The following is a 57,671-nucleotide window of genomic DNA, read 5'->3' on the forward strand; positions in this document are numbered from 1 at the left end:
ACTGCCAACAGTTCGGCGGATTCGCGAGGCAAATCAACAGTTCGCCCGGACATATTGACCACGACCAACAACTTCTCGTCACCGAGGGTACGAGTGAAGGCATACACATGCGCATCGTCCGCGTCGAGCAGATGCCAGTCGCCGGCCTCCACGACAGGCATGTCGTGGCGCAGCGCGATGAGCCGCTTGTAGAAGGAGTACACCGAATCCGGATCATCGAATTCGCCGGCGGCGTTGATCTCGGCATGATTCGGATTCACGGAGATCCATGGCTCGGCGGCTGCGTCAGGTGCGGTGAAACCGGCGTAGACGGAGCCATCCCACTGCATCGGTGTGCGTGAGTTGTCACGACCGCGGGCGGCGATACCGGCCATCATGGATTCGGGCGACTGCACCTTGGCCTCTTCGACCCTTTGACGGTAGGCGTTCAGGGATTCAAGGTCGCGGTACTGGTCGAGACGAGTGAAGTGGGCGTCGGTCATGCCCAATTCTTCACCCTGATAGATGTACGGGGTACCACGGTGCAGGTGCAGCATCAGGCCAAGGGCCTTGGCCGAGCGGACCCGAGCCTCTTCCGAGGAATCGTCACCCCAGCGGGAAACCACGCGCGGCTGATCGTGGTTGCCGGTGAATAGGCTGGCCCATCCTGCGTTCTGCACAGCGGCCTGATAGCCGGCCATGATGCTCTTAAGCTTCGGCAGATCGAGCGGCAACGGCTTCCACTTGGTACCTTCGCAATCAAAATCAACATGCTCAAATAGGAAGAGCATATCCAGCTCGCCATTGGCCGGATCGGTGATGTATTCGTTGCGCTGGGCTGTGACGCCTGGCGCCTCGCCTACAGTCAGGAAGCCGTCACGCCCTTCGAATACCTCACGGCGCATTTCAGCCAGGAATTCATCCTGACGGGGGCCGTCCGCACAGAACGGATTCGGGTCGGAGTAGCCCTCCTCCCCCACCGGCAGGTCCTGCAGCTCGGAACCGGCCTCGCCGGGGAGCCTGCCGTTGGGGTCGGTGCGCTTGGAGATAAGGGTGATGACGTCCATACGGAAGCCGTCGATGCCGCGATCGAGCCACCAGTTCATCATGTCGTACACTGCACGGCGCACGGCCGGGTTCTCCCAGTTGAGATCAGGCTGCTTCTTCGAGAACTGGTGCAGGTAGTACTCGCCGCGCTCCGGGCTGTACTCCCATGCGGAACCGCCGAAGTAGGAGCCCCACTGATTCGGCTCGGCGCCGGGCGTGCCCGGCTCGTGGCCGGGGCGGGCGGGACGCCACCAGTACCAGTCGGCGTGCGGGTCGTCCTTGTCCTTCGACGCCTCGAACCACGCGTGCTCGTCAGAGGTGTGATTGACCACCAGGTCCATCACGATCTTGAGGCCGCGCTTGTGCGCTTCGGCGAGCAGCTCGTCCATGTCGTCAAGCGTGCCGAACAGCGGGTCGATGTCCCGGTAGTCGGAGATGTCGTAGCCGTTGTCGTCTTGCGGGGACCTGTAGACCGGAGAGAGCCACAGCACATCCACGCCGAGGTCGGCGAGATAGTCGAGGCGGGAGGTGATGCCCTTCAGGTCGCCGAGACCATCGCCGTTCGTGTCCTGGAAGGAACGTGGGTAAATCTGGTAGACGACGGCGTTCGACCACCACGGGTTGGGCGTGGCTCCGTTGGTGCGAATGGCGTCGGGAATTATTGTGCGGTTGAAAGTAGTCATCGTTGGCTCCTTATTCATGTCTATATTGCCCGTTGCTCACAGTCTAAAAAAATGGTGAATTACATTCCCATTAGTGATCTGCATTGGTGTGCCGGAAAATAAATAGTGCCAGTTGGCAATGCACGGCCCGGTGCACGATTCGTGCGTTCCGGATTGCATAGCAGCGATTCGATAAACGGCCGATCCGGTTGATGTCCGGGCGAAAATAGCATGCCACACCGGGTCTCCGGTGACCGCTAGACGATTGTGCGTCATGCTTCCATACCGTACAACGCAGAAACGGGCGATTCCACACCTATGAGCACAAACACGTGCCACACAGCATGAGAACAGGCGTTTCTGCACCCATGTGGCACACGCACATACCGCACAACACGAAAAATGGCCGAATCGTGTTCATGCGGCAAATCCAGTCTTCCCAAAAACGTTGGAAATCCGCCATTTCTTGATTCCACTCCTCGGAAGGGGCAAATGGCGGTCTGCCGCATAACACCAAAAGCTCCAGTCTCCGGCTTGTACGGCAAAAAAACCGAGCGCTACATTACCTCGTGAGTATGCGGCCTATCGGCCGCCCGATTAAGGAAACAGCCCCACTGGGGCTGTTTCCTTAATCGGCTCATCTCGCTCGACGCTGTGAAGTAATGCAACGTCGAGCACTGCATTACTTCACAGCGTCCTGCAATTACGGACTGGCCTGCGGCCAGACTCAATATTGCCTCGCGGGCTGCCGCCCGCTCGGAGCGGTCAACGGAAAGCCCACTGGGCTTTCCTTTACTTGACCGCTCCTCTCATCACTCCGCCCACAACCCACTTTTGGGCGAAAATGTAGACGATGAGGATCGGGGCCATGGCCATCAGGTAGCTGGAGAATGCCATCGGGTAGTTGGTGGCGAACTGCGAGCTGAAGACGTACTGGGCGAGCGGGATGGTCTGGTTCGACTGGTCGGTCAGAATGATCAACGGCAGGAGGAAGTCGTTCCAGGCCCACAGCGCGGTCAGAATGGCGATGGTGGCGTTAATCGGGCTCATCAGCGGGAAGATGATGGTCCAGAAAATGCGCCACGTGGATGCGCCATCGATGCGGGCCGCCTCTTCCAGCGAGACCGGAATCGAACGGATGAAGCCCGTGGCGATGAACAGGTTCGTGCCCAAGCCGAGCACCGTGTACAGGATGATCAGGCCGACCTGGTTGTCCAGATGCAGGGAGCCCATCTGCTTCGCAATCGGCAGCATGACGACCGGGAACGGCACGAACATGGCGGCGATGAAGAAGTAGTACAGGAAGCGGAAGAAGCGCTTATCCATGTTGCGGGCCACGGCGTAGGCCACGAAGGTGTTGGTCAGCAGGGTGAGTACAACGGCGGCCACCGTGATAATCGCGGAGTTGAGCGCGGCCTTCGGGTAGTTGACCTTGGCGGAGGCGTCGGCGAAGTTATGCCACTGCCACGAGGTGGGCAGAGCGAAGGTGCCGGCTTCGGCCGGGGTCTTCAGCGCGGTGACGATGGTGAAGTAGAGCGGGATCAGAATGGTCAGGCTCAGCACTGCCACAGCGGCGGTCAGCCACCAGTTGATGCGGTGATCCCTGCGGAACTTGGCGGGCTTACCGGCTTTGGACGGAGCAACTGTTGCAGTAGTCATTTCTTATCCTCCCCTAAATCAGATTTGTTCCTGGCTGCGGGAAATGCGCAGCTGCACGAAGGCGATAATCGCCAGCACGATGAAGAAGAGCACGGCGTTCGCGGTCTGGTAGGCGTACTCGCCACCGGTCAGGCCACCCTTCCAAATGAGGTAGGTGACGGTTTCGGTGGCGGAGTTCGGGCCGCCATCGGTCAAGGCGACGACCTGATCGAAGGTACCGAGCGCGTTCTTCATGGACAGCACGAGGTTGATGGTGAAGAACGGTCCGATCAGCGGGAAGGTGATCTTCCAGAACTTCTGCCAGGGATTGACGCCGTCGATGGCGGCGGCCTCGTAGATTTCGTCGTCGATGGTCTGCAGACCAGCGAGGTAGATGAGCACCGAGTAGGCGATGCCCTGCCAGACGGCGAGGAAAACGATCGGGATCCAGCTGAGCTGCTCATTGGTCAGCAGCGAGGTGGACAGCCACTTGATGCCGAGTGCCTTGCCAAGTTCGGGCAACGGGTTCATGAAGATGTACTTGAACACGTAGCCGATGACCAGCACGGAGAGGGTGTAGGGAATGAAGAAGATGGCGCGGAAGCCGTTCTTGAAGGCGATCTTCGAGTTCAGCAGCACCGAGATGAACAAGGCGATCACGTTGATCAGCACCGTGATGAGGATGGCGATGAAGAATGTGAACAGGTAGGCGTGGCCCACACGGTTGTCTTGAAAGAGAGCGATGTAGTTCTTCAGGCCGATGAACTTGTAGTCGCCGTATCCCTGCGAATTGGTGAAGGAATACTTTACGCCGTCAAGAAATGGCAGGTAGAGGAAGAAAGCGAAGATGATGGCCGCCGGAACCGCCATCCAATAATAGGCGGGGTCCACTTTGCGGGTGGAGAAGGCGGAAACCTTCTTCTTGGCGGGTTTCTTGGCAGCGGACTTAGCGGCCGGAGCAGCGGTCTTAGTTGCAGTTGCGTGTGACATGATGTTCTCCTCTCCTACCGATCACTCGAAGGTCCTGGCTTGGACCTTGTCCCATTCGGTCTGCATCTGGTTCAGGAAGCGGTCGGTGTTGCCGGAGGTCACCATGGTCTGCAGGTAGCCGCCGATATTGATGGACGAAGGAATGTAGTGATCGCAGAAGTCGGCCACTCGGTTTTCCTCGAAGAACGGGCGCACGGTTTCCAGCGCCTCATTGCCGAAGTAGGTGTCCTTGAGCGGGGTGATGGCGGACTGCGCATCGGCGTAGGCGTCGAGCTGATCCTTCTGCATGAGGAATTCGACGAGTTTCATCGATTCTTCGGGGTACTTGGTGTTTGCGCCGATGGTCAGCATCACATCGTCGCCTGCGGTGAGGATCTGTTCACTGGCGTCATCGGTGGCCGGCATCTGGGCGAAACCAAGTTCAATGTCCGGGTTGATGAGCAGGATCTGTGGAATGGCGTAGGTACCGAGCGGAATGATTGCGGCCTTGCCTTGGGCGAAGTTCTGCGTGCCCTGCTGGTAGGTGACGCCAGTATCGGCAGTGGAGTAGGTGAAGAGTTCGGATTCCTTCTCGACTGCGGTTTTCCACAGTTCCTGGAATGTGGTCTTGCCTTGCTTGAGCTCAGTGTACTTCGACTCGGGAACCAGCGTACCGGTCAGCGAGGCGAGCGGGGCCTGGGTGGTCCAGGCGTCGGCCACTGTGCCCTGCAACGGATTGATGCCGGCGTCCTTGAAGGTGTTGAGCATGTCGGTGAACTCGGTCCACGTGGTCGGCGGGTTCTCCGGGTCGAGACCTACCTTGCGGAACAGCGCCTTGTTGTAGATGTAACCGGAGGCGTTGCCGGCAAAGGGCAGACCATACAGGCGCTTCTTGGAGGAATCGGTGGTCTGCACCAGGTTTTTGGCGATCTGCACCATGCCGGGGTTGAGGGTGTCCACGATGGGCTCGTCGGTGAAGTCGTAGAAAACACCGGATGCGGCGAAGTTGCCGAAGCTGATGTCGCCGTTGAAGGTGATTACGTCCGGCACGCGGTTCTTGACGAAGCGGGTGCGTAGATCGGTCTGGGCGTTGGCGGAGTTGTTGATGTTGACCTTGATGGTCGGGTTCTGCTTTTCGAAGTCGGCGACCATGGATTTGAACTGGTCTGCAGCCTCGGACTTGAACTGGAAGAAATCCAGCGTAACGGTACCTGCGGTGCTCGATCCGCAGCCTGCCAGGCCGAAGCCGACGGCGATAGCGCACGCCACAGCAGCAGTGCGCACGGCCAGACGCTTCAGTCTAGGCGTTGAATGTGGGGAATCGGACAGCATATTGTTGACTCCTTTATCTTTTTCCTTCCGGCTTCAGCGCCGGCGGCTCTTCCACTTTCAAAAGTAACGATCGCGCCATTTCATTCCCAGCGCCAGCGAGCCCACTTGCGCAAGAAACAAAAAGCGCGGTATTTTGTGATTAACGCAATAAATAATGCAAAGGGGCTTAAGCATGTCTGACGCCAATGCGATTCCGCAATGGTTTTCCGGATCCGAGCATACGCATCGCGTGGCGGCAGCCATCGCCCAATATGGGCCGATTGCGCGCACCACATTGGCACAGATGCTGGGATTGAGCCAGGGTGCGCTCTCCCGCATTACCAGCGATTTGATTTATGCTGGAGTCATCGAAGAACTGCCGGCTGTGGCCGGAACTACAGGCAAGCTGCCTGAACGGTTTACTCCCAAGGAGAGCTCGGATCGTCGCGGCCGGCCGCAGACCGCATTGGTATTATGCTCGAACGCACGCACCTTCGTAGGCGTCAAAGTGCACGGCACATCCATTGTGTCGGCCGCCGTGAACGCGCATGGCGAGGTGGTTTCCGGCCGGCATGAGATACCAATTGGTGCTGATCAGTCGGCAGAATATGTGACATCATCGATAGCCACGCTGGTTCGTGAATGCTCTGATGATGTCGCCGCCACCGGCCTGCCCGCTCCCACTGCCGTGGGCGTAGCGGTCGGAGGTCACGTGATCGATGATTCCATCGTCACGTTCGCCCCATTCCTGCACTGGGAGGGCACCACAGATTTAGGCGCAATGGTGTACGAGGCCACCGGATTGCCATGCGGCGTATTCAACGATATCGATTCGCTGCTGGTGGATGCCTCCTGGTTCGGGCCGGGAGTGGGCGTGGATACGTTCGCCGTAGTGACCATCGGCGTGGGCGTGGGCTATTCGCTGGCTGTGCATGGCGAACCGGTCAGTTACCCGGACAAGAGTTTTGGCCTAGTGGGGCATGTGCTCATCGACCCGGAGGGCCCGCGCTGCACCAGTGGGCATATCGGGTGTTCGCAATGCCTGACTGACGATTCGATTGCGGAACAGTATTCGGCGATCATCGGCCGCGCAGCGACCTTCGATGATTTTGCGCACGATGCCAGAGCCCATGTGCCGCAAGCCTCCCAGCTAGTGCACCGCACTTGCTTCCGATTGGGATCGCTGGTGGCCACCGTGGCGAACATCGCTATGCCGGGGCATGTAATGATCGCCGGCGAATCGGCATTTTTGGCGAAGCTTGGTACCGATTCGCTGCGTGACGGCATCCGCTTCTATCGGCATAGCCAAACTCAACCGGTGAAGTTCACGATTATGGATCACGACTGGCAGCTCTGGGCCAAAGCCGCTGCCAGCCGTGTAATCGTGAAGCATATTGGGTAGGTCACTCCGCCACGACCAGCAATTACGGACTTGCCTATCGGCAAGGCTCAATCCCACCTTCACTCAGCTATCGCTTCGCTCAGGCCATGGCTACTGACAGCCCACTGGGCTGTCAGCTTAACGCCACGGCCTTGAACAGTACTGCCTGCTGAGGGTGGAGGGACGGGGGACGGATGCCGTAGCGCTGCAGGGCTTCGCCGGTCAGGACTACGCCTTCTTCGTTCCACCAACCGAGGGTGCTTTGACCATTGGTCAGACCTTCGAGGTCCAGGCTTGGGTCGAGCGGGCTAATGCGATACTTGCGCTTGGGGTCAAGGCCAGGCAGATGCACGGGAGCGGCAGGATAGGTCTGGCTCGTGGTCAGCTGGGTGAAGCGGTAGATGGCAGCATTGCGGTTCGGCATCACCATGCCATCGAGGCGCACGGCCGGATCGCTGGAGTCGGCGTGCACGCAGGTATCGATGGCGAACCAATCACGATGCTTCTTGAACTCGGCCACCCACACTGCCAGCTTGGCAAGTGCATCGTCCGGCTCCTTGAGCAGGTTCCATTCGATGCCCATGTGCCCGAAGAATGCCATCGCCATGCGCAATTCCTGACTGGTCTCACGACGAGTGGAGTGCGCGGGGCTGGCACCCACATGCTCGCCCATCATGGCAGGCGGCACAAGCAGTGATGTGTAACGCTGGATGTCCGCGCGTTCGACCGGATCCACGCAATCGGACACCCAGATACGGTCGGCGTATTCGAGGATACCGAGATCCACACGGCCGCCACCGGAAGAGCAGCTTTCGATTTCGAGACCCGGGTGAGCGGTCTTGAGGCCCTTGAAAATCTCATAGACGGCAATAGTTTGCGCATGCACGGCCGGACGGCCGGAGCGGCGAGAACCGGGCTCAGTGACCAGCTTGTTGTGATCCCATTTGATGTAGTCGATGCCGAGCTCGCCGACGAGCTGATCCATGCAGCCGTAAATGTAATCGAAAGCTTCCGGATTGGTCAGGTCAAGCACTTGTTGAGTGCGGCCCTGCAGCGGCAGACGGCCGGCAGTGGGCGAAAGAATCCAATCAGGGTGGTTGCGGGCCACGTCGGAATCGGGGTTGACCATTTCCGGCTCGAACCACAGGCCGAACTCCATGCCCTTGGCATGCACATAATCGGCGAGCGCCTTGAGGGACTTCGGGCCATCGGGCCATACGTCCTGAGAAATCTGCCAGTCGCCAAGGCCGGAGGTGTCGTCGCGGCGAGAACCGAACCAACCGTCATCCACCACGAATCGTTCCACGCCAGAAGCGGCTGCCTTGTCGGCGAGCGCCTTGAGCGTATCGAAGTTGTGGCCGAAGTACACGGCTTCCCACGTGTTGAGGATTACCGGACGGCCGTGCGAGAACAAGCGCGGGTGTAAAGAACGCACATAGGAGTGGAAGCGTGCGGCAATCTCGTTCAGACCATCGCCGAAGGAGCCGAACAGCCATGGGGTTTCGTAAGAGCTCTGGCCTTCGCCGGCTGCATCATCAAGCGTTACTTCGCCGCCAAACAGCAGCTCGCCACCGCCAATCACACCCTGCGTGTACGGCAGTCGCTCGGCGGACAGCACGGAGTTGCCGCTCCAGCCCACGTGCACCGAGTAGGCCTCGCCATGCTCGAAGCCGAAGCCGGGAACGCCGGCGGTAAGCAGCAGAGAAGCATCGAAATCAGGGCGACCTGCGAGCTGCGGCTTCTCAAAACGTCCGATGGTGAGCGGCTGACGCTGCGGGCTGCGTTCGCGAAGATGGTGGCCGGTGGTGGTCAGGATTTCGGATGCGGATTCGGGCAGGGGGAAGCCGAGCTCGATCTTGCCGATTTCCAGCGGGGCCTCGGCACCGGCTTCTGCTCCGAACAGGTTGGTCACGATGGCCTTCTGACGGGCCAAACCACCGGGCAGAAGTTCGAGATGCCATTCGAGTTCCACGCCTTGCTCTTCGTCGCGCGCAGTGATTGCCACGCCGGGCACATTGGCCGGGCCAGTGGTACGGGCACGTCCAGTCACATCGGTGTAGCTGTCGCCGGACACAGCATCGAGGCTAGCAGCTACCACGCCGTCGAATTTCATACCGGTCACGGTGAACTTGGGGAAGAGTTCGATGCCGTCGCGGCGCAGCACCACACGCTGCTCACCAATCCAGCTTTCGGCCTGAGTCGGCAGGATGGACGGCCAGGCGGTGTCATCGAGTGCACCGGAAACGCGCTGCGGCTTGAGCGCATCGTACGCAGCGAGCAAGGTCTCAGGATTGCTCAGCGGGCGACCCCAATGAATGATACGCGGCAGGTCATCGCCGGCAGCGACCAGACCGATTGCCACGTTGGCATCGGGCTGTACAAGATAGATGGCGGTGAGCGCGGTTCCGTCAGCGGCGGTACCGGTGAAGGTGGCGGGGTTCTGGGACATAGTGTCTCCTTCGACGTATACGGAATGCATTGAACTACTGATTGTGATGGTAGAAGAAGTAGAATATGTTGCCTTGGTGCCGCGTGTTGGATGGATGAAGTAAGTATTTGAGCGATTTACCGCCGATGAGCGAAGAACGTGCTGAGGAGAGTCTGGCAATCGGCTTCTGCCACGCCGCCATGTACTTCAGGGGCGTGACCAATATGGGGATCGCGCGGGATATCCCAGATTGACCCGCAAGCACCGAGCTTGGAGTCCCACGCGCCAAACACGATGGTGCCGATATGGGTTTGGACGCATGCGCCGGCGCACATCGGGCAAGGCTCAAGCGTAACAGCCAGTGTGCAATCGGAGAGATTCCACGAGCCTAATGCGCGGGCGGCCTCACGCATGGCAATGATTTCGGCATGCGCCAGTGGATCGCCATCGGCCTCGCGTGTGTTGTATCCTCGCCCGATGATTTGGCCGTCGGCGTCCACCACCACTGCGCCAACCGGCACATCGCCGGCTGCCGCGGCCCTTTTGGCGAGCTCCAGCGCGCCGTGCATCATCTCGTCATATCCCATATGCCCCATATGAACGAGTGTATGCCGCGTGGCTTGCGGTCATCAACGACTTTCAGCAGATATGTCCCATCTGGACGAGTGCATGGCCTGCCCCGTGGGACAAGATGTGAATTTGGCCAGTTTCCGCATTATGTCCCACGCTCCTCTCAATCGGCGAAAAGCATCATCCTCAAGAAATGGCGACATTCCAACGTTTCATGTTTTGGGCTTGTGGGACATAAAGAATGTCAATCGATTGATGTTGTTAATGGGACACGGTCAAGTGGGACAACACGAAAAAATCGCCAGTTTCCGCATCGTGTCCCACGCAAAACGACATGATCCAACCGCATGCCACACGCGAGATGATACGAACTCAGCCACACTCGGCCTGAAGCTTAATGTGTTCCTAACGATGCTCATATACTTTGAGTGATAAAAGAAAGGGAGACACTCATGGCTGTATTCGAGCTCATCCTGTGCATTATCGCAGCAGTGGTGGTGAGTTCGTTCGCCAGTCGTTTCGTACCGCGAGTGTCCACACCACTGGTGCAGATCGTGCTGGGCGTGCTGGTCACCTACTTGCCGTTCTTCCCGGATGCCAAGCTCGATCCGGAATTGTTCATGGTGCTGTTCATCGCGCCCTTGCTGTATCTCGAAGCGCACGAAATCGACAAATCTGCCCTGCTGAAAACGTTGGATTTGAGCCTATCCCTGGCGATTGGTCTGGCTATCGTGACGATGACCGCAGTGGGATTCACGCTGCATGCCGTATGGCCTTCGATTACCTTGGCTTCTGCTCTGGCCCTAGGCGCGGCGCTCGGCCCGACCGATGCAGTGGCCGTGAGTTCCTTGGGCAAAGAGGCTTCACTGTCCCAACGTCAGCGCAGCGTACTCAAAGGCGAATCCCTATTCAATGACGCTTCCGGCATCGTCGGCTTCCAGTTTGCACTTGCTGCAGCATTCACCGGAGACTTTGCCGTGGGCCAAGCCGCCGGTGAATTCGTGATCTCGTTCTTTGGCGGCACGCTGTTCGGTCTGCTGGTGGCCGGATGCGCCAACTGGGTGTTCGAGACCGTACGCTCCCTCGGTTGGGAGACCACCACCACCCGTATTTTGATGGAACTCTTCCTGCCATTCCTGCTGTATCTAGGTGCGGAGGAATGCAATGTATCCGGCATTCTGGCAGTGGTGGCAGCCGGTCTGTTCATCCGTTTCGACCGTACCGGAGTGGGACCGAACGTGGCCCGCACGAATATCGTGTCTTCCTCCGTGTGGGGAGTGTTGAGCTTTTCCCTCAACGGCGCCGTGTTCATCCTGCTAGGCATGCAGCTGCCGCGAGCCATGCAGGCCAGCTGGTCCGACCCATACATCAGCAACACTGTGCTCATCGGCATTATTCTGCTCGTCACTTTGGTGGTGATTGTGCTGCGCTTCCTCTGGATCACCGCCATGCTGCGCATCGCCCGCGACATGAACACCGGCATGCGACGCAAAATGACCCCTGAGCGCTGGAGGTCGGCCGCCGTGATGACGTTCGGCGGACCCAAGGGCACCATCACGCTGTCGTTGATGTTTACTATCCCGTATTACATTGCGGGCGGCGCGGCATTCCCCATGCGCGACGAACTCATTTTCATCGCCTCCGGCGTGATTATCGTGACATTGCTGCTAGCCAACTTCCTGCTACCGTTGCTAGCTCCGAACCGCAACCGCGATCCTGGCGCGGAGATGATACCGGTCACCATTGAGGTGCTCCGCTCCACCGTGGAAGAACTGACTGGCCGTATCACGCCTGAGAACCGACGTGCAGTGCTTATGGTCATCGACCAGTACACTAAGCGCATTGGCCGCTTGCAGCAGCACATCGGGGAAACCGACCCGCAGGGGTTGGAGAAGCTGCAAATCGAAGCGCTGCACTGGGAGAAGGAATTCGTGCGCGACCGCCTTACCGAAACCAAGGCGCATCCGGCGGCGGATTCAGCCACGCAGGAGCTGAATGTGGAAGCTTGCGAGCGCATGCTTGACCAGATCATGAATACGTTGCGCCACACCTCCACCGATCCGACTTCCGGTCATGCGGTATCGCAGATTCGTGGACGTGCACGCATGTTGCAGCGCCAAGTGAGCAACTACGCCAAGCGCACCGTCTCGAAGATTCGCCATACCACGCCGCTGGTGAGCGAGGATCAGATTTTTGCCCGCACGCGTGAATTGCAGGTTGAAGCGATTCATCATGTGATTGACCGGCTGGTGGACGAGATGGGCAACGACACCTACAACACCGAGCATTGTTCAGCGCTGCTTTTGGATTACCGTCGCGCTGAGGGCTCGCTGCAGGCACGGCCAAATATGAGCGGCACCACTGAGGCAATCACGCAGGTCGAAGAGGTGAAGCGCGAGAGCTACGGTATTGAGCTCAGTGTGATTCAGGACATGCTTGAGGCCGGCGACATCAACCGTGCACAAGCACGTTCGCTCAGGCGCAATATATACGTCATGCAGGTTGACGCCGATTCCGGCATCTAAATTTCTTGGCTCCCCTCTCTGAGGGGAGAGCCAAGGATGCTACTTTCTCGTGATTTTGAGGGCTACCCAGACACTGCGGATGAGGAGCACTGTTAGGTATGTGGCGAACAGGATTTCGCCAGTGCGTGGGGTCATCGCCTCGGCAATCCACGTGCCCAGTGGCGCAGTCAATGCGGCTACGATGCCGATAATCAATCCGACCTTGGCATGCACCATGCGCCGGCGAACATTGGCCACCGTAGTGGTGACGGCGTTCGGGAACATGGCCAACAATGAAGTGCCGCGAGCAATCAGATCCGAAGCATCAAACAGAATCGATAACGATGGCACAAGAATGGCACCACCGCCCACACCAAGCAGGCCGGCCAGAATGCCGGCGATTACGCCGAATACCACCATCAACAGGCCGGTAACGAGGTTCAACTCAATCGAGGAATCACGCGAAGGCACGAATATGAGCTGGCTGAGAATGACGAATGCCATGAACACCACGAATGCCCAACGCAGCACGACTTCCGACAATCGGGACAGTAGTAGTGAGCCAATCTGGCCGCCGACAAACATACCGATGAACACCAGCAACGCGGCAATCCAATCGACATTGCCGTTGACCGCGTAAGACAGCACGCCAGATACTGACGTAGGGATAATCGCCAGCATTGAAGTGGCGGCCGCATGACGCTGGGTCAGGCCAAGCCATACCAGTGCAGGTACGATGATGGTACCGCCGCCGATGCCGAACAGTCCAGACAACAAACCAACAAGCACGCCCACTACTACCATCACCGCAATGCCGCGCGGGGATTCGTCCACATGGTTTTCTTCAGCACTCACTTCGCTCATGGGACTTTAGTCTATGACCGGAGTGTGTGCGGGTCTCCGTTGCGTCCGATTACTGTACATGGTGCGGCCGCATCGCTTCATCACCACCCAGTGCCATGAATCAGGCAAGTATTACAGCACGCCAGACGTGATGTCGTTATCCAGCAACCACTGGCGCAGATCGGCGAATTCCTCAAGACTCACGTTGTGATCAAGGCCGCGATAGCTCTTGGTTTTGAGCCACGTATGCTCCTCAAGCCAGGCAGCAGTGGCGAATAATTCGTACTTGGGAATCACGCCATCGTTTTTGCCGTAGGTGTAGAACACGGGGATATCGTAATTGGCCAAGCGATCGTCGGCGGGAGCGGTGCCGGGTACTTGACCGGGCGCGTTGAAACCAGACAACGATACGACAGCACGATAGCGTTCGGGATTGATGCGCAGTAGATGCACGGCGACGAGACCACCTTGCGAGAAGCCGAGCGGTACTACATCACGGTCAGCGGGAATGTTGGCAGCCACCCACCGATCGACGGCAGTGGCGGCTGCATACGCGTCATAATCAAGATCATCGCCGACCGGCAGAGCGTCATGGAGCCACGCGTAGTTGCCGGGCATTTCACTGCGTTCGGGAGCCTTGGCAAGTGCCAGTGGGCCGCGCAACGCTACAAAATCGTTGTAGGGGGCGATGAGGCGCATGATGCCCGCCATGTCTTCTTCGCTGGAGCCCCAGCCATGCAAGCATAGGAATAACGGATGAGTGGGGTGCTGGTCGAAGCCGCCGCGCGAGGTCACGCTGTATTCCACTGAAAGCGGCTCGCCAAAACGCCCAGGCACGGCAGTGGATTCACGGCCGATTAAGGGCTGACTTGCATTCGCTTCGTTGCTCATACCACCACAATATACGGCGTTCGGCTGTTGTGAAGTGCTCAACTGGCATGATTTCGGTCACACTGCGGCATTGCCACTGTCCGTGCCATCTTTGGCTGCGGCGATGGTTTCGAGGGTGCCACCCCACTGCTGCTGAAGCGCGGTCATATTGTCGGCCTCGCCGAACACCATCCAGCGCTTGCCATTCAGCAAACGCCAGTCGCCTTGCGTCTTCTCGTTGTCGGCATGCTGGCCCAACAATTCAGTGATTTCGCTTTTGATTGGCGCCCGGCTCATCGCAGCCGAGGCCTCGGAGTCAAAGGATACGAACGCAACACGCGGATCAGCACACATCTGCACGGTGGTGATGCCAGGCAGACCGCCCGCATCCAATCCTTGCCACCCGTCCTTGCACGCGCCGCCAACCGCCCGTTCAATACCTTGCTCCATTTGTGCGGTATTGTCTACCGGCGCTTTGTCATTGACGGCGGGATGAATCAAACCCTGTGGGAACAGTACGCCCACGGCCACACCCACCACCAAACAAGCCGCGGCCAGAACCAATGTGACGATGCCGCCTGCGCCCACTCCCCCATGCGTGGAGTGACGCGGCATCGCGACACGCGACGAAATCACCAGAATCAGGGTAAGTCCGATCAGCACAGCCGCAGTGCCCGCGATATACCGACCTCGCACATTCACCAAAAAGCCGATGGATTCGGGCGCAATCTCATGGGCCGCCGATAAGACAGCCACCACTACGGCCAGCAATCCGGTAATTAATGCGATACGCCGCAACAACTTGGATGCAGGGCTATCGACTTTCAGCTTGATCGCACGCCGACCAGAGCCACACCCCCGAGAATACTGCTGTTCGCGGCGAGCGCGGCGCGAACCGTTGTACTGCCCGTCGTCAAAGAAATCGTAATCCTCGTTATTACTTGCCATCTGGACCGCCCTCCCTGCCGATAGCCCCAGTGTACCGCCCCACCGTGTGAGTGGTCGTCATTCCGCAGGATGAATCGACTAAGCAAAAAAGAACCCCGGCGGAGTTGCCGCCGGGGAGAGAAAGGAGAGAGAAGAAGAAAGGGGTTCAATTGTCGGGAGCTGCTGCGGCTCCTGATCAGCTCTTCGCTGACATTTTTTATATAACCACTCGATTCTGTGTCTATCTCTGAGGTTCTCTGAGAATAACCTGAAAATTTTGCGCTTGGGCGCTGCCGGCTACTGTATCGGCTCTAATACTGTTTCTGCACGGGGCGCTAGACTTAGGAACAGTATTTGTTCTGCCGCAAGGAGTTTTCATGCTGCTGTCCGACCGCGATATTCTCGCCGCTCAGTCCGCTGGTCACATCTCTCTGGATCCGTGGACACCGGAGATGGTGCAGCCCGCCTCCATCGACGTACGGCTGGATCGCTATTTCCGCCTGTTCAACAATCACGCATATACCTATGTGGATCCCGCCGAAAATCAGGGAGCGCTCACCGAACAGTTTGAAGTGGCCCCTGACGAACCGTGGATTCTGCACCCCGGTGAGTTTGCACTGGGCTCCACGTGGGAGTACGTCAAGCTCAATCCGACTATTGCCGCACGCCTTGAGGGCAAGAGCTCACTGGGCCGTTTGGGTATTCTGACCCACTCGACCGCCGGCTTTATTGATCCTGGCTTCGAGGGGCATATTACGCTTGAGCTGTCCAATGTATCGACGTTGCCGGTCAAGTTGTGGCCCGGCATGAAGATTGGCCAGATGTGCTTCTTCCAGCTGAGCTCGCCTGCCGAGCACCCGTACGGCTCTCAAGGCACCGGCTCCCATTACCAGGGCCAGCGTGGACCTACCCCAAGCCGCTCCTACGAGAATTTCTATCGCGCGCACATCAAGGACTAAACGCTACAACGCATCATTCGGCCGGCGCATGCCGGCCATTTGCTTACCACCAAGGAGATGTTATGACCAACAGTGACGGCGGTTTCCAATTCGACTTCCAGCACCCTGAAGAACCATCCAAGCCAGTAATGCCTCCGGTTCCCCCAGCACCTGCGACTCAGGCAACACAGCCTGCGCAGCCCACACAACCCGTATGGCCAGCCGCGCAGCCGACGCAGGCATTCCAACCAGTACAGCCGACACAAGCAACCCAAGCATTCCAGTCAGCACAGCCGACACAAGCAACGCAGTCATTCCAACCTGCGCAACCGACCCAGCCAACGCAGGCTGTACCTTCATATGACGCGACTGCGGCAACTCAAGCATTCCAGCCGATTCAGTTTGGACAGCCCACAACCCCGGCATACGGTACCGGCGCCACTTCTGGGCAGACCGTCGCCATGCCGGCAGCCCCAGCCCAGGCGATGCCTGCTGAAGATATGCAGGCGACTCAGGTATTTCAGCCGTCCGAAGTACCGGCTGCGGCTCCCGCACAGCCGGCGACACTACCGCCCACCATTCCACCACTCGATCAGTTCGCTGATGAAGAAGAGCCCGAAGAACACGAGCCTCGTCATCAAGGCGGCGGCAAGAAAAATACGGGCAAAACCGTCGGCATTGTCATCGCCGTGGTTGTGGTCGTGGCGTTGATTGCCGGAGGCTTGTTCTGGTGGCATTCCAACAGCAGCAAGGTGAGCCAAGCGGCGGCGCTAGTCGAATGCAAGGCAGCAGCCAAGCAGTATGATTCGGCCAAGAAGAAGCTCACCACCGCCATCACGAACGGTCAGACCAGCGCGCAGACGCCCACCAGTGACGTGGCCGACGTCAACACCATCACCACGTTGAATCAAGCGGTGCAGGATGCTGGCACCCCGGCCGATACCGCTACCTGCGATTCCAAGCTCGGCGCAGATGAGTTGAAGAAGCAGACCGAAGACATGCAGAGCAAGGTCAGCGACGCCGCCGATAAGACGGATGCCATCAACAGCGCCATCAAGGCCGTCAATGCTTCCAAGAAGACGGCAAACACCAACTCGCTGAAGTCGAACCTCAGCTCGGCCGTTTCGCAGGCTCAGGGCATTCTGGACAACTCGGCCGGCAACGTGGCCGATGAGAATACTCGCACCGCATTGCAGACCGCCATTACCGAGGCGAACACCGTGGCAAGCAGCTCCAACCCGTCCGAGGCCGACGTGAATAACGCCATTTCCAAGCTGCAGAAGGCCGAGGCCGACGTGAACGCTTCAATGCAGGCCAAGCAAAAGGCTGACGCCGATGCGGCAGCACAAGCTGAGGCTGAGAAGAAGGCTCAGGAAGAGGCTGCGGCGGCTGAGGCTCAGAAGAAGGCCGAAGAAGAAGCCGACAGCTCAAGCGGGATGAATAGCGGCACTGGTAGCAACTAGTAGTTCTGCGTTCCGCATATAAAGGGCGGGTCAAATCCTACAACAGGATTTGACCCGCCCTTATTGTTATTTGGTGCTATCCGTTGGCGTTACTGTCGCTTAGCCATCGCGCGCAACACAATCTTGCGCAGCTCGGAAGCAATCAGCACAATCGCAGCCAAGCTAATGCATTCCACCCAGGCCATCGGGCTGAGCGCAACGGTACCGAACGGGCCGTTAAGGAACGGCACATAGACCACCACAAGTTGCAGCGCCACGGACAGGCCGATCGCGCCCCACAGCCACTTGTTGGAGAATAAGCCCACGAACACGGACTGCAGGTGGGAGCGGGAGGCGAGCGCGTTGAACAGCTGGGCGAACACCAGAATCGTGAAGCCCATGGTACGAGCCTCGGTCATCTGTGCCTCATGGCCGATGGCATCCACCGAGCGGTCGGTGAACAGGCCGCCGGACAAGTGCATATCCATGCCGATCAGTGTGACGACGGCCATGATGACGCCGATGTAGATGATGTCGCCCCACATGGAGGCGTCGATCACACGATCGGTCATCTTACGCGGCTTACGACCCATCACATCGTCGGTTTGCGGATCCACGCCCATGGCGAGTGCGGGGGCCGCATCGGTCAGTAGGTTGATCCACAGCAGCTGCGTGGCGAGGAGCGGTACGGCGACGCCCACGGATTCCGGCTGACGGATACCGAGGAAGCCGGCCAGCACCACGCCGAGGAACACGGTGAACACCTCGCCCACGTTGGAGCTCAGCAGGTAGCGCAGGAACTTGCGGATGTTGTCGAAGATCACGCGGCCTTCGCGCACAGCAGCCACGATGGTGGAGAAGTTGTCGTCCGCCAGAATCATCTTGGCGCTCTGCTTGGTCACTTCGGTGCCGGTGATGCCCATGGCCACACCGATATCCGCGGACTTGACGGCCGGAGCGTCGTTCACACCGTCACCGGTCATGGCCACGATGTTGCCCTGGCGCTGTAGGGACTCGACGATCTTGAGCTTGTGCTCAGGAGCCACGCGGGCATACACGGACACTTCAGCAGTGGCCTTGTCGAGCACGGCTTCGTCGGGCAGCTGATCAAGCTGGTCACCGGTCAGGGCCTTGCCGTCCTTGGCGATGATGCCAAGGTCGGAGGCGATGCGGGCAGCAGTCAGCGGGTGGTCGCCGGTGATCATCACGGTGCGGATGCCGGCACGGTGCGCCTCGGCCACGGAATCGCGGACCTCAGTGCGCGGCGGGTCGATGATGCCGACCATGCCGTTCCAGATAAGGTCGGTTTCGATGGCCTCGGACTGTTCGGCGATGTCGGCCACCTGGCCCGCGGCATTTACGCTGACGCCCGGCACATCGGCCAGCGAGCTGGTTTCCAGCGGTCGACAGGCCTGACCAAGCGTGCGGTATGCCTCGGAAGAGAGGCGTTCGACGGTGGCCAGAATCGACTGACGATCACCTTCGGTGAGCTTGCGGACCTGGCCGCCCACGCGAATGCGCGAGCAGTAGCTCAGCAACACGTCCGGCGCACCCTTGGCGAACACGGTCAGTTTGCCGGAATCGGTGTCGTCTTTAGCGATGATAGACATGCGCTTGCGTTCGGAGGTGAACGGAATCTCGCCCACGCGAGTGTAACGGCTGACCTTGTGATCAGCCTTGACCTTGCGAGCGGCAACGACCAGTGAGACTTCAGTGGGGTCGCCCACAATCTCCCACTTGCCGTTTTCCTGACGGAGTTCACCGTCGTTGGCCAGTGTGCCGGCCACGAGTGTGGCAATAACCTCATCGGCGATGGTCTTGGCTTGATCGGATTCGGGATCAACACCACCGGCCATGACCATGCGGCCTTCGGGCGCGTAGCCGGTGCCGGTGATCTGCACTTCGCCGGACGGGGTGACCACACGTTCCACGGTCATCTCATTACGGGTCAACGTGCCGGTCTTATCCGAGCAGATCACGGAAGCGGATCCCAGGGTTTCCACCGAATGCAGCTTCTTGACGATCGCGTTGTGGGCCGCCATGCGCTGCACGCCAAGCGCCAGCACCACGGTCAGAATGGCGGCCAAACCTTCCGGCACGGCGGCCACGGCAAGCGAGACGGCCAGCAGCAAGGAATCAATCACGTCATGGACGTCGTTGAAGCCTTCCAACACGGCGAGCGCCACCAGCACCACGACAGCGATGACGCACACCGCAATGCCGAGGATCTTGGAGACGTAATCCATCTCCTTCTGCAACGGGGTTTTCTCGTCCTCTGTGGCGGAGAGCATGTCGGCGATCTTGCCGACCTGCGTATTCATACCGGTGCCGGTCACGATTGCGCGGCCGGTGCCTTGCGTCACGGAAGTGCCGTTGAAGATCATGTTGGCGCGGTCGCCCAGCGCCTTGGCCTCGGTGAGTGTGTCCGGCTTCTTGCCAACCGGCACGGATTCGCCGGTCAGTGAAGCCTCGGCGATGCGCAGGCTGGCCGCGTTGACCAGTCGGCCATCAGCGGAGACCGAATCGCCTTCCGCAAGGACGATGATGTCGCCGGGAACCACGTCGGCGGTGTTGATGCGCATGACCTTGCCATCGCGCAGCACCGAAGTCTGCGGGGCCGTCATTTGTGCGAGCGCTTCGACGGCCGCCTCGGCCTTGGCTTCTTGCATGTAGCCGAGCACAGCATTGACAATCAGGATCAAGATGATCACGATGGCGTCGAACGGAAGCGCCTCGCCGCCTTCCGCGCCGGGCTGCGCATTGGCTTTTTCGATGAACCAAGCGATCACCGAGATAATAGTGGCCGCGATCAGCAGGTAGACCAGCGGATCTTGGAATTGGGCCAGGAATTTCTTCCATTTCGGTACGGGCGGGGCGCTGGCGAGCTCGTTCGGGCCGAATTTGGCCAGTCGGCGCTTGGCTTCTTCCTCGCTCAGGCCGTGGGATGGGTCGACGTTCAGGGCTTTGGCCACGTCGTCGACGCTGGTCAGACTTGGATCAGTATCCCCCAATAGCGCTTCCTGTGCGCGCACTTCTTCCGATTCCACGACCCCGTTCGTTGCGGTCGCGGACTTTGCGGATTGATCGTTACGATCATCCATGGTGTTCTCCTTGGTATCGCCGCGGAGTAGTCAGCCTCGCGCCGGCACCGGGTTGTCTCTCCCGGGCGGCGCAGGACTGCGCGGTTATGGGCATCGACGCAATTGCAGCCGATGCGTACGATGCCATTATTCCATAACCCGGCGGCACACTGGTCAAGCCATGACGGGCGAGCTGGGCGCGGACATCGTCGAGCGGTACAACGACTCGCCCATCGCTGCGGCCGCGCTGCCCGCCCTGACCTCGGTGCGTCCGCCGTACGCGCGTATCGTCACCGAGGTCTTGCGTCTCATCGAAATCGGGCCCGGGAATCCCACGCACATCTCGTTGCCACCGGAACTCGTCGTGCGCGCCTCGAGCTCGAATCGGCTTATCTGACGGCGAGGGTGCCCACTTGCGCGCCGACGGCCACCGTACCGGAACCGGTAAGATCCAAAGCGGCGATGGTGGCCGGGTTGGTGAACACCACGATGACGTCGGTGGCTTTGCCCGCGGCCTTGACCGCATCGAAATCGACCTTCTCGATGGGATCGCCGGCTGAGACCGTCTGCCCGGCACTCACCAGCATCGTGAAAGGCGCGCCCTTGAGTTGCACGGTATCGACGCCGATATGCACCAACACCTCGACACCGCCCGGAGTGGTGATGCCCACGGCGTGTTTGGCGTCGGCCACGGTGGTCACCGTTCCGGAAACAGGGGCGACGACCAGCCCGGAGGACGGCACCACGCCGAACCCATCGCCCAGAATCTTGGCTGCGAACGTGTCGTCGGGCACTTTCTCGATGGACTCCCAGACACCATCGCATGGGGCGAGAACCGACGTCGCTGCGGGGGCGGGCGCCGCCTCATCGCTGTTGTGGAACAAACCGGAGAACAATCCCATAATGACTCCTTGAAAACCAATGATGGACGATAACGGATGGGTTGCGTGACGCCGATCATGTCGACGTCACGCAGCCCATCCGTCATACCAAGCGACAGAGCGCCAAGCGCTAGGCTTTATGCAGCTCTTCCATGGCATCGGCCACAGCCTGCACCTGCGTGCCGACCACAACCTGGACATTCCTGTCGTCGATGACCTTCACGCCGGGCACCAGCTTGCGGATGGCGTCCACATCCACCTTGGCGGTGTCCTTGACACCCAGACGCAGACGGGTCACGCAGTTCTCGATGTCGACGATATTGGCCTTGCCGCCAAGCAGCGCGTAGAGCTTCGCGGCCAGCGCGGCGTACTTGTCGCGGGAGACCGCGGCGGCCGGGGCGGCGCCGGTGTCGAGAATGCCCGCCACGGCGGCGGCGCCCTCATCGTCAACGCCATCGCCACGGCCCGGGGTCTTGAGGTCGAACTTCTTGATCATGAACGTGAACACGAAGTAGTAGATGACCGCAAAGACCAGGCCCTGCACGATAAGCATCCACGGCATATGCGCCTGCGGCACACGCAGCGAGAGGAACCAATCGATGAAGCCGGCGGAGAAGTTGAAGCCGGCGATCCACTGGAAGGACGCGGCGATGAACACCGACAGGGCGGTGAGCAGCGCGTGCACCACGTACAGCGGGAAGGCGGCGAACATGAAGGAGAACTCCAGGGGCTCGGTCACACCGGTGAGGAAGGCGGCCAGACCACCGGCGAGCATCAGGGAGCCGACGGTACGACGGTTCTCCGGCTTGGCGCAGCGGTAGATGGCAAACGCGCCCGCAGGCAAGCCGAACATCATGATCGGGAAGAAGCCGGCCTGGTACATGCCGGTGACGTACTCGCCCCACGGCTGGAATCCACCGGTGGCCAGCACAGCCTTGGTGGTGCCGTTGAGACCGCCCACACCGTTCCAGAACTTGGTGATGTCATCAATGCCGGCAAGGTTGAACCAGAACACGTTGTTGAGGGCGTGGTGCAGACCCGTGGGGATGAGCAGACGGTTGAAGAAGGCGTAGATGCCGGCGCCGACCGCGCCCATACCCATCAGGGACTCGCCGAAGGCGACCAGACCGTTGTAGACCAGCGGCCACACGAACAGCAGCACCAGGGAAATGACCGACATCAGCGCGGCGGTCAGGATCGGCACGCAGCGACGGCCGGAGAAGAAGGCCAGGAAGTCGGGCAACTTGGTCTTGCTGAAACGGTTGTACAGCGCACCGGACACGCAGCCGACCATGATGCCGAAGAACACGTTCTTGTTGCCGATGGCGCCAGGAGCAAAGGCGGCCGGCGGGTTCTCGGCGTCGAAGCCCAGGAACATGGAGGCCGAGCCCATGATCGTGGTGATGGTCATGAAACCGACCAGACCGGACAGGGCCGAGGCGCCGTCCTTGTCACGGGCCATGCCGACGGCCACGCCAACGGCGAACAGCAAGCCCAGATTGTCGAGGATCGCCGAACCCGTCTTGCACAGATAGGCGGCGATGACGTTGCCGCCACCCCAACCGCTCGGATCGATCCAATAGCCGATGCCCAGGAAGAGCGCCGCGGCGGGCAGGCAGGCGACGGGCAGCATCAGCGCGCGGCCTAGTCGCTGAATATAGGCTTTCATTTCTTTCTCCCTTCATGCGGGTTTTCCAGCGGTGGAGTACTTCTCTGTGCCCTGCTCCGCCGTCACGCGCCGACCCTCCATTGGACCGGCCGATATCCGGCGGGGCGAGTACCGCTTTCAACGGATAATAGTACGCCACAGACGTCATGCGCCGCAACTCAGCGCACTGAAATCAAGGCTCGGAGAACCGTGCGCGGATTTCGGAAACCTAATCGAACATGCAAAGCGTCTGAGCCGCGGAATGCCGCCATTTTCGGTCATGTTCGTTTGTGCGGAAACAGTTCGGATGGGTGCACGGTTCTTACTGAGAATCGTCCTCTGCACCCATCGCGGCGGCCATGGCGGCGTCTCGGGAACCCTTGGTGACCCGCAGGCCCACGGTGACGCCGACCAACACCACCGTGCAGGCGATCCACAGCATCCGCCCGCCGAAGCCGCCGATCACCCCGCCGCCGATCAGCGGCGCCAATGCGATCGACACCGACCACACCACGTTATAGACGCCCTGGTACGTGCCGCGGGCGGTGGCGGGCGCCATGGCGGCGACCGTGGTGGTGGCGATGGGGAACGTGCCCAGCTCGCCCAGCGTCCACAGCACTACGGCAAGCGCGAACCCGCCCCATGAATGGGCCACGGCCTGCACCGCATAGCCGATGGCGGTCACCGCAAGGCCCATCACGAGCACACGCGAATTGCCCATGCGCGCGAACAGTTTCATGGCGGGAATCTGCAGCAGACACAGCATGCCGCCGTTGATGGTCAACAGCACCGAATAGTCGCCCAACCCCAGACCAAGGTCCGTCATGGCAATGGGCAGGCCGGAGGTGCTTTGGAAGTACACAAGGAAGTAGCCGAACATCAGCAGGGAGAAGCCGAGGAATGGAGTATCGGTGAGCACGCGCCGCCAATTGCGAGACATGGCGCCCTCGGGGCGGGCCGCCGGCGCCGAAGTCGTCAGATGCCTCACTTCGCGGAAGAACACGATCAGCAATATCGTGACGGCGATCATCACCGCCGCCTCGACGTAGAACATCAGCGAATAGGAGATCTTGATCAGCTGATTGGCCACGATCGGGCCGATCGCATACCCGAAATTGATGGCCCATGATTGCAGCACATAGGCGCGCTGTTGACGCTTGGGAGGCACCACGTCGGCGATGTATGCGGCGATGGCTGGACTGGGCAGCGAGGCGAACGCGCCGTATACGAACAGGGCCGCGCCCAACGCCACGGGATCGGCGAGGACGGAGACGACCAGAAGAGCGGCGGCCGCGCCGATTTCGCCGATGATGATCATCGACTGGCGGCCGAACCGGTCGGACAGCGCGCCACCGAAAAGACAGCCGATGATGGCGCCGAAACCGTACATGGCCACGACCGCGCCCACAACGCCTTCGCCGAGGTGCAGCGCGGAGACCAGGTAGATCGACAGGAACGACGTCACGAAGCGACCCATCCACAGAATCAGAATCGCCAACCATAATCCCCAATACAGCAGGGACAGTCCGAATATCATGCGCTGCTTCTTCACTCTCAATACCTTACCGGCTACCGACGGCGGAATAGCCGCGTTTTGGCGCGGGGTGCTGGGACAATAGCACCTATGGCTATCAAAAAAGGACCGACCAAGGGGTCGGGTGGCAAGCATCGCAACAAACTGAAGGGTTACGGCCCCACTCCGAAGGCCGAGGACCGCGTCTACCACAAGGCATACAAGGCCAAGAAGGCGGCGGAACGCCGGCAGATGGCCGACCCGCGTCTGGCGGCTCGCCGCCGAGTGGACAAGTTCGCTTCGGCGGACACCTCGGATCTGGTGTACGGCCGCAATTCCGTGCTGGAGGCACTGCGCGTGGGCGTACCTTCTTCCACGCTGTACATCATGTCTCGCATCGAGCATGATGACCGCACCCGCGAAATCGTGAAGATCGCCGGCATGAACGGCCTGCACATGCTGGAGGCCGACCGTCTGGAGATGGATCGCATCGCCCGCTCCGGCAACCATCAGGGCGTGATCCTGAAGGTCGATCCGTTCCAGTACTCCTCTCTGAGGGAATTGGCCGACCGTGCCGAGAAGAAGGCAAAGGCCATGGAGGCTGCGAATTCGGCCGCCGCACGCATCGCGGCCCGCCCGCTGTTCATTGCGCTGGACGGCGTGACCGACCCGCAGAACCTGGGTGCCGTGATTCGTTCGGCAGCCGCATTCGGTGCCAACGGTGTGATTCTGCCCGAGCGTCGTTCCGCTTCGGTGAACGCCGCAGCATGGAAGGTATCCGCTGGCGCAGCGGCCCACATGCCGGTGGCTCGCGTGGTGAACCTGACCAAGGCGATCGAAGGCCTGAAGGAGCGCGGCTACTACGTAGTCGGCCTGGACGGCGGTGGCGACAAGCTCGTGGGCGAAACCGGTTTTGAAACCGATCCGCTCGTGGTGGTGCTGGGATCGGAAGGCAGTGGCCTGAGCCGATTGGTGCGCGAATCCTGCGACGCGATTGCCGGCATTCCGATCAGCTCGTCCGTGGAATCGCTGAACGCTTCGGTGGCCGCGGGCATCAGCCTGTACGCCGTGTCCCGCGCCCGTCGCGAGGGCGCCGAATCAGCTCAGTAAGCTAAGCAGCCAAACAAAGAGGTCCGCCAGCGATGGCGGACCTCTTTTCGTTTATGCCGCAGAGAGCGTTTGGGTGAGCGCATGGGACTCGCCGGGTTCAAGTCTTACCGCGTGTTCGCGGCATGCGGCGGCCTCGCAGCATACGAAGTGACGCCATTCCTCGTTGACGGAATCATTGACCAGCACGCCGTACGGTTCGGCGGGGTTCCACACCACGGTTTGCGCAGAGCCGGACTTGGCAACATGAATCGTGCGACCAAAACCTTCGTCATGCAGTTCCACTGCGGCAGTCGAGGCATATACACGATCCACCGGGCCATCGAACGTCACGGCCTCGTCCGGCTGCTCACACGGCGCAAAACCATTGGTCGCATCCTCATAATGTGCGTGCTCAAGACCGGTGAGGCGAATCTGCGAGACATCGCTGACGTGGAAATACGTATGCAGTGCGGCTTCATAGGAGAACGGCGTGGCTCCAGTGTTGGTCACTGTAAGCGTCATGGTAAGGGTATCGGCAACGTGCACCTCATAATCAGCACGGAAACTGGGCACGGCATCCCCCTCGAACCAAGGCAGCATATCGGAAGGCACATCAGCCTCGGTCAGGCTGTAATGCGCATAGCTATTGCTGAAGGACTCAGCATCGAGATGCCACTGTCTGGTACGAACGAATCCATGATTCGGCTTTTTGCCAAGACCATGGCCGTCGGCAAAGCCGGGCCCAAACCACGGGAATATCACCGGAACACCGCCGCCCAGCGGCCTACCTTCAGCAACCACCACCGAAGAAGGTGCAAACACCACATCCGTGGCCTGGCTCAGCGGCCGCCAGCGCAGCAGATGCGCGCCGCGGTCGCTGATGGTGGCGGAACCTGCGGAATTGTCGATGTTGCGAAACACGAAATCAGTCATTACCTCTCCTCAAACATCGGAAAATAGTGCTGCGGTTTATCAGCGCGGGGCCGATTACTGCCGGGTAAGCCCAAGTTCAGCGAGGAACGCGACCGTCTGCTCCTTGGTTTTGAACACGGCGGTATTGCCGAGAATACGCTCGCACACGCTGCCAAGTTCTTCATGAACGGCTTGATGAATGGCCGCTCGGTCACGATTGCCGTTCAGTGCGGCGGTCAGCTCGTCCCATTCCAGCGTGAACTCACTCACCGATGCGGGTAACGGCTGGCCCTCGGCCAAGGCGTTCTCAAGCTGGGCAAGTTGATCGACCAAACGTCCGGGCAGAATAAACAGACCCTGCGCTTCGATGAGGCCAATAGGCTCCTGCTTGATCGGCCAGAATTCGGGATGCGCGTGGAACACTCCCTCGGGGTATTCGCTGCTGACGGCATTGTTGCGGAAAATCAAGCTCATCTCGTACCCGCGATCCGTAATGATGGCACTTGGAGACACAGCGGATTGACGATTACCATCCGCGTCATGGCTGGCGATGTTCGCTGCACTATCGTCAAACTGCTGCCAAGCGAGTCGAATCATATCGCTGATTTCCACGATGGCATCGCGATTGCGAGACACCACACGTACGGCGGTACCCGGCCAGTCGAGGATCTCAACCACGGCATCTGGATAGCCGTTCATGTGGAATGTGGCCCAAGCGGCCGCCTTGTGCATGGGCAGATGCTCGCCGCCGCCCTGATAGTGATCATGAGCCAGCACCGATCCGCCGATACGCGGCAGAGCGGCGTTGCAGCCCAGGAAGTAGCCGGGGAATCGGTCAACGAAGTCCAGCAGATGGCCGAAGGTATCGCGGTCAACGTGCATAGGCGTGTGCTCGGTGTTGACGCAAATGCCATGCTGGTGGAAGTAGCCGTATGGAGAGAACTGCCAGAACCACGGTTCGCCGCCCAGCGTGACCGGCACTGTGCGCAGCGTACGCTTGTCACGGCCCGCGAAACCTTCGTTCTCATGGCATATCGTGCAGGAAGGGTAGCCACCCGCCACGCTATTGCCGGCTGCAGCCTTCTTCATGTTCTTGAATTCCGGCTTGGCGAGATTGATGGTCACGGTGACGCCATGCGAATCAAAGCGCGGATTTTTGTCGAGTACGGCTTTCTTGACGTAGTTGTTGGCCACGCTGTAGTCGTAGAACCAGCGCATGGCCTCCATACCATCGTTGGATTGTTCAACGGCCACGAACCGATCCTGTACAGCGGACGGGCTGGCGGACAGCAGACCCATCACCACATCGGCGTATCGCGGCCCTTCTTCAGGCTCGAATAGGCCAGCGGCAACGCATGATTCGCGGAAGCGGCTCAACAGTTCGTCCGGCGCGGTGTCGTCTGTAGTCTCTCCGGTCGGGCGGTACGAATCCAGCTCAAACAGTTCAAAAATGCGATTACGGGTCCAATCCGCATCGCGCGGGTCAAGGTTAAGATGCTTGCCGGCATAATCGACCAGTACGTCGATGCTGGCATACACGTCGTTCAGGCTGCTGACGGTGTTGTCTGTTGCTTCGTTGCGAGACATTGGTTCGTCTTTCTGCTTATTGTTAATTACCCTAACAATTAATAATTATAGACGACCCACGGTCAACGGCACACGCGATCCACACACATAAGAAACCGCACCTCCGATCATCGAATCTGAATTACTTCAGTCCAACAATCGGGGCGCGGTTCACAGGGCCGAATATATAAATCCGCTTAATGGCTCCACACCGCCGCGTCAGGATCGTCGTCGGGGTTGTAGCCGCCGTCGTCCAGGCCGCCGTAAGTGGTCTCATCATCGATGACGCCGGAATCGGCCTCTTCGTTGAGTTCGGCAAGCGCCTTGGAATCGAGCTTATAGTTCGGCAAGACGTTTTCGATATAGCTGGTCACAGCCTCGTCCATCGGCACGTCGTGGCCGGCCTTCTCCGCCAAGAACCAACGATGGTCAAGCACCTCGTGGAAGAACTGCGCCGGCTCGATCTGCGAACGGTACTCACGCGGAATCATGCGAACCGTTGGCTCGTACACTTCGCGCATCCAATCGGTGGCCACGATTTCGAGCTCCTCGCCGTCACGCCATGTGGAGGCGCGGTAGGCATCGAGATCGTTGAGCAGGCGGCGTGCCTGGTTCTCCTGCACGTCCAAACCAGTGAGACGCAACAGCTTGCGGTTGGCGTAACCGGCATCCACCACACGCGGGCGGACCAGCACGCGCTTGCCGTCCTCGGCGGTCTTCATCTCCAGCTCGTCCACGTCGAAGCCCAGGTCGTTGAGCTTGTTGACGCGCTGCTCGATCTTCCACATCTCATCCGGGCCGAACTTGTCGGTGTCGGTCAGGGCGCTCCACAGCGAGTGGTAACGGTCGACCAAGCGGTTGCCGACCTCGATCTCGTCCACGTCGCTCGGCAGCAGACGGCCGGAGGCCAGATCCATGAGCTCGCCGATGATGTTGGTGCGGGCCAGGTCGATATCGTATTCGCGCTGGCCATCGGTAAGCTGCACCTGCAAATCACCGGTTTCGGCGTCCACCAGGAAGGCGGAAAACGCGTCGGCATCACGCAGGAACAGGACGTTCGACAGCGACACATCGCCCCAGTAGAAGCCGGCCAAGTGCAGGCGAACCAGCAGCACGGCAAGGGCGTCGATCAAACGCTCGGCAGTATCCGGCTGGAGATTGCGGGCGAACAGCGCGCGGTACGGCAGTGAGAACTTCAGGTGACGGGTGACCAGAATCGCTTCCAGCGGTTCACCGTTGCGGTCATGACGACCGGTGACCACGGCAATCGGGGTGACGGTCGGCAACTCAAGCTTCTGCAGTCGGCGCAAAATCTCATACTCGCGCTCGGCCACCTGACGGGTGATCTCTTTCATGGCGTACACCTCGTCGCCCACGTGCACAAAACGCACCACGTGGCGGGAGATGCCTCGCGGCAGGTTGGCCAGCAGGTCCTCGGGCCAGGTGGCCAGGGGCTTATGCCAGGGCAGCGTGAACATCTTCGGGTTCGAGCTGGCGGCGGTGATCTTCAATGCTTGCGGCTCAGCTGAACTGGCATGTTCGTCTTCGGCTTTGACGGACGTGGCCTTCAGCGCGCGCGGATCCATCTGGGGCAAATCGTTCAACTCCATGTGTTCGATTTTACGTGGTGCTTGGGAAGTGCAGCGAGGAGCGGCGACTTCGGCGCGTTATTCTCGCATACGAATAAATCATCTGTATGGGATTTGCCGGCCGAATTGACGTCCCGTATGCGGCGCCTCATGCGCAATCTGAACAAAATGAACGCAACAAGTAACATGAGCCCCGCTGCCGCGGCAATGCTGCCTACGGCGGCACCCGTACGACCGATAAGGCCAGGATTGCCCGGCTCCTCGCTCGGGTTATTTTCGGGCGGGACAACAGGAGTTCCAGTGCTAAATTTCGGCTCTACTGTGATGTTGAGATCAGCGGATGTGTCTCCACTGCCAGGAATCGAGATGAGGAACGGATCACAGTCGTATGCTTTGTTGGCTTTCGCCGAGCTCGTGCGGGAGACCAGATATAGGCCGAGCGGCAGATTCTGGAAAGTGAGCTGACCAGCTACGTTAGTGGTGCCGGAATGCTGGTACAGCTTGTTTTTCGCCGCGTGCGTAGCGAGCTTCTTGGCAGCATCGTGATATTCACTTGATGTCAGGCGTTCCCAATCGGCAGTGAGGCCGGAAAAATCGCCGACGGTTTTATATGAGGAGACGCTACCATCATTGTTCGTTGTGACGGTGGCGACGCGCACGATGGAATAGGTATCGCCGGCAAGCAATTTGGGCGAAGCCGTGTCTCGGCCCCATACGGCATTGATGGTGAGAGCGCCGAAAGAATCAGCTTGCGCATACGGCACCATAGAGCCGAAGGCTGCAAGAACAGTGAGGACGATAGTAACGGCGGCGGCAATCATGGCAGCAATGCGCGCCGCACCATACTCGCTTCCGCTATGCAGGTCTAACATGTCTACCCGGTCCTTTCCGCCGTGATGAATGTGATTGGTTATTTGTACTGTCTGGCTGAGGAGGCAAGTCACCGTCCGGCTCGATATCCGCAGAGTCAGAATCACCAGATGCGACCTTGGCGCTCCCACTCTGCCGGCGTCGCCGCTCATGACGCTGCCATAAATGCCATGCGACGAGCAAGGCAATCAGTGCAAGAGACGGCAACAAGTACTGCAGCGGAATGTCCACGTGGAACGTGGATCTGGCGTCATCCTGCTGCTGCGGCGCGTATGGGATGCGATGGCCACGCACCAGCAGCCGATGCGTATTGACCGCATACGGCGTACAAGTGATGAGCGTGACCAAATCCTTGCCGGGCTCAATTGCCAGTTGTTTGGTATCGGTCGGCAGAACGGTAGTGATCTTATCGACCTGATACGCATACGTGTCTTTAAGTATTCACCATCAGCCTTGGACAGAGCAACGCTCACCTTCAGTCCGAACAGGTTCACGTACAGCACGTTGCCTTCCGAAAGCACCTTGAGATCGAATGCCTGGCGGATTCTAATGGTGGTTGCAACGCCTGTGTTGTTTTGTTGGTTTTAGGTTAGTTGGTGCTGTCGAGTAATTCGATGTTTTTCTCGCTGGGTTTCATGTATCCGAGGGTTTTGCGGGGCCAGTTGTTGAGTTCCTCGGCGACCGCGTCCAGGTAGTCCTCGTGGCGCGCGGCCATGCGGCTCACGGGCCTGTTTTTGAACATGCGGCAGCCGCGCGGCGTGATGAAACCGCAGTCCAATGATTCCGACAGGACCCTGCAGATCGGCCCGACCTCGAAGCGCCCCTTGTGTTCGTCGACGTAGGCGACCATCAGGGGTGTGTCGGGTCGAGCCTGGCCTCGAAAAAAGCCGACGCCGTCGTCAATATCTCGTTCGCCCGGCGCAACTCGGCGACCTCCCGGCGCGGTTTCCTGAGCTCGGACATCGCTTCCTGCGCCGATTGCCTCGTCTCCGCCGTGACCGTCGCGTCCGCCTGGTTGCACCAACGGCGCAGCGTCTCCGGGGCCACGCCCAGGTCTTTCGTCACCTGCGCTCTTCGCCTTCGTCTCCGGCGAATACGAAGAGCGTGATTCCGTCAGCAGTCTGACGGCCTTCACCCTGAACTCCGGCGTGTATCTCGTGCCCTTTGCTATGGTTCCATCATCTCCCATCGAGTTAGGGAAAACACGGAACAAAATCAGTCCATATCACGGCGTGTCGCATTTTTTTTCGATATGATATATGTATCACAAAAAATAAACGTTTAGGATTCAATGATGAATAGGAACGCTGTAACCATAACTGACATCTCGAAGCGTACGGGGTTGTCTGTGTACGTCATCTCCAGAGCGCTCAACGGGAAAAGCGGAGTCGCACAAGAAACTCGATCCAGGATACTTAAGGTTGCCGATGAAATGGGGTATGTCCCCAACAGCAAGGCGCAAGACTTGCGTACGGGGCGCAACCGTTCGATTACGTTGCTGACCGCGGGTATGTCAAACTCCTACTATCTCGATCTGATCAGCGGTATAGAAAGCGTCCTGCAAGGCAGAGAAGAAAGTCTCTTCATCGCCGACTTGGCTGTTAATGGACGCTATGAGGAAGACAATGAGACGTCGCTTTTGCGACGAGTGGCCGAGAACCGTCCTGGCGGCATCATCTCAACGCTAGGATTGAGTGATCGCAGTAGAAGAATGCTGAGAGGGTGGGGGGTACCGACGATTTTCGTAGATTCAACCCCTGAGGTTGAGGGGGTGCTTCAGGAAGACTCAGGTGATGGCTTCTCCTATGTGACGACAGATAACGTTGATGCGGCAGAACAACTTGGTGCCCATTTGAACGAGCATGGGTTCCGTAAATGGTTGCTTGCGATATATCCGGATATATGGAATAGCCGTTATGCACGTGAACGCAGTTTGGTTTCGGCCGCAACGAAATCCGGAGCTGAGATTCGCGTGATCGAATGCGGCAACAATGAGAAAGATGCATGTGCCACCATGCTTAACTTCATGGACACGCAGGGCTATGAGCCGGATGTCGTCATCGCTGGCAACAATCCCATATTGCTCGGAGTCATGTCGGCGTTTCAAACGCGAGGGGTAAGGATCCCAGTTGACGTGGGATTGGTGACTTTCGACGATTTTGCCTGGTCAGATCTTCTTTCGCCGAGAATAACTCTCGTTGCGGAGAACAGCCATTTAATTGGAGTGAATGCAGCCAACTTTCTGTTGGAGCAGATTGAAGAGGGAAAGGAGGCGAGTGAGGGAGACGGGCCGACGATGATGCCAAAGCCTGTTCGCAGAATGATTAAATCTTCTCTGAAAGTCAGAGAATCATGCGGGTGCCTAACGCGATGATGCGTTGACGCATGTCTTGTTGAAAAGGAAAACCATGAAAAAAACGTTTATGATGCCTGTTGTTTGTTCCTTGCTTGCGGCTTCAATGATGTTGTCCGGCTGTAGCGCGGTAAGCAACGGCGACAATGCGGTCGGGGAGACATCGAAGCCAACGGAGATCAAGAGCATTGGCCTGATGGTGCAGGATATGTCCAATCCGTTCTTCTCTGCCATGGATAGGGAGGCGAAAGTTCAGGCGAAGAAGATTGGCGCTACGCTGAACGTTCAGGATGCTCAGCTTGATCTGACTACTCAGGATAACCAGATCTCGGCGTTCATTGAGCAGGGTGTGGACCTGATCATCGTCTCCGCCGTCGATGAGAGCGGTCTGAAGCCGGCCATCGAGCGTGCTCGTGCCGCGGGTATCATTGTTGTTGCTGTTGATACGCCGGCGAAGGGTGCCGACGCAATCGTGATGACGGATGGTGTCCAGGCTGGCGAGCTTTCCTGCGAATACCTTGCCAATCAATTGGGTGGCAAGGGCAATATCCTCATCGTCGATGGCACCCCTATCCAGACCATTACGGATCGAATTAAGGGATGTAAGATGGCGATTGAGAAGTATCCTGATATCAAGGTGGTTGGGCAGCAGGCTTCCAAGAACGATCGAGCCACAGGTCTTTCTGTGACCACAGATATGCTGACGGCCAACAAAGACGTGCAGGGCATCTTTGGTATGAATGATCCGTCCGCCTTGGGCGCTGCGCTGGCGGTTGAACAAGCTGGTAGGAGCGATCAGATCATCGTGACTGGTGTGGACGGTAGCCCCGAAGGGGTCGATGAACTTAAGCGCGCTGGTTCTCCGTTCGTGGGCATGTCCACGCAGAATCCTGCGGAGATGGTTCGTCAGGCCATCAAGTTCGCACAGCAAGTGGTGGATGGCGAGACTCCGGAGGAGACCACCATTCTTATCCCTAGCGAGATGATCACCCGCGAGAATGTGGATGAATACAAGGGGTGGTGAGCATGAACCAGGATCGCGCACCCATTTTGCGCCTGGAGGACATTTCCAAGAGTTTCTCTGGTGTCACTGTGCTCGATGGCATTAACCTAAACCTTTATGGTCATGAAGTTTTGGCCTTGATGGGAGAAAACGGAGCGGGGAAATCCACGCTTATGAACATCCTTTCCGGCAACCTCATGCGAGACTCTGGGAAGATCGTGGTCAATGGGAATGATGTTGATATCTCGTCTCCCCGCCAAGCCTCTGAACTTGGCATCGCAATTATCCATCAGGAACTCAACGTGGTTCCTACTATGACGGTCGCGCAAAATCTTGCCTTGGGCAACGAGCCCAAGGGCAGGTCAGGGCTTGTCGACAAGAAACAGATGCGTGAGGATGCTCTTCGCAAGCTCAGCGTCATCGGTACAGACATTAATCCTGATGTCCCTCTTGGTGAGCTGGGTACTGGCGAACAGCAAATGGTGGAGATTGCCAAGGCTGTAGCGAGTCGGGCAAAGATCCTCATCCTGGATGAACCAACGGCTTCTCTGTCTCGAGGCGAGTCCGAGCGCCTGTTCGACATCGTGGAGAAACTGCGTGGCGAAGGCACAGGGCTGATTTACATCTCCCACCGTATGGAGGAGGTGTGGCGTCTGGCTGACCGTGTCACAGTGCTTCGAGATGGTCATACCGTGGCAACGTCTGCCATCGCCGACGTTGATCAGAGCGAGATCGTGGCGAAGATGGTGGGACGCAAGGTGGAGAAGCTCTACGATCACGACGAGCGCTCCGCTGGAGAAGTCGTTCTCGACGTCCGTGATCTTCGTCTGTCTCAGGATTCTCCATCCGTGTCGTTGCAGGTTCGTGCGGGTGAAGTCGTTGGCGTGTCTGGCTTGGTCGGTGCGGGCAGGACGGAAATCGCCAGGTGTGTTATCGGTGCAGATAAGCGATTCTCTGGGGAAGTGAGTCTTAAAGGCAGAAACGTCGCATTCCAATCTCCTAAGATGGCGATCCAACATGGTGTCGCATATTTGCCCGAAGACCGCAAGGTGCAGAGCATTTTTCCGGTTCGAAGCGTGGAAGACAATATTTCCGTTTCAACGCTGGAACGTTTCGAGAGTTTCGGCATGCTGCGAAAGCATAAGATTCGCGAAGCGGTGGGGAAACTGATGCAGAAGGTCAACATTGCGTCCCGACTGCAGCAAACGCCCATCGTTAACCTGTCCGGCGGAAATCAGCAAAAAGCCATATTTGCTCGATGGATGATGCGAAACCCGGATGTGCTGATCCTGGATGAGCCGACTCGAGGAGTTGATGTTGGTGCGAAACGGGAGATCTACGAACTGATCGGAGAACAGGCGGCGCAAGGTAAAGCCATTCTGATGATTTCGTCTGACCTTCCCGAAGTGTTGGGCATCAGCGATCGCGTCTTGGTCATCCGGCAAGGATCCGTTGTGGCGAATCTGGAAAGTAAAAAAACCACAGAAGAGGAGATCATGGGTTACGCGACTGGAGTGCTTCAGCCGCAACGCCTTGGTCCTGAACATGATGAAATTCACGACAATGACGAGGTGACTTTCAATGAATAAGCAAAAGAAAATAAACCTGGCATCCGCATGGGAGAAAGTCGGTATGCCGTTCGTGCTCTTGGTGTTGATCATCTTCATGCTGATCAATGCTCCGAACTTCGGTACGGTAAGCAACCTGTTTAACGTGGCAAGGTCAATTTCGATTAGCGCCATCCTCGCGGCGGGAATGACTTTGGTGATCATTACAACGGGCATTGATCTGTCTGTTGGTTCGACCATCGCCGTTAGTGGCTGTGTGGCGGTGTTGGCCGCACGGGCTGGGCTTAACCCGATTCTTGCGGTTATTCTGGGCATGTTCATCGGCGCGGTGATCGGCTTGATCAATGGTGTACTGGTCGCCTACTGCAAGCTTGCAGCATTCATTGTGACGTTGGGTACGATGACGTTTATGCGAGGATTGGCCTACACGATAACTGGTGGCCTACCTATCGTTGATAACAATCTTTCGTTCCGGGCGATCGGAAACGGATATATCTTCAATATTCCTATTCCGTTCATCATCATGATAATCGTTTATTTGGTCATCTGGGTAGTGCTCGATAAAACCAAGTACGGATCGCATGTGTATGCGGTCGGCGGCAACGCCGAGGCTGCAAGGCTCGCGGGCATCAATGTCAAAGCCGTTTTGCTGTCTGTGTATGTGATTGCTGGGGTCTGTGCCGGTCTGGCGGGATGCATTTTCGCAGCCCGAGTGGTGTCCGCGCAACCCACAGCTGGCGATGGGTATGAAATGGATGCCATCGCAGCCGCAGTGCTTGGCGGTACGGCGTTGGCTGGTGGTAAGGGCAAGATTTCTGGAACGTTTATCGGCGCAGTGATTTTCGGCGTGCTAACAACCGGCCTTGTCCTGATGAATGTTCCGTTCTTCACTCAGCAGCTCATCAAGGGCGTGGTGATTATCGTTGCCGTGCTGATTGATGGCCTGAAGCAGAATTCATTCTCGTTTGGTTTCCTACGTAGATCGACACTATCCCCGGCCTTGAAAGGAGGTAATTGATGACCACGTATGAGTATCTCATCTCAAATTCTTCTCCGGTGCCCGCTGAAAAGCCTCAGCCAGTTGAATTAAAGCTTCCGGCCGATCTAAAGCAGGATCTTCTGTGGGGAGATACGAGCCTCGGGCAAAGTTCAGTTCTTCAGCGAGTCAATGGTGAATCAGATGGCAAAGAATCCGTGTATGTGGGAATTCTCGTTCCTCACGACGGTGAAGTCATTACAGTACGAGATGTTGAATCGGGAGACGTGATCCCGGAAGGCATTCGTATTTACGATGATACGCAGGAGAAAGATGCCGTCTGCCGTCTGGATACTGGATATTTCATTATCGAGATGTGCCGCGGAACCGGAATGGGCGAAGGTGCGTCGAAATGGGGTATCCGGCACTTCATGGCAAAAGCCGAAAACGTTGATCTGCTGTCAAGCGGTAACAATGCCATCGGAGGTTTCTATGGTCCGTTCTTTACCCCGGAGAACGGGTTGATCAATCCTCCGGAACATGTCATTGCCGATGTCGATCTGATCGAGAACGGTCCCAATATGAGCCGTTACCGTCTGGCCGGCAGAATTCCGGATGGCCTGCTCCCGGAGCTCCAGGGCAAACGCTTTACTGTCACGTTCACTTTTTACCGTGATCTTGACTTGTTCGATCGTGTGTACGACGTGGATCATTTCGAAACCGAAATTGACGGTAGGAGCGTGGTTGATCGAATCACGGTAGGAGATGAGTTCGAGGGGGGCGAGGGAGAACTGGTGTTCGATCGATTCGCTTCCTATAATCCCATCCCATATCGTAGCGGCGATCCGTATGCCGGGTTCCTCAAGGATGAAGTGCGAAGCACATTGTCCGACGAAACAGAAGTTACGGAACGCTTTGCCTTCTTTAAGGAGCTACTTGATAGGGATTTGGAAAACGCTCATTGGGACCTGTACTGGCGTCTATTTTCTCATTGGGAGAATGCCATTGAGCCTTCAGCCTTAAATCGCAGGTTGGGGCATGTCAGATCTTTGGCGCATCGTGCTTCTGATCTCAATGATCGTCCTTGGGTGGTGTCGAAAGATGCTATTGACGTGTCAGCTCATGAAGAGCAGACTGTTTTTCCGGCCTCTTCCTCCTGCACTGCCGAGTTCGACTCGCGTACGGGGCGATGCATGATATGGTTGACAACGCAGTCTTCGGGGGCGTTCCAAATCGTTCAAAGGCCACAGTCGGGATGGGTCAACTGGGGAACCAATGGGGAAAATGAGTGTCCCGCATTGCCCATTGGAACGAAGATTCGAACCATATACGGACCTTTCGGAGATCGATGGCGGGATCGGGCTGACGAATCACGATTTGATGGTGTGAGGGTGGCTCCCCGTCTCTCTTAGAAGGTGTGCGGTGACCGGCTTGTCCCGCTAAACCGAGAAATGGGCATTGATTGAAAGACGTGTAATTTCGTTGAAATTTAATGGTTTTGACGGATTGACATTTTTAGTCAGGCGCTTTTGGTTTAGCAGGACCGGTTTGGCATTGTATCTAGTTCGAGCGGCTAGTTGACGCATGTCCTGGGGCTTGGTTGACAACGATGGGGTTGGCGGCTGTTGTGGTGTCATGGATACACGGCAGCAGTCCGGCACGGCCGGCGACAATCAGACCACGTCCTCGGCGCAACGCAGCGAGTACCTGCGCAACAAGGCTCTCGCCGCCGCGATCAACGACGGCGAGAGCGTGGCCGGCGCGGCCCGGCGCTACGGCGTGAGCCGCCAGCGGGCGTACAAGATCAAACGACGATGGGACGCCGACGGCGATTCCGGGCTCCCGCCCCGTTCCCGCGCCGCGCGCACGATAGCCAACAGGACCGACGCCGTCCTGGCCTCGCGGATCGTCGAGCTGCGCAGACAACTGGAAAAGGACGGCCCGGACGCCGGAGCCGAATCCATCGCCGCCAGGCTGGAGCGCGAGGGCGTCAGGCCGCCGGCGAACTCCGCGATCCACCGCATCCTCGTGAGCGCCGGCCTGGTGCGCCCCGAACCCGGGAAACGCCCCAAGGCGTCGTGCACGAGGTTCGAGGCGTCCCTGCCCGACGAACTGTGGCAGTCGGACTTCACCCACTGGCCGATCGCCACGGTTCCGGGAGCCGTGGTCGTCTCCCGGCTCGACGACCGCTCCCGCAACCTGCTGCACGCGCGTGCGTTCGCCATGGTGACGATGGACGACGTGCAGGCCACGTTCCTTCAGGCGTGCGCCGAACACGGCATCCCCGCCAGGACGCTCACCGACAACGGCACCGTGTACACCACCAGACCGATCAGCGCCGCCCCGGGGCGTTCCGAACGCACGCTCGCGCTGATGGGCGTGCGCCAGAGCAACGGACGGCCCTGCCACCCCCAGACGCAGGGCAAGATCGAACGCTACCACCGCACCCTGAAGCAATGGCTCTCCGCCCGTCCCCTGACGTCCTCGATCGACGAGCTCAACGAACAGCTCGCCGAATTCCGGCACGTCTACAACGAGGAGCGGCCGCACCGCGCGCTCGGCCGGCGAACCCCCGGAGAAGCGTACCGCGCCAAGGGCAAGGCCCTGCCCGACCCCGAACTCGCGGCCGGGACGCAGACAAAACTCGACGAGCAGCGGCGCCGCGAGACGACGGCCGGCAGCCCCGGGGCGACGCGCAGGAAGCCCATCCCCAAGGACGAACGAGCCGAACCGGCGCGAGCGGATGTCACCATAGGGCCCGGAATCCGCAGGATCGACAGGCGCGGCTGCGTCACGCAGAACAACATCGCCGGCAAACGCCGGATCTTCAACCTCGGCAAACACAACGCAGGACGCATGGCCGAACTGCTCATCGACCACGGCCGGGCCGTCGCCACCGACCTGGAGACCGGCGAGATCCTCGCCGACCAGACGCTCGACGCCACCCGCGAATACCAATACCACAAGCCGGCGAACGATGTCAACGATGCCCCACGACAGATGTAAAGCATGCCTCAGGAGACCCGTCAACTATGCCCCAAGACATCACAGTCTTGCCGTTAATCTCCTTGGTGGCCTGACCCTCAAAGTCACGGCCGCCAAGCGCCGTCGCGGCGACCTGCACATTGGCCTTCGCCGGCGATTGATCCGTCGCATTTGAGGAATCGTTCTTGGCATCTTGAGAAGAAGCATCGTTTGGAGCCTGCGTTTGGGCTCCATCATTAGCGGAATTGCCAGCGGTAGCTTCTGCTGAGTCGTCCGCCTTATTGTCTGTCGCACCATTTGAGGATTCGGAAGAATCACCAGTAGTAGAAGATGAAGGAGATGAATCCTGCTGTGCGTCTTGATTCGTTTCGGAAGGTGTTGGCGCACCGTTTGATGTATTGGCCTCTTCTGACGTCTTATCGTCAACGTTGACATTGCGAGCAGAAGGAGCAGCTACGACAGTATTACCCCCAGAAATTACGGCGTTAGGAGAGCTACTCACATCGTCTATATTCTGAGCATATGCTGCAGGCACCATGCACACGATGGACAAGGAAACAGCAATAACCGAAGCAAGGCAACGCTTCAAGGCATGGCGCTGCCGTCCAGATTCCTGTTCTGTTCCTCCGTTAAACCCGCAACGGACGAACTTCAATTTCGAGCCCATTGTTTCCCCTCATAGATTCGCAATCCCCTTTTTCGGGAGGTTACTGCATACAATCATACAATTGGGGACAAAAGAACAAAAAACGTTCATTTGCGGGGCCTGTTAGCGTATGTCTTTCTGGGCAAAAAGAAAAGCCCCGCAGCTATGCAGGGCTTTTCCAACGAGGTCATAAGAGAGGAAGAGAACGACCCCGTTTAATGGTTGACGAAGCTTTAGGACCTCGCCAAGTATCTACTAGTTCAGACGCAGCTCGGTGGACGGTGCGAACAGGTGCATCTTTGCCGGATCAATCTTGATCTTGACCGTGGCACCAACCTGCGGCAGAGCGCGCGGGTTCACACGAATCGTGGTGAGCTTGTTCTGATCGGACATGACCTGAGAAGCCTCAGCTGCGGAGCCATCGGTGACGATGTTGCCGTAGATGTAGCCATCGGAGCCCAGATCCTCGACGTTGACGACCTTCAGGGAGAAGGCGTTCGGGTCATCAGCCGGAGCCAGGCCAGCGTCCTCAGGACGGAAGCCGACCACAATCTGGCCGTTGTCCTCCGGAGTGAGCTTGGCGACGGCATCAGCCGGCAGATCCACGGTGTCCTCACCGATCTTCGCCTTGCCGTTGACCACCGGGTGGGTGTTCAGGTTCATCGACGGGGAGCCGATGAAGCCGGCGACGAAGACGTTGGCCGGACGATCATACAGCTCGGTCGGAGCACCGACCTGCTGCAGGATACCGAGCTTGATGACGGCGATGCGATCGCCCATCGTCAGAGCCTCGGTCTGATCGTGGGTCACGTACAGGGTGGTGACACCCAGCTGGCGCTGCAGAGCAGCAATCTGGGTACGGGTCTGGACACGGAGCTTGGCGTCCAAGTTGGACAGAGGCTCATCCATGAGGAAGACCTTCGGCTCACGAACGATTGCACGGCCCATGGCCACGCGCTGACGCTGACCACCGGACAGAGCCTTCGGCTTACGATCGAGGTACTCGGTCAGGTCGAGGATCTCAGCGGCCTTCTCGACGCGCTTGCGGATCTCTTCCTTCGGAGTGCCGGCGATCTTCAGAGCGAAGCCCATGTTGTCGGCCACGGTCATGTGCGGGTACAGGGCGTAGTTCTGGAACACCATTGCGATGTCGCGGTCCTTCGGCTGCATCGTGGTGACATCCTTGCCACCGATGAGGATGCGGCCCTTGTTGACCTCTTCCAGGCCGGCGAGCATACGAAGGGTCGTAGACTTACCGCAGCCAGAGGGGCCGACGAGGACGAGGAACTCGCCATCCTTGATATCAAGATTCAGATCATCCACGGAGGGCTTGTCGTTGCCCGGGTAGATACGAGTGACGTGGTCGAAAACGACTTCTGCCATAATTACTAATCCTTTCAGAGGCAGGTACGTGCCTCACGATCCGTTGTAAAGGGATTTGTTCTTTACTGTGCTTCCGCCCTCGCTACCGACATACAACTTTGCTCTCGGAAACTGCAAGCTTCAGCGTTTACTTTTTTCCGGTTCAGTGAAGGTTCTCTTCGTTGAGCCAAGATTCACTATACACGGCCTTGCGACCAAGGCAAGTGGCGTGTCTGAAATGTAGGTAACATTTGAGCACTCCGCCATATTGTGTTGAGTGCTTCTCCCGTATGGAACGAAAATAAGAGCAACCAGGGTGCCTCGGGCAAGACGATGCTCCTCTATGCAGCGGAGGAATCTTTCTGGGCTCGTACGATGAACGTGATCTCGCCACTACCCGGCGCATGCAACGTGGTACCGAACGCAATCGTGGAGCCGAATGCATCGATTACGGTGGAGTCCATCTCCAAAACCTGGGTACCATCGGGCACTCCGAAATACCATGCCATCCGCGTATCTAACGCATGCACGCGCACGGCGGCATCGTTCTCTACCAAACGCACCGCGTAATTATGTTCCAGAAAGTCATATAGCGACTGATGGCTGAAATCCTGATCGACTACCTTCGGGAACCGCGCCGCCGACAAGAACGTGATCACATGCTGCTTGAGCTTATCATCCACGTATCGCAGCCTCTCCAGTCGAACCAAGTCGGCATCATCCGGCAATCCCAGACGTTGCGCGGCCTTTGCGTTACGCACCACGGCATTGTCAAGCACCTTGGTGTCCACCGTATTGCCAAGATCGGCCTGTTGACGAAAAAACCTCGAATATGGTCGCTAATCACCTCATGCTGGGACTCACCTTGCTTGGCAGTGCGGAATGTACCTCTACCCTGCTCTCGAACCAACAGGCCATCTTGAATCAAATCATCCACTGCATGACGCAGCGTGATACGACTTACCCCATACTGGTCACAGAGCTCCGGCTCGGGCGGCAATTGTTCGCCTGAATACATCGCCTGCGCACGCTGGCGAAGATTGTCCCTAACCGCAATATACTTCGGTACACCTTCCGCCATGGTTGTCCTCCTTGCCTTCCTTTACGACTGTACTGTGCCACGGATACACAAACCGCCGGGATTGGCAACCCATTCCCGGCGGTTCGCAGGCCGCCCTCCATATATCTGCAGAGCGGCCATGCACCGATTATTTCGCTTCTACGGCAGCCTTCTTCTTCTCACGCGCACTCATCGCAAACGATGCGGCATAGAACACCACGACCGAAGCGATAATACCAATAATGAGACCAATCTGACCACCCTTGCCGAATTGGCCAAGCAGAATACCAGCAACACCATAATCCGCATCAGAATATGTGGCATTCGCCATGCCGGTGTCGCCAAGCACAGGCAGCAGGAATAGCGGCAGGAATGTAATCGCCAAACCATTGACGAAGGAGCCAATCACCGCACCACGTACGCCGCCCTGTCCGTTACCGATTACACCGGTGGCGCCGCCGGTCATGAAGTGAGCCACAATACCCGGGATAATGATGGTGGAACCGGCCAGAGCCATGATTCCCATACCGACCACACCACCAACGAAGCTGGAGATGAAGCCGATAAGCACAGCATTGGGGGCGAAGGTGAAGATCATCGGCACGTCAAGGGCCGGCTTCGAGTTCTTCACGAGCTTCTCGGAAATACCCTTGAACGCAGGTACGATCTCACCGAGTACCACGCGCACACCAGCGAGAATGACAAACACGCCAGCAGAGAATGTGGCAGCCTGCAGGATGGCGAACACGATGAAGTTCTGCCCATCGCTCAGCTCAGATTCAATGTAGGAGCTACCCGCGAACAGCGCGACGACAACATAAATAACGGCCATCGACAGGGCGATGATGACGGTGGTGTCGCGAAGGAAACCAAGGCCTGCAGGGAACTTGATGTCCTCAGTGGACTTGGACGGGTGCTTCTTAGAACGGGTCAGACGAGCCACGAGACCGCCGAGCGCAATGCCCGCACCACCGGTGTGACCAAGGGCGACATCATTGGTACCAGCGGCATCCTTCATGAACGGCTGTACAAGCGCGGGAGAGATGGTGACAATCAAACCTTGTGCGATGGAGCCCCACAGAATCACACCCCAAGTCGACATACCGGCAACCTCGAGAATCACGGCGACCATCGTAGCCATGTAGAACGCCACATGACCGGACAGGTAGATGTACTTGAAACGCGAGGTCATAGACAGCAGGATGTTGACAATCATGCCGAAGAAGAAGATAAGGGCGGCTTCAGACCCATACTTCACCAAGACCGTGCCGACAATGGCTTCGTTGTTCGGCACCACACCCTGCACATTGAATGCATGCTGGAACATGCTGCCAAAGGGATCAAGTGCGCCGGAAACGACGGAAGCGCCTGCTGCCAACACCAGGAATCCCACCATGGTTCGGATGGTGCCCTTCATAATGTCGGTAGCCTTCTTGCGCTGCACGGCAAGACCCACCAACGAAATCAAAGCCACAATAATGGATGGCTGCCGGAAAATATCAAGTAGCACCGATAACACGCCGTTCATGCTCTCTCCTTTAATCTTTATGCTTGTTTGTATTGTTGTTTTCCGGATTTGGCGCCGGGTCGGGGCAACAATGTCTCTTCCCACCACCGAAAAGGGTTATTTATTGGGAACCTCGACACCGTGTCGCTTCAGCGCAGCAGCTACCTGTGCGGTGATGTTGTCCATGTCAATAAGGCTGTCCAGAACGACCACGTCATCCATCAGACCTTCTGCAGCTTCAGCGATGTCGCGCCCGACGAACAACACATCAGCAGAGGTAGGAGTAACGGAGGCGATATCCATATGATCGGTTTCCACACCGGTCACACCAAGATTGCTCAGCGCTTTCTCGATGTTGAGTTGGGTCATAAAGCTAGATCCAAGGCCAGTGCTGCATGCGGTGATGATTTTCATTGAAGTACCTTTCGTATGAGTTGTTTGATGAGATGGAAGTGCAGTCTGTCAGGCCAGCGCAGCGGCCAATTCATCGACGTTGGAGGACGCGTTCAAAGCAGCTAGTTTGCCTGAATCGGTCAACAAAAGAGCCAGCGATTGCATAAGATCGATATGCGCGTTTGAGTCTTTCGCGGCCAAGCAAAACATGGTGTTGATGGGATGGTCCTCATCATCGGCCAGCAGGAACGGCTTACCCACTCGCAGCACAGAGAGCGATGTGGAGACCACTCCACTTTCAGGCCTCGCATGTGCAAGGGCAACACCTCCCCCGAGATCTATATATGTTCCTCCTGGACTGGCAATCGATGTCTTAATGGCATCGACATAGCCCCGCTCGATGGTGCCGGCGTCGAGCAAGGGACGCGTCACCAAGTCGACTGCTTCGCGCCAATCCGATACCTGATCGACATACAGCATGCCGTTCGGTTGAAAATACGACATAAGCACGATGCCTCCTTGCAATGCATTAAACCACTGCGGCCAGCTACGGCCATCAGACGAATTGAATGTTGAGGTTCATTCCGCTTCACCAAATTCGTATTATCATCATATCGTCATAACGTATTATCGTCATATCGGCGTGTCGCTATGGCGAACCGCAATCCGTATGCTCCTTTTATCAGCCAGAATCAGATTCGAATTCAGTCTCAACAAGACTGTTAACCACCGACCAATGAAGCATCGAGGCCGGCTCAATCGGCAAATGCAACAGTAAGAACCTAGATTGCCCTGAAAGTCACGCCGTTGCGGGCGGCCTTGCGTTCGGCTTTGCGCTCCTCGGCATTTTCGATGCGTTGGATGCGCAGCTGGCGCCAATCCTCGCGCATATCGCGGAAGCATTCGGCCAGTGTCACGTCGTCGTTATCAGCGGCGGCATTAGCCGAGTCCGCATCGGCCTCGATACCTGCGAACTTGGTGACTCCCAGTTTCAATAGACCCAGTAATTCGCTCAGGGCTTCCGGCATGGGCTCTTCGCCCTCATCGGCAGACTTGGTCAGCCCTTCGATACGCCGGCGAAGCGCATCCGCATCTTCAGGATCAATCTTGAGACCGGCAATCAACGACTGACGCATGGTCTCGTAATCGAGGTTGGCAAAGAAGTTCAGCTGCTGCAGAGTCATGAATCCCTTGAGTTCAGGGAATCGATGAACAACATATTCTTCGCGGTCATCGGCGGCGCGCGTCCAATCGCGGGTGAGCTGCGGATCCAAGGTGGCGGTAATCGACCCTTCGCGCAGACGATAGTGATATAGCACCTTAGGAATACGCACCACGCGCGTGGCTTCGCCGATCACATTGCAGATGCGGGAAAGATCCTCGATCTTACGGCCCACGGGGAAGGAGAAACCATGCCCCTGATATGTGGATGCGGGTGCCAGAAAGGCCCAGAAATAGCCATCAATCTCGGCTTTGACCTGCTTCTTGATGGCTTCGACCGGAGTCAGCACCTGCACTTCATCGAAATCATTGTGACGATAGCTGGAGAGCAGTGGCTTGTCGTTCTCGGAGATGGTGTCGAACTGGAACATCACCAGATCGGCATCGTATTCACGCATGGCATTCAGGCAGTCTTCCACCAGCGTGGGCGCCACAGTGTCATCCGAATCCGCAAAGTAGATGTATGAGCCGGTCGCCTGGGCGATGCCGGCATTGCGTGCGTCAGACAGTCCGCCGTTGGGCTTGTGAATCACCCGCACGCGCGGGTCGCGGGTGGCCCAAGCGTCGCACATGGCCGGGCAGTCGTCAGGCGAGCCATCATCCACCAGCAGAATCTCGAGGTTGCGATAGGTCTGCGCAACCACAGACTTCACGCATTCATCAAGGAATTTCTCGACCTTATATACCGGGATGATGATGCTGACCAACGGCTCATGTTCCATATCTCCAGCGTAACGCCGAAATGCGAAGAGCACTCTTCTTACGGCCAATATCAAGAGTCTCGGGATAAGATGCAATGAGGGCAACATGACAGGAGGCGTGGTCATGCATGATATCAGAATTGGCGTGGTCGAAGACGATCCCGCAGCCTGCCAACGAGTACTCGACTATCTCAATCAATACCGCAGCGAAACCGGAACGGAATTCACGATTTCCGTATTCGACGATGGTGAGCAAATCGTCGAGAAATACACGCCAATATATGACATCCTGTTTCTGGATATCGAGATGCAGCATATGGACGGCATGGCTGCGGCTCGGCGTATCCGCGAGCGCGATGATTCGGTGGTGATTGTGTTCATCACCGCCGCCCCGCAATATGCCATCAATGGCTACGAGGTGCAGGCGCTCTCCTACCTGCTCAAACCGGTGCCATATTTTGCGTTCCGTCAGGAGCTCAAGCGGTCGATCGACATGGTGCACAGGCGCGGCAGTGAGTCGCTGCTGATCGAGGCCAGCGGGCGCCAGATGCGCGTGGAATTGGCGGACGTGCTGTATATCGAGTCGATTCGGCACACGATTATTGTGCATACGCTCAGTGGCAAGCTGTCGGTTTCCGGCACGCTGAAGGATTTTGAGGAACGACTGGCCGAACAGGATTTCTTCCGCTCGAACTCCTGCTATCTGGTGAACTTGCGACATGTGGTCGGCGTGGAAGGGCAGGACTGCGTGATGTCGAACGGGGAGGCGCTGCGCGTGAGCCGTCCGCGCAAGAAGGCGTTCCTGACTACGCTGGCGAACTATATGGGTGCAGCCGGCCCAACGTCTCGGGCAAGCACGCAGACTGCCGCTTCGAACAAGGGCGCAGCAGCTGGCAGCAGTGAGAACGAGGACTGATGGGCACCACCATTACCAATGCATTGCCGGATATTCCCCGTATCTACACGGCAATTTGTGAATGGCTGGCATGCGTAACCTATCTGCTGGTTATTTGCCGGCGCGTACCGTGGCAGCGCACGGTTGCGGTCGGCGCCGTGGGCTTGCTGGCGATGATTGGCATCCAGTATTTCAATGGCGCTATGCCGATCTGGTTCTGGGTGATCGGCATGCTGCTGGCATTCGCCGGCATGTGGGCGATTATTTGGCTTGGCGCCGGGACCGGCAAACGCGAAGGGGTGTATATTGCGGCACGCGCATTCGTGCTTGCTGAACTGGTTGCCTCGCTGCATTGGCAATTGGTGATGTTTCTGGATTCCGGTGATGGCATACGCGAAGCACGGTTAATGGCCTCGGTGATGTTGGCAATAGTGTATGCCGCATGCTTCGCCATAGCATGGCTGATCGAGCGTGGGAATTTTGCCAGTGATGCTCCGACGACCACTACCGCACAGCTGTCGATTGGCACGGCCGCCATCACCATTGTGACGTTCGCCATGAGCAATCTGAGCTTCATATCCACCAATACGCCATTTTCTGGCACGGTGGGCCAAGAGGTGTTCTATATTCGCACTTTGGTGGATTTCTGCGGTTTCGCGATTCTGTATGCGCAGCAGGAGCAGGCCCGTCGCATGGCTGCGAGCGCCGAACTGGCCTCCATAAACGCGCAATTGGAAAGTCAGCATCAGGAATATCTGGCGTCCAAGGAAAACATCGAATCGATTGGGCGCTTGGCACATGACTTGAAGCATCAGATCGCGGCATTGCGCGCGGAAGTGGATCCGGAGCATGCGGCTGCCGGTTTCGAGCAGTTGGAGGCGTCGGTGGCCAAAGCCAGCGCGCAGCAGCATTCCGGTAACCCGGTGCTGGACGTGATTCTGACCACCAAGATGCGCACATGCGCGGATCGCGGCATCACGCTGACCGCAGTGGCAGACGGCAAACTGCTGGACGGCATGTCATCGATGGACATCGCTTCACTGTTCGGCAACGCGCTGGATAACGCGATTGAGGCGACCAGCAAGCTGCCGGATAAGCAGCAGCGGCTGATTCGGCTCGCGCTGTACGGGCAGGGGCAGTTCACGGTGATTCGCGTGGAGAATTACTACGATTCCGCGCTGAAGAAGGACTCGACCGGGGCTTTGCGCACCACCAAGCGCGATTCATCCCGGCATGGGTTCGGCGTGAAGTCGATTCGTCACATCGCCGCGCAGTACGGCGGCGAAGTGACGATTCGCACCGAAGATCACTGGTTCGTGCTGACGGTGTTGCTGCCGCGGTAGATATCAGAAGTCCCAGTCGTCGTCGTCGGTTTCCTCGGCCTTGCCCATCACGTAGGAGGAGCCGGAGCCGGAGAAGAAGTCGTGGTTTTCGTCGGCGTTGGGGCTCAGTGCGGCCAGAATCGCAGGGTTCACGTCGCAGATCTCAGCTGGGAACAGCGCCGGGTAGCCAAGGTTCATCAGAGCCTTGTTGCCGTTGTAACGCAGGAACTTCTCGACGTCCTCGGTCAAGCCCACACGGTCGTAGAGGGACTGGGTGTACTCCACTTCGTTGTCGTACAGCTCGTTGAGCAGGTCGTAGGTGTAGTCCTGCATATCCATGCGCTCGGCGTCGGTGAGCTGGGCGATGCCCTTCTGGTACTTGTAGCCAATGTAGTAGCCATGCACGGCCTCGTCACGGATGATGAGGCGAATCACATCGGCGGTGTTGGTCAGCTTGGCGTGCGCGGAGAAGTACATCGGCAGGTAAAAGCCGGAGTAGAAGAGGAACGATTCGAGCAGGGTGGAGGCCACCTTGCGCTTGTACGGGTTGTCGCCCTCGTAGTAGTCGAGCACAATCTCCGCCTTCTTCTGCAGGAACTCGTTGTTCTCGCTCCAGTCGAAGGCCGCGTCGATCTGCTCGGTGGAGCACAGGGTGGAAAAGATGGACGAGTAGCTCTTGGCATGCACGGATTCCATGAAGGCGATGTTGGTGTACACGGCTTCCTCGTGCGGGGTGAGCGCGTCCGGAATCAGGGAGACGGCGCCGACCGTGCCCTGGATGGTGTCCAGCAGGGTCAGGCCGGTGAATACGTGCATGGTGAGCGTGTGCTCATCTTCGGTCATCTTCTGCCAGCTGGGGATGTCGTTGGAGACGGGGACCTTTTCGGGCAGCCAGAAATTGCCGGTCAGGCGATCCCAGACCTCGAGGTCCTTCTCGTCTTCAAGACGGTTCCAGTTGATTGCGGAGACACGATCGATGAGTTTCAGGGGTTTACGCGGAATAGAGATAGGTGCCATGAGTAGTGTTCCTTTTACTCGTTGTCGTTATCGTCGTTGGACTTGTTTTCGAACTCCTCCGGCGCGGTCAGCCGGAGCAGTGCCTTATAAATCATTGGTGACATTGTGGTTCCTTAGAGTGGTTGGGCTCCCCTCAGTCCGCTTCGCGGCCAGCTCCCCTCAGGGAGGGGAGCCAAGAAAGGGAGCCCGATATATGAATGGACATCTCTGGTTGTTCGATGCGTGCGGCCTCTAGGCGCACCGAGGGAAGGCGTACGAAGGTACGTCGACCGAGGAGCAACGACGAGGACGCTCCATCGAACAATCAGAGCATGCAGGAGACGCAGCCTTGGACTTCAGTTCCTTCCAGGGCTTGCTGACGGATACGGATGTAGTAGAGGGTTTTGATGCCCTTGCGCCAGGCGTAGATCTGCGCCTTGTTGAGGTCGCGGGTGGTGGCGGTGTCCGGGAAGAACAAGGTCAGCGACAGTCCCTGATCCACGTGCTGAGTGGCCTCAGCGTACGTGTCGACGATGGCCTTCCAGCCGATTTCGTAGGCGTCCTCGTAGTACTCAAGGTTGTCGTTGGTCATGTAGGCCGCCGGGTAATAGACGCGCCCGATCTTGCCTTCCTTGCGAATCTCGATCTTCGAGGCAATCGGGTGAATCGAGCTCGTGGAATGGTTGATGTAGGAAATCGAACCGGTGGGCGGCACGGCCTGCAGGTTCTGGTTGTAGATGCCGTCCTTCAAGATCGCGTCGCGCAACGTCTCCCAATCGGACACGGTCGGAATCTCGATGCCGTACTTGGCGAACAGCTCACGAACCTTGGCGGTACGCGGTTCAAGCGAGCGGCGACCATCGGTGTACTTGTCAAAGTAATTGCCTTGGCCGGCCGGCTTGGCGTAGTCGGACGTAGCGAAGCTCTTGAACGGATGGCCGTGTTCCACGGCGAGCGCGTGCGAGGCGCGGTAGGCATGGTAGGCCACGGTCATGAAGTACATGTCGGTGAAGTCGAGGCCTTCTTCGGAGCCGTAGTGAATGCCTTCGCGGGCCAGGAAGCCGTGCAGGTTCATCTGGCCGAGGCCGATGGCGTGACCCTCCTCGTTGGCGCGGCGGATCGAGGGCACCGCGTCGATACTCGTGTGCTCGGCCACCGAGGTGAGCGCACGAATCGCGGTTTCCACGGTGTACGCCAGTCCGCCATCAATCGCCTTGGCAATGTTCAGCGAACCCAAGTTGCAGGAGATATCGCGGCCCACGTGCGCATAGGTGAGGTCTTCGTTGTATGCGCTCGGCTCCTGCACCTGCAGGATTTCGGAGCACAGGTTAGACATGGTCACGCGGCCTTCGATCGGGTTGGCGCGGTTGACCGTGTCCTCAAACACGATGTATGGGTAGCCGGACTCGAACTGCAGCTCGGCGATGGTGGTGAAGAACTTGCGGGCATCGATGTAGGTCTTCTTGATGCGGTCGTCAGCCACCATCTCGTCGTAATGTTCGGTGACGGAGATGTCGGCGAATGGCTTGCCATATACGCGCTCCACATCGTAGGGGCTGAACAGCGCCATCTGCGCCTTCTGCTTGGCCAGCTCGAAGGTGATGTCCGGAATCACCACGCCGAGTGCCAGCGACTTGATGCGGATTTTCTCGTCCGCGTTCTCTCGCTTGGTGTCCAGGAAACGCAGGATATCCGGGTGGTGGGCGTTAAGATACACTGCGCCGGCACCTTGACGTGCGCCCAACTGATTGGCGTAGGAGAAGGAGTCCTCCAGCAGCTTCATCACCGGAATCACGCCGCTGGACTGGTTTTCGATGTGCTTAATCGGGGCGCCGAGCTCACGCAGGTTGCTCAGCAGCAGGGCGACGCCGCCGCCGCGCTTGGAAAGCTGGAGGGCCGCGTTGATGCCGCGCGAAATCGACTCCATGTTGTCTTCGATGCGCACCAGGAAGCAGCTGACCGGCTCACCTCGCTGGGCCTTGCCGAGGTTCAGGAAGGTCGGGGTGGCAGGCTGGAAACGGCCGGCAAGCATTTCGTCGGCGTATTCGATGGCCTGCTGCTCGTTGCCGGCGGCGAGCTCCAGGGCCACAGCGGCGCAACGCTGCGGGAAGTCCTCAAGATAGAGGCGACCATCGAACGTCTTGAGCGCATAGGACGTGTAGAACTTGAACGCACCAAGGAAAGTGCCGAACTCAAAGCCGGCGGATTCCACGTGCTCGTAGATGCGGTCGAGGAATTCAGCGGAGTACTGGTTGAAGACCGCAGGGTTGTAGTACTGGTTGCTGATCAGGTATTCGAGACGCTCGGCGGTGGAGTCGAACCTCTTGATATTGGCGGCCACATGGCCGGTCACGTATTCACGCTCGGCGGCCTTGTCCTTATCGAACTGGATCTTGCCGTCGGCATCATAGAGATTGAGCATCGCGTTGAGCGCGTGGTAGTCGTGTGCCGGATCGTACTGTTCTGCCGAGGTGTCGGTGGTGTTGTCGAGCGACAATTCGGTGTTGGTGAGGTCGGTCATTGGAGTCCTTATTGCTGTTGAGCGAAGAAGCGGACGAGGCCGTTGCGGACGGCAGCGGTGTCTTCTGGCGTACCCATGAGTTCGTAGCGGTATAGGTAGGGGACGTGGCATTTGGCGGCGATGATGTCGCCGGCGGCACAGTAGGCCTCGCCGAAGTTGGTGTTGCCTGAGGCGATGACGCCGCGAATCCATGCGCGGTTGTCGGGGTCATTCAGGAAACGCTTGACCTGAATCGGCACTGCTTTCTTGACCACGCCACCGCCGTATGTGGGCACCATGATGACGTATGGCTCGCGGATGTTGAGAGCCGGATCAGCTGCTCGCAGTGGAATGCGGTAGACGTTGATGCCCTCGTCCTGTAATCGGCAGCTGGCTACAAATCGCGCGGTGTTCTCGGAGGCCGACGAAAAGTAGACCAGTGCTCCGATCACATTGCTGGTGGCGGCGAATTCAGGCTGGCTGGCACCGGGAACACTTTCCGCGGCGATGCCGGATTCGGTCTGGCTCACGCGGAAACCACGGCCGAAGCATTGGTCTCAGCGCTTACCTGCTGGGCAACCTCACGAATCAAATCGGGGCGGTAGCCGGTCCATGAGTTGTTCGGCGTGATCACCACTGGAGCCTGCTGGAAGCCTGCGGCCTGCAGCTGCTCGAGAGTGCCGGGGTTCTCCGTCAGGTCCACGGTCTCGAACGGCACACCAAGCTTGGTGAGCTGGCGCTTGGTGGCGTTGCATTGCGGGCAATGCGGCTTGGTGAACACGGTGACAGTCATGGCGACTCCCCTCCATCTATCTCTGTTGAACAGTGAAACGATGGCCATATTACATCTGTGTAGCTTGAAATCAATGCACTATATGTAGTGGCGTGTATCACACAACAAACCTAGATATAGTGGTTTCTGTTGATATTCCGCCATTCTTGAGAAGCCCTGAAAATCAGCGTGCAGCGACTCACCAAGTTATATGTGGCATTGTTCACATTTGCGCTTTGATCGTCATATTTAAGTTTCGAGGGGCTGATTTGAACCTTTCCGGAGGTCTATCTCCGTTTCAAGGGGCCGGTCATCCGCCGAAACACAAGTACAAACGCCTTCTTGCCACCGTCATTTCGCCATTCTTGGACCGCTTCTACTTGGGCACCAGCCCCTCGAAACGGAGATAGAGCTTCCCAAAAAACAAAATCAGCCCCTCGAAACGGAGAATGAACGCTGACGCCCCCCATATGACGTCAAAAGGCCTGACCGGATGTCCAAACGAGCATACGGCCAGGCCTTAAGGAAAGGAGATGAGGAAATTCAGTTATCAGAATTGATGTGGCACGAATTACTCCGCCTCGGCCTTAGCTTCGCCTTCGGGGAAGATTATCTTGAACACGAAGAAGAAGATAATCATCGAGACTCCACCCGTGATAAAGGTGACCAGCAGGTTGTACACGGCCAACGGCACATACGCCTGCGCAATCGGCATCCATAAATTATTGAAGCCATTGCAAATCAGCGAGATAGCCACCCAAGCAATGAAGTACCACATTGCCTGATACACCGGATTGCCATGGCTCTTGAAGGTGATATTGCGCTGCAGCGGGAAGTTAATGCACTGGGCGATGAACGAGCCCACCTCATAGCTAATGAAGTAGCCCAGGCCACCGCCAATGACCACAGCACCGGCGGCGTCACGCACCACGTTGTAACCGAGCAGGCTCCACGTAAAGTCCACACCGAACAGGCTCATGTTGACTTGTGGCCACATGAATTCCGTACCGGCCAGATCCTTACCCAGTAGATATGGCATGAACGTGAAAATCAGGTACTGCACGATGGTGACACCCATGCTGAACACGAAGAAGTAGAAGATCTGATAGACCCACTTTGCCAGCACAGGGTGCTTGCTCTGAAAATCACCCCACGTGTGCATCCACCATGCGACGATGCCGTTCGTGCTCACCTTGGCGGCGGGCTGCTTTGCGTTCTCAGTCATTGTTCAGCTCCTTTGCGGTGCGCTTGTTGGCGGATTGGTTGCGGAAGTGGCCCGCGATGATACTGCCGAGGCCGTGGAAAGTGTGGCCGTTGGCGATTTTGACGATGGCGTCGACCATAGCCGAATCGACCATGCCCTGGGTCATTTTGCTCATGGCCCTGGGGGGCATGTTGAGGATGAACAGCATGTTGAGGTCTGGCGCGCCGGTCTTCTGGCGGGTCTTGGCCTCACGGTTGGCCAGTGTTTTGGCGATGGTTCGGGCCGTGAAGCCCTTGGAATCGACCCAGCTGGAGATCGGATCGTTTACGCCGAAGGTCGTGGGCTTGCCGGGGGCGATGACCTCGTGGCCGAACAGCACGGCCATTTCGGCGTCGGTCACGTGCTTGACGTCGCCGGTGAGGTAGTGGCCGAGCGCCGGGTTGGCGGGGGTGGCGTCCACATCGCCGGCGACTGCAAATTCGCAGGTCAGCGGCAGGTTTTCGGCGTTGGTGCCGACCGCCAGCGTCCATACACCGGATTCGATGCGCCATGCGTTAGCAGCCGTGTCGAAGTGACGGAAGGTGTAGCGGTCAAATTCGATGCGCACGGTCTTGGATTCGCGCGTGTCAAGCTGAACCTTGGCAAAGCCCTTGAGCTCGCGGGCCGGGCGTAGCACGCCTTCGGAGGGGCCAGACACATACAGCTGGGCGACGGTGGCGCCGGACACGTCAGAATCGTTGGTCACTGTGAACTGGACGCCGGTTTCGTCGGCGGTCAGGTCGCTGTAGGTGAAAGTGGCGTAGCTCAGGCCGTAGCCGAATGGGAAGCGGACCGGCACGTTGGTGGTTTCGTAGTAGCGGTAGCCAACGAACGGGCCCTCGCGGTAGATGGCGTCGCGGCCGATGGCCGGGTACCAGCCAGCGGACGGACAGTCGGCGTAACTGATCGGCCAGGTTTCGGTCAAGTGACCGGATGGGTTGATTTGGCCGGTCAGGGCGCGCACGGTGGCGGATGCGCCCGCTTGTCCGGACAGGCCGACGTACAGGATTGCGGACACGGCATCGAACCATGGCAGCTCGACCGGGGATCCGGCCACGAGCACAATGATGACGGGCTTGCCGGTGGCGGTCAGGGCATCGACCAAGTCGTTCTGTACCTGCGGGATGGCCATGGTGGAGCGGTCGAGGCCCTCGGATTCGCTGCGTTCGTCGAGGCCGACGACGGCGATTACCGCGTCAACATTCTGAGAGGCAGCGAGCGTCACGGCTTCGTCAACCAACGGTTGGTTCTTGGCACCTTGACGGTCGCAACCCTGCGCGTAGCCTGCCACGGTCACGCCGGTGGTTGCTGCGGCGTTCTTGAGCTCATCAAGGATGTTTTCTTCACGGGTGGCATTCACTTTAGAAGAGCCGGAGCCTTGAAATCGCGGGGTTTTGGCCATGTCACCAATCACGGCAACGCGGGTGCCTGCGGCGAGGGGCAGGACCGGGGAGACCGCCGAATTCGCTATTCCAGCGTCATTGGCTTCGCCATTGCGGGCCGGAGCGCCGATGACAGTGTTCTTGAGTAACACGGACGAGTTCTCAGCCACCTTACGAGCCACCTCGTGGTGTGCGGCGGCGACAGCATCCTTAAGCAGATCATCGCGGCCAACACCCTCGGTCTTGGTCATCCGCGCAATCTTGGCGACTTCAGCCGCGCGGGCATTCAAATCCGCTTCCGACAAGGTACCGGCCGTGACCGCACCTTCGAGTTCGCGCACGGAGGTGTAGCCAGGAGACGGCATCTCCAGTGAGCCACCGGCCTTGACCGCGGCCACGGCGGAATTGGAGCCGCCCCAGTCGGAGACGACCATGCCGTCGAAGCCCCATTCATCCCGCAGAATATCCTGCAGCAGGTGCTTGTTCTCATGCGCGTAGACGCCGTTGATTTCGTTGTACGAGGTCATGATGGTCATCGGAGCGGCCTCACGCACGGCGATTTCAAACGCGGTCAGATAAATCTCGCGCATCGTGCGCTCACCGATCACGGAGTTGGAGGCCTGGCGACGCAACTCCTGGCTGTTGACCGCGAAGTGCTTCGGGCAGGCGGAAACACCATTGGACTGGATGCCGCGGATCAGACCTGCGGCCATGCGGCCGGCCACGATGGGGTCTTCGGAATAGTACTCAAAATTGCGGCCGCACAGCGGATTGCGCTTGATGTTCAGGCCCGGGCCGAGCAGCACATTCACGTCCAGATCGTGCGCTTCATTGCCGAGGGCCTCACCCATCTCTTCGGCGAGCGCCGAATCCCATGAGTTGGCCACGGTGCCGGCGGTCGGGAAGCAGGTGGCGGGCTTGGAAGCACCCAGGCCCAGATGATCGCCTTCGCCGAGCTGGCGACGCACGCCGTGGGGACCGTCGCTCATCACGAAGCTGGGGATGCCGGCCTTCTCGTTGCCGCGGGAATCCCATTCGGAGCCGCCGGAGAGCATCGCGGCTTTCTCGGCGACCGACAGTTCTTCAAGTTCCATATCGTTCTCCCTTGCACTGCACTGTTGTACGTCTGTCTGACGAACCGTCCTGCGCCACATTGCCGGCACCGCATCCGCGCAGTGCCTGGAGTTGCACACGATTCGCCGCTAGTTTGATTGAATCAGGTTCGGCCGGGCCGCGCTGCCCGTATTACACAACCTGTCGTTTCGCGCGCACAATCGGTCGGGAGAGGCGCACATTGCGGTGCTGCCAAGTTCCAGAAAGCAACGACTCAGCGTCCAGCTTCTCAAAATTGTTGAGAAGTTTGTGCCGTAGCTTCTTAATCTTTTTGAGAAGCTACGGTTCCAACAAATCTTCGATACGGCAACCAAGTGTGCGGGCTAGGGCAAGCACACTAGAGACAGCGGCTTTGCCGAGGTCTTTGTGGCGCTGTTCGTACATTTGGACGGAGCGCAAAGTGACGCCAGAACGACGGGCCAGTTCGGATTGGCTGAGTCCGGCGCGCACGCGAATCGTGTGCAGCCGGGAGTCGCCTTCAATGCGATTGCGGGCGGCCCGCTCGTCGTATACGTCGACGAATCGGCTTTCGCCGGCTTCGTGCAAAGTCGGGTACAGTCGCACAATATCGTCAAACGGCAGCACCTCGAGAATATCCTCGAACCGCACTCCCCTGGCCCATTGGCAGTATGCAAGCACCCAGCCGGCCCAGTATTCGAGTGTTGCACCAGTACGCGGCGTGGCGGGTGGCATATCGATAATGCGAGTCCAGCCGGTTTGCCGCATGATTTCGGCCACCAGCTCTTCGCCGGACATGCCGCACACATATTTGGGCACGCCCCGACCGAAGAGTTCAGCAACATCAGAAGTAACAAAGAAATCTATAAACAAGCTGGCCGGCAATCCGCAATCGTTCAGCGCATAATCGAATGCGCCGGCCAAATTGACCATGGCATCAGGCAGATACGTCTCATCGTAAGCGGGGGTCATCGTTGGTCACTTTCTCACGGATGATGTCACGCATGAACAAGCCGTCAATATCGGCTTCCGCACTTTTGCGACGGTAGGCTTCACGG

Annotated in this window: 47 protein-coding genes and 3 pseudogenes (2 of these 50 running past the window's edge); 15 read left to right on the forward strand and 35 right to left on the reverse strand. The window is 58.3% G+C overall.

The features are described 5' to 3' along the window. The 4 genes from BBBR_RS09510 to BBBR_RS09525 all read right to left on the reverse strand — a co-directional run. Positions 1-1,709: the 5' portion of a glycoside hydrolase family 13 protein gene (locus BBBR_RS09510; RefSeq protein ID WP_032738091.1), read on the reverse strand. 118 nt of this gene lie to the left of the window's left edge; the window shows 1,709 of its 1,827 coding nt (coding positions 1-1,709); its start codon is at positions 1,707-1,709; its stop codon lies off the left edge, out of view. 771 nt (positions 1,710-2,480) lie between these two features. Beyond that, a complete protein-coding gene (locus BBBR_RS09515; RefSeq protein WP_003827791.1) occupies positions 2,481-3,347 on the reverse strand; it encodes a carbohydrate ABC transporter permease in 867 nt (288 codons plus the stop codon). An 18-nt stretch (positions 3,348-3,365) separates the two neighbouring features. Next, positions 3,366-4,316 carry a carbohydrate ABC transporter permease gene (locus tag BBBR_RS09520; protein WP_003827792.1) on the reverse strand — a complete coding sequence of 317 codons (951 nt, stop codon included), beginning with the start codon at positions 4,314-4,316 and terminating at the stop codon, positions 3,366-3,368. A 21-nt stretch (positions 4,317-4,337) separates the two neighbouring features. Beyond that, entirely contained in the window at positions 4,338-5,627 is a 1,290-nt protein-coding gene (locus BBBR_RS09525) for an ABC transporter substrate-binding protein (RefSeq protein ID WP_003827793.1), read from the reverse strand. Between the two features lie 172 nt (positions 5,628-5,799). On the opposite strand from BBBR_RS09525, the gene BBBR_RS09530 reads away from it, so the two are divergent. After that, entirely contained in the window at positions 5,800-7,008 is a 1,209-nt protein-coding gene (locus BBBR_RS09530; RefSeq protein WP_032738092.1) for an ROK family transcriptional regulator, read from the forward strand. Positions 7,009-7,120: 112 nt separating this feature from the next. Here the strand turns inward: BBBR_RS09530 and BBBR_RS09535 are convergent, their stop codons facing one another. Both BBBR_RS09535 and tadA read right to left on the reverse strand, forming a co-directional pair. Continuing rightward, on the reverse strand, positions 7,121-9,436 hold the full coding sequence (locus BBBR_RS09535) for an alpha-galactosidase (RefSeq protein ID WP_032738093.1): 2,316 nt from the start codon (positions 9,434-9,436) through the stop codon (positions 7,121-7,123). 116 nt (positions 9,437-9,552) lie between these two features. After that, the gene (gene tadA / locus BBBR_RS09540) at positions 9,553-10,002 is read right to left on the reverse strand and encodes a tRNA adenosine(34) deaminase TadA (protein ID WP_032738094.1); all 450 of its coding nucleotides are present in this window, start codon (positions 10,000-10,002) and stop codon (positions 9,553-9,555) included. Between the two features lie 435 nt (positions 10,003-10,437). Between tadA and BBBR_RS09545 the strand changes: the two genes are divergently transcribed. Continuing rightward, positions 10,438-12,510, forward strand: coding sequence for a cation:proton antiporter (locus BBBR_RS09545; protein ID WP_014484419.1), 2,073 nt, complete (start codon positions 10,438-10,440; stop codon positions 12,508-12,510). 39 nt (positions 12,511-12,549) lie between these two features. Here BBBR_RS09545 and BBBR_RS09550 read toward each other — a convergent pair whose 3' ends face one another. The 3 genes from BBBR_RS09550 to BBBR_RS09560 all read right to left on the reverse strand — a co-directional run bounded on the left by BBBR_RS09550 (position 12,550) and on the right by BBBR_RS09560 (position 15,150). Next, a complete protein-coding gene (locus BBBR_RS09550; RefSeq protein WP_003827800.1) occupies positions 12,550-13,353 on the reverse strand; it encodes a sulfite exporter TauE/SafE family protein in 804 nt (267 codons plus the stop codon). Positions 13,354-13,464: 111 nt separating this feature from the next. After that, positions 13,465-14,223, reverse strand: coding sequence for an alpha/beta hydrolase (locus tag BBBR_RS09555; protein ID WP_003827801.1), 759 nt, complete (start codon positions 14,221-14,223; stop codon positions 13,465-13,467). A gap of 57 nt (positions 14,224-14,280) precedes the next feature. Next, positions 14,281-15,150: a hypothetical protein gene (locus tag BBBR_RS09560; RefSeq protein WP_003827802.1), complete on the reverse strand. Its 870-nt coding sequence runs from the start codon at positions 15,148-15,150 to the stop codon at positions 14,281-14,283. A 356-nt stretch (positions 15,151-15,506) separates the two neighbouring features. Between BBBR_RS09560 and dcd the strand changes: the two genes are divergently transcribed. Both dcd and BBBR_RS09570 read left to right on the forward strand, forming a co-directional pair. Further along, entirely contained in the window at positions 15,507-16,088 is a 582-nt protein-coding gene (dcd, locus tag BBBR_RS09565; protein WP_003827803.1) for a dCTP deaminase, read from the forward strand. Between the two features lie 62 nt (positions 16,089-16,150). Beyond that, positions 16,151-17,530, forward strand: coding sequence for an FIVAR domain-containing protein (locus tag BBBR_RS09570; protein ID WP_032738095.1), 1,380 nt, complete (start codon positions 16,151-16,153; stop codon positions 17,528-17,530). A gap of 89 nt (positions 17,531-17,619) precedes the next feature. Here the strand turns inward: BBBR_RS09570 and BBBR_RS09575 are convergent, their stop codons facing one another. Continuing rightward, positions 17,620-20,610 (reverse strand): cation-translocating P-type ATPase, encoded by a 2,991-nt coding sequence (locus BBBR_RS09575; RefSeq protein ID WP_003827806.1) that lies wholly within the window; start codon positions 20,608-20,610, stop codon positions 17,620-17,622. A gap of 160 nt (positions 20,611-20,770) precedes the next feature. Here BBBR_RS09575 and BBBR_RS09580 point away from each other — a divergent pair, with 160 nt between their 5' ends. Then, the gene (locus BBBR_RS09580; protein WP_003827807.1) at positions 20,771-20,986 is read left to right on the forward strand and encodes a substrate-binding domain-containing protein; all 216 of its coding nucleotides are present in this window, start codon (positions 20,771-20,773) and stop codon (positions 20,984-20,986) included. On the opposite strand, the gene BBBR_RS09585 is transcribed toward BBBR_RS09580, so the two are convergent. The 3 genes from BBBR_RS09585 to BBBR_RS09595 form a co-directional block, all read right to left on the reverse strand. After that, the gene (locus BBBR_RS09585; RefSeq protein WP_003827808.1) at positions 20,979-21,491 is read right to left on the reverse strand and encodes a PTS sugar transporter subunit IIA; all 513 of its coding nucleotides are present in this window, start codon (positions 21,489-21,491) and stop codon (positions 20,979-20,981) included. The genes BBBR_RS09580 and BBBR_RS09585 overlap by 8 nt on opposite strands. 109 nt (positions 21,492-21,600) lie before the next feature. Then, a complete protein-coding gene (gene nagE / locus BBBR_RS09590) occupies positions 21,601-23,139 on the reverse strand; it encodes an N-acetylglucosamine-specific PTS transporter subunit IIBC (RefSeq protein ID WP_003827809.1) in 1,539 nt (512 codons plus the stop codon). Between the two features lie 301 nt (positions 23,140-23,440). Then, positions 23,441-24,655, reverse strand: coding sequence for an MDR family MFS transporter (locus BBBR_RS09595; protein ID WP_032738199.1), 1,215 nt, complete (start codon positions 24,653-24,655; stop codon positions 23,441-23,443). Between the two features lie 87 nt (positions 24,656-24,742). On the opposite strand from BBBR_RS09595, the gene rlmB reads away from it, so the two are divergent. Then, positions 24,743-25,741, forward strand: coding sequence for a 23S rRNA (guanosine(2251)-2'-O)-methyltransferase RlmB (gene rlmB / locus BBBR_RS09600; protein WP_003827811.1), 999 nt, complete (start codon positions 24,743-24,745; stop codon positions 25,739-25,741). A gap of 51 nt (positions 25,742-25,792) precedes the next feature. Here the strand turns inward: rlmB and BBBR_RS09605 are convergent, their stop codons facing one another. The 7 genes and pseudogenes from BBBR_RS09605 to BBBR_RS11390 form a co-directional block, all read right to left on the reverse strand. Continuing rightward, positions 25,793-26,653: a D-hexose-6-phosphate mutarotase gene (locus BBBR_RS09605; protein ID WP_003827812.1), complete on the reverse strand. Its 861-nt coding sequence runs from the start codon at positions 26,651-26,653 to the stop codon at positions 25,793-25,795. 54 nt (positions 26,654-26,707) lie between these two features. After that, entirely contained in the window at positions 26,708-28,219 is a 1,512-nt protein-coding gene (locus BBBR_RS09610) for a UDP-glucose--hexose-1-phosphate uridylyltransferase (RefSeq protein WP_003827813.1), read from the reverse strand. 176 nt (positions 28,220-28,395) lie between these two features. Beyond that, the gene (locus BBBR_RS09615) at positions 28,396-29,808 is read right to left on the reverse strand and encodes a DUF4032 domain-containing protein (protein WP_003827814.1); all 1,413 of its coding nucleotides are present in this window, start codon (positions 29,806-29,808) and stop codon (positions 28,396-28,398) included. Next, positions 29,799-30,659, reverse strand: a complete 861-nt coding sequence (locus tag BBBR_RS09620) for a hypothetical protein (protein WP_014484423.1) — start codon at positions 30,657-30,659, stop codon at positions 29,799-29,801. Before BBBR_RS09620 ends, BBBR_RS09615 begins: the two co-directional genes overlap by 10 nt. Beyond that, positions 30,643-31,098: pseudogene (locus BBBR_RS10550) on the reverse strand (sortase); the annotation flags it as partial. The pseudogene BBBR_RS10550 and the gene BBBR_RS09620, both read right to left, overlap by 17 nt. A gap of 148 nt (positions 31,099-31,246) precedes the next feature. Next, a complete protein-coding gene (locus BBBR_RS11385) occupies positions 31,247-31,507 on the reverse strand; it encodes a hypothetical protein (protein ID WP_003827818.1) in 261 nt (86 codons plus the stop codon). Then, positions 31,507-31,722, reverse strand: a complete 216-nt coding sequence (locus BBBR_RS11390) for an IS3 family transposase (RefSeq protein WP_003827819.1) — start codon at positions 31,720-31,722, stop codon at positions 31,507-31,509. The genes BBBR_RS11385 and BBBR_RS11390 overlap by 1 nt, the downstream gene beginning before the upstream one ends. A gap of 226 nt (positions 31,723-31,948) precedes the next feature. Here BBBR_RS11390 and BBBR_RS09640 point away from each other — a divergent pair, with 226 nt between their 5' ends. The 6 genes from BBBR_RS09640 to BBBR_RS09665 all read left to right on the forward strand — a co-directional run bounded on the left by BBBR_RS09640 (position 31,949) and on the right by BBBR_RS09665 (position 39,563). Next, the gene (locus BBBR_RS09640) at positions 31,949-33,031 is read left to right on the forward strand and encodes a LacI family DNA-binding transcriptional regulator (protein ID WP_003833030.1); all 1,083 of its coding nucleotides are present in this window, start codon (positions 31,949-31,951) and stop codon (positions 33,029-33,031) included. A 34-nt stretch (positions 33,032-33,065) separates the two neighbouring features. Further along, positions 33,066-34,034, forward strand: coding sequence for an ABC transporter substrate-binding protein (locus BBBR_RS09645; RefSeq protein WP_003827821.1), 969 nt, complete (start codon positions 33,066-33,068; stop codon positions 34,032-34,034). A gap of 2 nt (positions 34,035-34,036) precedes the next feature. Further along, positions 34,037-35,602, forward strand: a complete 1,566-nt coding sequence (locus BBBR_RS09650; protein WP_003827822.1) for a sugar ABC transporter ATP-binding protein — start codon at positions 34,037-34,039, stop codon at positions 35,600-35,602. Continuing rightward, complete coding sequence (locus tag BBBR_RS09655) at positions 35,595-36,599, forward strand: ABC transporter permease (RefSeq protein ID WP_003827823.1); 1,005 nt, start codon at positions 35,595-35,597, stop codon at positions 36,597-36,599. Before BBBR_RS09650 ends, BBBR_RS09655 begins: the two co-directional genes overlap by 8 nt. Next, on the forward strand, positions 36,599-37,969 hold the full coding sequence (locus BBBR_RS09660; RefSeq protein WP_003827824.1) for a hypothetical protein: 1,371 nt from the start codon (positions 36,599-36,601) through the stop codon (positions 37,967-37,969). Before BBBR_RS09655 ends, BBBR_RS09660 begins: the two co-directional genes overlap by 1 nt. Before the next feature lie 223 nt (positions 37,970-38,192). Continuing rightward, positions 38,193-39,563 (forward strand): IS481 family transposase, encoded by a 1,371-nt coding sequence (locus BBBR_RS09665; RefSeq protein ID WP_225851449.1) that lies wholly within the window; start codon positions 38,193-38,195, stop codon positions 39,561-39,563. A 28-nt stretch (positions 39,564-39,591) separates the two neighbouring features. Here the strand turns inward: BBBR_RS09665 and BBBR_RS10555 are convergent. The 7 genes and pseudogenes from BBBR_RS10555 to BBBR_RS09695 form a co-directional block, all read right to left on the reverse strand. Continuing rightward, positions 39,592-40,080 (reverse strand): annotated as a pseudogene (locus BBBR_RS10555) (hypothetical protein); the annotation flags it as partial. Between the two features lie 363 nt (positions 40,081-40,443). Further along, the gene (locus BBBR_RS09670) at positions 40,444-41,571 is read right to left on the reverse strand and encodes an ABC transporter ATP-binding protein (protein WP_003827827.1); all 1,128 of its coding nucleotides are present in this window, start codon (positions 41,569-41,571) and stop codon (positions 40,444-40,446) included. Between the two features lie 320 nt (positions 41,572-41,891). Further along, positions 41,892-42,631 (reverse strand): annotated as a pseudogene (locus BBBR_RS09675) (GntR family transcriptional regulator). A gap of 127 nt (positions 42,632-42,758) precedes the next feature. Beyond that, a complete protein-coding gene (locus tag BBBR_RS09680) occupies positions 42,759-44,138 on the reverse strand; it encodes a PTS ascorbate transporter subunit IIC (protein WP_003827830.1) in 1,380 nt (459 codons plus the stop codon). A gap of 96 nt (positions 44,139-44,234) precedes the next feature. Continuing rightward, positions 44,235-44,531 carry a PTS sugar transporter subunit IIB gene (locus tag BBBR_RS09685; RefSeq protein WP_003827831.1) on the reverse strand — a complete coding sequence of 99 codons (297 nt, stop codon included), beginning with the start codon at positions 44,529-44,531 and terminating at the stop codon, positions 44,235-44,237. A gap of 48 nt (positions 44,532-44,579) precedes the next feature. Further along, complete coding sequence (locus BBBR_RS09690; RefSeq protein ID WP_003827832.1) at positions 44,580-45,014, reverse strand: PTS sugar transporter subunit IIA; 435 nt, start codon at positions 45,012-45,014, stop codon at positions 44,580-44,582. 278 nt (positions 45,015-45,292) lie between these two features. Next, positions 45,293-46,453: a glycosyltransferase family 2 protein gene (locus tag BBBR_RS09695; protein ID WP_015439357.1), complete on the reverse strand. Its 1,161-nt coding sequence runs from the start codon at positions 46,451-46,453 to the stop codon at positions 45,293-45,295. A 103-nt stretch (positions 46,454-46,556) separates the two neighbouring features. Here BBBR_RS09695 and BBBR_RS09700 point away from each other — a divergent pair, with 103 nt between their 5' ends. Together BBBR_RS09700 and BBBR_RS09705 are read left to right on the forward strand one after the other, a co-directional pair. Next, a complete protein-coding gene (locus BBBR_RS09700; RefSeq protein ID WP_015439358.1) occupies positions 46,557-47,348 on the forward strand; it encodes a LytR/AlgR family response regulator transcription factor in 792 nt (263 codons plus the stop codon). Further along, positions 47,348-48,670, forward strand: coding sequence for a sensor histidine kinase (locus tag BBBR_RS09705; protein WP_003827835.1), 1,323 nt, complete (start codon positions 47,348-47,350; stop codon positions 48,668-48,670). Before BBBR_RS09700 ends, BBBR_RS09705 begins: the two co-directional genes overlap by 1 nt. A gap of 3 nt (positions 48,671-48,673) precedes the next feature. Here the strand turns inward: BBBR_RS09705 and nrdF are convergent, their stop codons facing one another. From nrdF to BBBR_RS09725, 4 genes are all read right to left on the reverse strand, one after another. Continuing rightward, positions 48,674-49,666: a class 1b ribonucleoside-diphosphate reductase subunit beta gene (gene nrdF / locus BBBR_RS09710; RefSeq protein ID WP_003827836.1), complete on the reverse strand. Its 993-nt coding sequence runs from the start codon at positions 49,664-49,666 to the stop codon at positions 48,674-48,676. A 304-nt stretch (positions 49,667-49,970) separates the two neighbouring features. Continuing rightward, complete coding sequence (gene nrdE, locus BBBR_RS09715; protein WP_003827837.1) at positions 49,971-52,166, reverse strand: class 1b ribonucleoside-diphosphate reductase subunit alpha; 2,196 nt, start codon at positions 52,164-52,166, stop codon at positions 49,971-49,973. 8 nt (positions 52,167-52,174) lie between these two features. Next, on the reverse strand, positions 52,175-52,675 hold the full coding sequence (nrdI, locus tag BBBR_RS09720) for a class Ib ribonucleoside-diphosphate reductase assembly flavoprotein NrdI (protein ID WP_003827838.1): 501 nt from the start codon (positions 52,673-52,675) through the stop codon (positions 52,175-52,177). Then, positions 52,672-52,938, reverse strand: a complete 267-nt coding sequence (locus BBBR_RS09725) for a glutaredoxin family protein (protein WP_014484431.1) — start codon at positions 52,936-52,938, stop codon at positions 52,672-52,674. The genes nrdI and BBBR_RS09725 overlap by 4 nt, the downstream gene beginning before the upstream one ends. A 428-nt stretch (positions 52,939-53,366) precedes the next feature. Between BBBR_RS09725 and BBBR_RS11395 the strand changes: the two genes are divergently transcribed. Continuing rightward, a complete protein-coding gene (locus tag BBBR_RS11395; RefSeq protein ID WP_367908254.1) occupies positions 53,367-53,441 on the forward strand; it encodes a hypothetical protein in 75 nt (24 codons plus the stop codon). A gap of 47 nt (positions 53,442-53,488) precedes the next feature. Here the strand turns inward: BBBR_RS11395 and BBBR_RS09735 are convergent, their stop codons facing one another. From BBBR_RS09735 to BBBR_RS09750, 4 genes are all read right to left on the reverse strand, one after another. Continuing rightward, positions 53,489-54,142: a hypothetical protein gene (locus tag BBBR_RS09735; RefSeq protein WP_003827840.1), complete on the reverse strand. Its 654-nt coding sequence runs from the start codon at positions 54,140-54,142 to the stop codon at positions 53,489-53,491. Continuing rightward, positions 54,135-56,636, reverse strand: coding sequence for a glycoside hydrolase family 3 C-terminal domain-containing protein (locus BBBR_RS09740; RefSeq protein WP_032738097.1), 2,502 nt, complete (start codon positions 56,634-56,636; stop codon positions 54,135-54,137). Before BBBR_RS09740 ends, BBBR_RS09735 begins: the two co-directional genes overlap by 8 nt. A gap of 298 nt (positions 56,637-56,934) precedes the next feature. Then, positions 56,935-57,585, reverse strand: a complete 651-nt coding sequence (locus BBBR_RS09745) for a helix-turn-helix transcriptional regulator (protein ID WP_003827842.1) — start codon at positions 57,583-57,585, stop codon at positions 56,935-56,937. Continuing rightward, positions 57,566-57,671: the 3' portion of a DUF3990 domain-containing protein gene (locus BBBR_RS09750; protein ID WP_003827843.1), read on the reverse strand. It continues 578 nt past the right edge of the window; only the last 106 of its 684 coding nucleotides appear in the window; the start codon falls outside the window, past its right edge — the gene reads right to left on this strand; its stop codon occupies positions 57,566-57,568. The genes BBBR_RS09745 and BBBR_RS09750 overlap by 20 nt, the downstream gene beginning before the upstream one ends.

Origin of the sequence: Bifidobacterium breve DSM 20213 = JCM 1192, assembly GCF_001025175.1 — a bacterium.
GTDB lineage: Bacteria > Actinomycetota > Actinomycetes > Actinomycetales > Bifidobacteriaceae > Bifidobacterium > Bifidobacterium breve.

Excerpts from the sequence above, each read along its gene's own strand:
- BBBR_RS09670 (WP_003827827.1), bottom strand. The coding sequence starts at position 41,571 with ATGGCAGAAGTCGTTTTCGACCACGTCACTCGTATCTACCCGGGCAAC.
- BBBR_RS09535 (WP_032738093.1), bottom strand. The coding sequence starts at position 9,436 with ATGTCCCAGAACCCCGCCACCTTCACCGGTACCGCCGCTGACGGAACC.
- BBBR_RS09700 (WP_015439358.1), top strand. The coding sequence starts at position 46,557 with ATGCATGATATCAGAATTGGCGTGGTCGAAGACGATCCCGCAGCCTGC.
- BBBR_RS09550 (WP_003827800.1), bottom strand. The coding sequence starts at position 13,353 with ATGAGCGAAGTGAGTGCTGAAGAAAACCATGTGGACGAATCCCCGCGC.
- BBBR_RS09580 (WP_003827807.1), top strand. The coding sequence starts at position 20,771 with ATGACGGGCGAGCTGGGCGCGGACATCGTCGAGCGGTACAACGACTCG.
- nagE (WP_003827809.1), bottom strand. The coding sequence starts at position 23,139 with ATGAAAGCCTATATTCAGCGACTAGGCCGCGCGCTGATGCTGCCCGTC.
- rlmB (WP_003827811.1), top strand. The coding sequence starts at position 24,743 with ATGGCTATCAAAAAAGGACCGACCAAGGGGTCGGGTGGCAAGCATCGC.
- nrdF (WP_003827836.1), bottom strand. The coding sequence starts at position 49,666 with ATGGCACCTATCTCTATTCCGCGTAAACCCCTGAAACTCATCGATCGT.
- BBBR_RS09615 (WP_003827814.1), bottom strand. The coding sequence starts at position 29,808 with ATGGAGTTGAACGATTTGCCCCAGATGGATCCGCGCGCGCTGAAGGCC.
- BBBR_RS09595 (WP_032738199.1), bottom strand. The coding sequence starts at position 24,655 with ATGATATTCGGACTGTCCCTGCTGTATTGGGGATTATGGTTGGCGATT.
- BBBR_RS09655 (WP_003827823.1), top strand. The coding sequence starts at position 35,595 with ATGAATAAGCAAAAGAAAATAAACCTGGCATCCGCATGGGAGAAAGTC.
- BBBR_RS09570 (WP_032738095.1), top strand. The coding sequence starts at position 16,151 with ATGACCAACAGTGACGGCGGTTTCCAATTCGACTTCCAGCACCCTGAA.
- BBBR_RS09530 (WP_032738092.1), top strand. The coding sequence starts at position 5,800 with ATGTCTGACGCCAATGCGATTCCGCAATGGTTTTCCGGATCCGAGCAT.
- BBBR_RS09685 (WP_003827831.1), bottom strand. The coding sequence starts at position 44,531 with ATGAAAATCATCACCGCATGCAGCACTGGCCTTGGATCTAGCTTTATG.
- BBBR_RS09705 (WP_003827835.1), top strand. The coding sequence starts at position 47,348 with ATGGGCACCACCATTACCAATGCATTGCCGGATATTCCCCGTATCTAC.
- BBBR_RS09560 (WP_003827802.1), bottom strand. The coding sequence starts at position 15,150 with ATGGCAAGTAATAACGAGGATTACGATTTCTTTGACGACGGGCAGTAC.
- BBBR_RS09725 (WP_014484431.1), bottom strand. The coding sequence starts at position 52,938 with ATGACTGTCACCGTGTTCACCAAGCCGCATTGCCCGCAATGCAACGCC.
- tadA (WP_032738094.1), bottom strand. The coding sequence starts at position 10,002 with ATGGGATATGACGAGATGATGCACGGCGCGCTGGAGCTCGCCAAAAGG.
- BBBR_RS09620 (WP_014484423.1), bottom strand. The coding sequence starts at position 30,659 with ATGTTAGACCTGCATAGCGGAAGCGAGTATGGTGCGGCGCGCATTGCT.
- BBBR_RS09585 (WP_003827808.1), bottom strand. The coding sequence starts at position 21,491 with ATGGGATTGTTCTCCGGTTTGTTCCACAACAGCGATGAGGCGGCGCCC.
- BBBR_RS09640 (WP_003833030.1), top strand. The coding sequence starts at position 31,949 with ATGATGAATAGGAACGCTGTAACCATAACTGACATCTCGAAGCGTACG.
- BBBR_RS09740 (WP_032738097.1), bottom strand. The coding sequence starts at position 56,636 with ATGGAACTTGAAGAACTGTCGGTCGCCGAGAAAGCCGCGATGCTCTCC.
- BBBR_RS09650 (WP_003827822.1), top strand. The coding sequence starts at position 34,037 with ATGAACCAGGATCGCGCACCCATTTTGCGCCTGGAGGACATTTCCAAG.
- BBBR_RS09745 (WP_003827842.1), bottom strand. The coding sequence starts at position 57,585 with ATGACCCCCGCTTACGATGAGACGTATCTGCCTGATGCCATGGTCAAT.
- BBBR_RS09680 (WP_003827830.1), bottom strand. The coding sequence starts at position 44,138 with ATGAACGGCGTGTTATCGGTGCTACTTGATATTTTCCGGCAGCCATCC.
- BBBR_RS09555 (WP_003827801.1), bottom strand. The coding sequence starts at position 14,223 with ATGAGCAACGAAGCGAATGCAAGTCAGCCCTTAATCGGCCGTGAATCC.
- BBBR_RS09525 (WP_003827793.1), bottom strand. The coding sequence starts at position 5,627 with ATGCTGTCCGATTCCCCACATTCAACGCCTAGACTGAAGCGTCTGGCC.
- BBBR_RS09660 (WP_003827824.1), top strand. The coding sequence starts at position 36,599 with ATGACCACGTATGAGTATCTCATCTCAAATTCTTCTCCGGTGCCCGCT.
- BBBR_RS09575 (WP_003827806.1), bottom strand. The coding sequence starts at position 20,610 with ATGGATGATCGTAACGATCAATCCGCAAAGTCCGCGACCGCAACGAAC.
- BBBR_RS09545 (WP_014484419.1), top strand. The coding sequence starts at position 10,438 with ATGGCTGTATTCGAGCTCATCCTGTGCATTATCGCAGCAGTGGTGGTG.
- BBBR_RS09665 (WP_225851449.1), top strand. The coding sequence starts at position 38,193 with ATGGATACACGGCAGCAGTCCGGCACGGCCGGCGACAATCAGACCACG.
- dcd (WP_003827803.1), top strand. The coding sequence starts at position 15,507 with ATGCTGCTGTCCGACCGCGATATTCTCGCCGCTCAGTCCGCTGGTCAC.
- BBBR_RS09605 (WP_003827812.1), bottom strand. The coding sequence starts at position 26,653 with ATGACTGATTTCGTGTTTCGCAACATCGACAATTCCGCAGGTTCCGCC.
- BBBR_RS09645 (WP_003827821.1), top strand. The coding sequence starts at position 33,066 with ATGAAAAAAACGTTTATGATGCCTGTTGTTTGTTCCTTGCTTGCGGCT.
- nrdE (WP_003827837.1), bottom strand. The coding sequence starts at position 52,166 with ATGACCGACCTCACCAACACCGAATTGTCGCTCGACAACACCACCGAC.
- BBBR_RS09690 (WP_003827832.1), bottom strand. The coding sequence starts at position 45,014 with ATGTCGTATTTTCAACCGAACGGCATGCTGTATGTCGATCAGGTATCG.
- BBBR_RS09515 (WP_003827791.1), bottom strand. The coding sequence starts at position 3,347 with ATGACTACTGCAACAGTTGCTCCGTCCAAAGCCGGTAAGCCCGCCAAG.
- BBBR_RS09735 (WP_003827840.1), bottom strand. The coding sequence starts at position 54,142 with ATGACTGAGAACGCAAAGCAGCCCGCCGCCAAGGTGAGCACGAACGGC.
- BBBR_RS09520 (WP_003827792.1), bottom strand. The coding sequence starts at position 4,316 with ATGTCACACGCAACTGCAACTAAGACCGCTGCTCCGGCCGCTAAGTCC.
- BBBR_RS09610 (WP_003827813.1), bottom strand. The coding sequence starts at position 28,219 with ATGTCTCGCAACGAAGCAACAGACAACACCGTCAGCAGCCTGAACGAC.
- BBBR_RS11385 (WP_003827818.1), bottom strand. The coding sequence starts at position 31,507 with ATGGTCGCCTACGTCGACGAACACAAGGGGCGCTTCGAGGTCGGGCCG.
- BBBR_RS09695 (WP_015439357.1), bottom strand. The coding sequence starts at position 46,453 with ATGGAACATGAGCCGTTGGTCAGCATCATCATCCCGGTATATAAGGTC.